The following is a 56,215-nucleotide window of genomic DNA, read 5'->3' on the forward strand; positions in this document are numbered from 1 at the left end:
CCAGCTGGGCGGACAGCACGATGTTGTCGAACACGGTCAGGTCGTCCAGCAGGTTGAAGAACTGGAACACCAGCCCGATCGTGGCGCGCCGGTACCGGGCGGAGGCGGCCTCGCTGAGCGTGTCGATGCGTTTCCCGCCGACCGTGACCGTGCCGCTCGTGGGTTTGTCCAGGCCCGCGATGAGGTTGAGCAGCGTGGACTTGCCGCTGCCGGAGGGGCCGAGGATCGCCAGTGCCTCCCCGGTCGCGACGCTCAGCGACACGTCGTCGAGCGCGGGCGGTCCGCTGTCGTAGCGGCGGCTGACGTTCTGCAGTGCGATGAGCGGTTCGGTGCTCATGAAAGGCTCCGTCTTCGGCGTCCGATGTGGTGCGGTGGACGCTAGGAGCCGCGCCGGTGCCGACGCGTCGGCCGCGGTGCGGCTTTCCGGTCGTCCGCGGGGACCACCCGGGGGCGTGTCATCCTTGCGGCGTAGTCCGCGCAGCGGCGCGGGTGATCCGCGGGACCGACGCCGCGGGTCGCGCTCGCGGCGGAGAATGAGCCGGTGATCCAGGAACGGCTCCGCGCCACGGCCGGCGCGGTGCGCACGCTGACCGGCCGGGCGCTGCGGCGCTCCGGGCCGCTTCCACCGCTGTCGCGGCACAACTGGCTGTTCGACCTCGGCCTGGCGTTCGGCCTCGGACTGATCGCGATCCTCACCCTCGGCGAGGACGGGCCCGACCAGCCCGCGCGGCGGGTCGGGCCGGACGGCTTCGAGCCGCTGCCACCGGAACCCGTCCGGCCGCCGATCGAGCCCGACGAGACCGCGCCCTGGTCGGACTGGTCCGGTCAGGCGCTGATGTGCGTGCTGATCGTCGCGCCGCTGGTGTTCCGCCGCCGCTACCCGCTCTCGATGCTGTGGGTCGTGCTGGTCACCGCACAGTTCGTCGTCGACGAACCGGAACTGCTGCGGCTCTCGTTCTACGTCTGCGTCATCGCGGCGTACAGCGCCGCGGTTTACAGCCCGTACCGGCTGCCGGCGCTGGCGAGCCTGCCCGCCGCCGCGTTGTTCTACGCCGAGTTGCAGAGAGACGCCGCCGAACCGCACGTCGCCGGAGCGTTCGCCCCGGTTGACGCCGTGCCGTCCAACGCGGTGCCGTTCCTCATCCTGGTGCCGATCGGCGTCGCCGCGTACGGGCTGCGCAGCTGGCGGTCCCGGGCCGACGCCGAACGGGCCCGCGCCGCGGCGCTGGAACAGGAACGCGCCGAAGCGGTCCGCCGTGCCACCGCCCGGGAACGGGCCCGGATCGCCCGCGAACTGCACGACGTCGTGACGCACAACGTGAGCGTGATGGTGATCCAGGCCGGTGCCGCCCGTAAAGTCCTCGACAGCGCACCCGACCAGGCCCGCGACGCGCTGCTGGCGGTGGAGGCCGGTGGGCGCGCGGCGATGACCGAACTGCGGCACGTGATGGGGCTGCTGACGATCGACACCGACGACGCCGAACCCGACCTCGCGCCGCAACCGGGCCTCGCGCAGGTCGAACCGCTGATCGACCGGGTACGGGCCGCGGGCGTCGCGGTGGAGCTGGTGGTCACCGGCGCACCGGGCCCCTTACCGGAAGGAATCGACCTGGCCGCGTACCGGGTGGTGCAGGAAGCGCTGACCAACACCGTGAAACACGCGGCGGGCGCCCCTGCGGTGGTGCGCATCGACTACGGTGCCGACCGGCTGTGGATCGAGGTCACCGACGCCGGCGGCCTGGCGTCCGAATCGCACTCCGACGGGCTGGGGCAGGGGCTGATCGGCTTGCGCGAACGCCTCGCCGTGTACGGGGGAACCCTGCAGGCCGGGCCCCGGATCCGCGGCGGGTACCGGGTCGAGGCGGTCATCCCCCTCCGGAACGCCGACGTGCCCCGGCTGCCGGTGGAGACCCGATGAGCGACCCGGTGCGGGTCGTGGTCGCCGACGACCAGGCGCTGGTGCGGACCGGGTTCCGGATGATCCTCACCGCGGACGGCATCGACGTCGTCGCCGAGGCCACGACCGGCACGGAGGCGGTCGACGCGGTCCGCCGCACCCGGCCGGACGTGGTGCTGATGGACATCCGGATGCCCGAACTCGACGGGCTGGAGGCGACCCGCCGCATCCTCGCGGCCGACGCGGATGGCCCCCGCGTGCTGATGCTGACGACGTTCGACCTCGACCAGTACGTGTACGCGGCGCTGTCGGCGGGCGCCAGCGGATTCCTGCTCAAGGACGTCACACCGGAGCAGCTGACCGCCGCCGTGCGGCTGGTGCGATCCGGGGACGCCCTGCTGGCCCCCTCGATCACCCGGCGGCTGGTCGAGCGGTTCGCCCGGCGCGACGAGGACGCCGCCGCGGTGCACCGTGACCTGGCGGGGCTCACCCCCCGGGAACGGGAGGTGCTGCGGCTGCTCGCCCGCGGCCTGAGCAACGCCGAGCTCGCCGCGCAGCTGCACCTGTCGGAGGCGACCGTGAAAACCCACGTCGCGCGGATCCTCGGCAAGCTCCACCTGCGCGACCGGGTGCAAGCAGTGGTCGTGGCCTACGAAACGGGTCTCGTGGCCCCGGGTGAGACCTAGGCTTCGCCGTTTTCGGGGCCCTCCGTGCCTCTCACGGCGTTTTCGCTGGTCAGAACTGCCGATCGCGGCCCGCGAACCAGCCGGCGACCAGTTGCGCGGTCATCAGCGCCCCGAGGAACGTCAGCGGGGCCCGCCAGCCGCCGGTGTGGTCGTAGAGCGTGCCGACGATCACCGGGCCGGGGATCGACAGCAGATACCCGGCGCTCTGCGTGAACGCCGAGAGCCGCACGACGGTGCCCGCGTCACCGCCGCGCAAGCCGATCATCGTCAGCGCGAGCGGAAACGCGCAGTTCGCGACGCCCAGCAGCACCGCCCACACCCAGGGCGCCCCGGCCGGGGCGGCGAACAGGCCCGCGTACCCGGCGAGCCCGAACACGGCGAGCAGCACCGCGAGGACGCTCTGGCTGCGCAGCCGCCCCGCGGCCGCCGACAGCGCGTAGGACAGCGGGACCCCCAGCAGCGAGGTGACCGCGAACAGCAGACCCGCGGTCTGCGCGGACAGGCCCGCGTCGCGGAACACCTGCGGAAGCCAGCCGATGATGACGTAGGCCGAGGTGGCTTGCAGCCCGAAGTACGTGGCGAGCGCCCACGCGGTCGGGTTGGCGCTCATCCGGACGGGGCTCGCGGCGGCCGCGGGCTCGGCCGCGCCGCGCACCGTGGCGGGGGCCGGGCGGCAGACCAGGGCGAGCCACGGGGCCAGGGCCAGCGCGGCGAACACCGCCCACACCCCGAGGCCGACCCGCCAGTCGTCGCCGGCCGCGGACGCGATCGGCACCGTGACCGCCGCTGCCGTCGTCGCGCCGACGTTCAGCGCGGTCGAGTAGACGCCGGTCATCGCGCCGATCCGGTTCCCGAACCGCTCCTTGACCACGACCGGCAGCAGCACGTTGACCAGCGCGATCCCCGCGAGCGCCAGCCCGGACAGCACCAGGAACAGCGGAACACCACCGACCAGCGGACGCACCGCCAGCCCGGCGGTGAGCGCCCCGATCCCGGCGAGGATCACCGCGTCCGGGCCGAACCGGCGCGCCAGCCGCGGAGCGGTCACCCCCACCACCGCAAAACACAACGCCGGGACCGACGTGAGCAGGCCTGCGAGGCCCGCGCTCATCCCGAGGTCCGCGCGGATCTCCTCGAGGACCGGACCGAGGCTGGTGACGGCGGGCCGCAAGTTGAGGGCGGCCAGGATCAGCGCTGTCATCGCCAGCCACGGGGTGGCCGCGCGGGAAGTCACGGTGTTACGCGTCTGAACGTCGGTCGTCACAATCCCATCATAGAATCATGGGATGAATCTCGGCCCCGTGTCCCGGCCCGCCGGGCTCTCCGACCAGGTCATCGCCACCCTCCGCGCCCAGATCACCTCCGGCGCCTGGCCCATCGGCTCCCGCATCCCCACCGAACCCGAGCTCGTCGCCCAGCTCGGCGTCGCCCGCAACACCGTCCGCGAAGCCGTCCGCGCCCTCGCCCACAACGGGCTCCTCGACATCCGCCAGGGCTCCGGCACCTACGTGGTGGCGACCAGCGAACTCGCCGGCGTGATGCGCCGACGTTTCGCCCACGCCGCCCAGCGTGACGTCACCGAACTCCGCGGCGCCCTGGAAGCCACCGCCGCCGGGCTCGCCGCGACCCGCCGCACCCCCGACGACCTGCGCCACCTCGACACACTGCTCGCCGACCGCGAACGCGCCTGGGCCTCCGGCGACCGCGACGCGTTCGTCACCGCCGACACCACGTTCCACCTCGCGGTCGTCGCCGCCGCCCACAACGAAGTACTCGGCGAGCTCTACGCCGACCTCAGCGCGGTGATCCGCGAATCACTCCGGGAACACTTCAGCCCGCAGCTCCGCCCGGAGGAATACATGGACCACGCCCGCCTCGTCGACGCCATCCGCGCCGGCGACGCCTCCGCGGCCGCCGCCGAAGCCGCCGCCCACACCGAGAGCATCCGCTTCGCGTTCTGAGTCCGGGGCAGGGCGTGGGCGACGGCGTCCGACCGGCGCGCGAAGCGTCTCGCGGGGGCGCTGGGTGTGGTCTCGGGGGTGGTGGTGCTGGCGGCGGTCGTGATCGCGCTGGCGAACGTGTCCACGGTGGCCGATCCGGAGCCGGCGCTGCTCGCCCTGTTCCAGGGCGGCGGGTAATCGTCAATCGTTCCGGTTGGACTTAACGTTTAAACGAACGAAACAGAAGAAGTGTTTACCCGCGCGGAGCGCGGAAGGTTCCGATAGGATTCAATTATTGGAACCTGATTCGGGCAAAACGGTAAGCGGGGATGAAGGCCTTGAAAGACGGATCAAGCGAAATCGTTTTCGCGCATCACGTCGCCGGCGAAGTCGCACGACCGTCCGAGGTCGACCACACGATCTCCGCGGAGACGGCCCGGAGGATCGCCAGCGCGATTCCCGCGAACACCGTCCGCGCGTATGCCGGGGACCGCGCGGCGTTCCGCCGCTGGTGCGCCCTCGTCGGACGCACCCCACTCCCGGCCACCGCCGAGACGGCCGCGGAGTACGCCACCTACCTGGCAGTCGGCGGCGCCCTGCAGGCCGACGGCTCCCGCAACGGCCCGGCGGCGCCGCGCACGATCGAGCGGGCACTGTCGGCGATCCGCACCGAACACCGCGAGAACGGCTACGGCGACGGTCCGGACCTGCTCGGCGCCCGCCGCGTCATCAAGTCCCACCGCCGGGACCGCAGCGACCGGGGTATCCGGGACCGGCAGGCTGCCGTACTCACCGTCGACAACCTCCGCGCGATGGTCGACGCGTGCGACCCGGACACGCTCGCCGGCACCCGCGACCGCGCGTTGATCGTGCTCGGCTTCAGCATGATGGTCCGCCGCTCCGAACTGGTCGCGCTGAACACCCTCGGGGACATCACCGACACGCACTACGGCCTCGACGTGCTGATCCGGTGGTCGAAGACCGACCAGGACGCCATCGGCGAGCAGGTGCCGGTGCACTACGGGTCGAATCCACGGACCTGCCCGGTGCGGCTGCTCCGAGCCTGGCGGCGACGGCTCGCGGAGGTCCGCCCGGAGGAGGGTCCGCTGTGGATGCCGATCGACAAGCTGGACCGGCTCCCCCACATGCCCGGCTACTGCGGGAAACGCGGCACCGGCCGGCTGTCCGGCAAGGCGGTCGGCCTGATCCTGCAGGACGCCGCCCGGAAGGCCGGTGTCAGCACCGAGAAACTCTCGGCCCACTCGCTGCGCGCGAGCGGCGCCACTGCCGCGTACCTGGCGGGCAGCGATGTGCTGGTGATCTCCCGTCGTGGCCGGTGGAAAGACGGCTCACCGGTGGTCTACCGGTACATCCGGGAAGCCGACCGGGGAAAGGTCGACCCGATGGCCGGGGTGCTGTGACCAGCCGCGCGGCCTAGGGGTATCAGAGCGGCCCGGCGTAGGCGGCCCCGAGCACGGCCAGCACCGCCACCGGGGTCCAGCTCGTCGCCACGCGGCCTCGTCGGACGTTTCGCCAGCGGCGACGCGACCGCGTCGAGCCGGATGAGCTGCTCCTGAATCGACGGATCGCCGGTCACCCAGGAGGCGAACTCCGATCCCTCGTGCGGCAACCCCGCGTACTGCGCAAGGCCCCGCCAGGGCGCGACGACGATCCGGAGCCACGGTACGGCGCTGATGTACGCGGCCACGGCATCCGGGGTCGGCGCGGTGAGCGCCTCATAGGCGCCGGCCACGCAGGTGTTGATCTCCTCGTGAAGGTCGGCGTCGTGGTGGACCGGCGGGAGTGCGGGGCGGGCGTCGCGCAGAAGCCAGTCGCAGATCTCGGAGTACCGGAACGTGCGCTGCACCTCCTCCGAGTACCTCGAGGAGTCGACGGGCCGCGTCGCCAGCGTGTGGACGACGTCCCACGTCTTCGGCGAGAGGGCGTAGTCGACCGGCCACGGGGCTGCCAGGCCGGCGCCGGCGGACCGGAGTTCCTCCGCGAGCCGCCGCCACCCGGCGGTCCGCTGCGCGGCGCGTCTCTGCTCCCGTAACGCGCACAGCGCGGTGGCGACGCCGGCCTCGTTGAGCAGGTCGGCGCCGGCCAGCGCGTGTTCGGCGATCGCGGTGAGTTCGGCGTCGGCCAGTTCCTCGGCCGGCACGTTGTCGCGGAGCGGGGTGATGCGCGGGACCAGTCCGGCGGCGCGCAGGTCGTCGAGCCAGCGTCGCATCGCCGGTGAGGGAGGGTGTCCGCGGTGTCCTGCGAGGCGCGCGGCGAGGGTTCCGGTGGTGCGGCCGATGTAGCGCAGCGCGTCGGTGCGGGGGTCGAAAAGTCCGTACACGATGGCCATGAGCTGAGCGTGGCGGAACGGTACGACGGTTCCGGCCATGCGCGAACGGCGGTTTACTTCCGGGGCGGGCTGTGATTGCCTGAACCGCGCCCGCGGGAACCTGTTCTACTTGTCGCGCGGTGTGCGATGCGTCCGGAAGGAGACCGCGATGAACCACGGCGACGACGCCGCGCTGACCGCGCGTCTCACCGAGGCACGCGGCCGCTGACCCGCTAACCCCGAGGAGTCCGATGGAGTCCTTCGTCCAGCTGCGCCGCGGGAACACGCCCCGGCGGATCCACGCCGATCTCGACGGCCTCAAGGATGACGAACTGGGCCGCAGCGGTTTCACCGGCCGCACCGCGCATCTGTACCGGCGGCACGACCCGACCGACTACCGGGCGGTGGGGCCGCTGGCCGGCGTCGATGTGCTGGTGGACGGGTTGACGCCGGCGGACGGGACCGACGGGGCGGGGACGCCGCTGTTGCTGTTCGACAACCCGGACTGCCGGATTTCGCTGAGTGGCCGGGCGGCACCGCACCCGTTCTACGTGCGGAACGTCGACGGTGACGAGCTGTACTTCGTCCATCAGGGAACGGGCACGTTCGTGACCGAGTTCGGGGACCTGGCCTACCGGCCGGGTGACTACGTGTACCTGCCGAAGGCCACCACCTACCGGCAGGTTCCCGACGCGCCGACGACCGCGGTGATCGTGGAGACCACCGACGAGCTGCGGGTGCCGCCGGCGGGGGCGCTGGGGCGGTTCTTCCCGTTCGACAGCGCGCTGGCGGTGGTGCCGGAGCCGCGGGTCGTGGAGGACGACGGGCGCGACGAGTACGAGGTGCGGCTGTATCACTCCGGTGGGTGCACGCAGCTGTTCTATCCGCATGACCCGTGTGACGTCGAAGGGTGGCGGGGAGACAATTTCCCGTTCACGTTCAACGTCGCCGACTACACGGTGGTGGCGTCCGAGAGCGTGCACCTGCCGCCGACCGTGCACTTATTTTTGCAGGCCACGGGCGTGGCGGTGCTGAATTTCCTGCCGCGTCCGGCGGAGGCGGTACCGGGCACCGAACGGTATCCGTGGTACCACCGCAACGCCGACCACGACGAGATCGCGTTCTTCCACGGCGGCAGCGTGTTCGGCGTCGACGTGCCGCCGGGGCTGCTGTCGCACACCCCGCAGGGCCTGCACCACGGCGCGCCGGAGAACGCGCGGGAACGGGCCCGCCGCCGGTTCGCCGAGTACGACCGGGTGGAGTGGAAGATCATCGCGGTCGACACCCGCCGCCGCCTGACCCCGAGCCCGGAACTGCTGGCTGCCGTGGGCCGCGGATGAGCTACGACCGGATCCCGTACCTGGTGGTGTTCCCCGACAGCTCCACCCACCGGGACACCTACGGCGGCGTCGGTGAGCACGTCGCGCTGGAGAGCTATCTGCTCAGGCCGCACCGGCCGAGCGACACGGTGCTGGTGTTCATGCACCCGATCGGCGGCGGCGCGTATCTGCCGATGGTGACGGCGCTGGCCCGCGCCGGGCATCACGTCATCTACTGCGGCAGCCGGTACCGGGGGGTGGATTCGGCGCTGATCATGGAGAAGGTCGTCGAGGACCTCGGCGCGTGCGTGCGGGACGCCCGCGACCGCCTCGGGTACGCGAACGTCGTGCTGGCCGGGTGGAGCGGCGGCGGGGCGCTGTCGCTCTACTACCAGCAGCAGGCGCGGCACCCGACGGTGACCGCGCCACCGGGCGGCGGCCCACCGGACCTCACGGCCCTGAACCTGATCCCGGCCGACGCGGTGCTGCTGCTGGCCGCGCACGTCAGCCGGCACGGGACGCTGACCGAGTGGCTCGACGCGTCGGTCCTCGACGAGTCCGACCCGACCGTCCGGAACCCCGCGCTGGACCTGTACGGCGCGGACGGGCCGCAGCCGCCCTACGGCGCGGCGTTCCTCGAGACCTACCGGGCGGCGCAGATCGCCCGCAACCGGCGGATCACCGCGTGGGTGCGGTCCGAGCTGGACCGGCTGCCCGCCGACGAGGAACGGGGCTTCGTGGTGCACGGCACGATGGCCGACCCGCGCTGGCTGGACCCGGCGGTCGACCCCAACGACCGGCAGCCGGGCCGCTGTTATCTGGGAGATCCGCGGATCGTGAACAACGGCCCGGTCGGCCTGGCGCGATTCACCACGCTCCGCAGCTGGCTGTCCCAGTGGAGTTACGACGAGGCCCGCGGCGACGGGGTGCGCTGCGCCGCCGACGTCGGGGTCCCGACGCTGGTGATCGGTAACAGCGCCGACGACGCCTGCACCCCCAGCCACACCCGGCGGCTGTTCGACGCGGTCGGCCACCCCGACCGGGCCCTGCACGTCGTCCAGGGCGCCACCCACTACTACGCCGGACCTGACCAGCAACCCAGGCGCGCCGAGGCGGTCGGCGTCGTCACCGGCTGGCTCGCCGACCGCGGCCTCGCACCGGCCGCTCTGCTCCGGGAGGGAGCCTCGTGACCATCCGCGACGCGGTCCGATCGTTCATCAACGACGAAGTCATCCCCGCCGAGCCCGCGCTCGCCGCGGCCGGCGGCGGCGAACCCCTCGACGGGTTACGGGCCAGCGCGAAAAAACAGGGCCTGTGGGCGCTGGGCCACCCGGCCGAACTCGGCGGCGGCGGCCTGTCGTTCCGCGAGTTCGTGCTGGTCAACGAAATCATCGGCCGGTCCCGGTGGGGGCAGCTGGCGCTGGGCACGGTGTCCATGCAGGACTCGATCATGCTGCACCGGTTCGCGACCGAACAGCAGCAGGCGCGCTGGCTGAACCCGCTGGTCGCCGGGGAGATCATGCCGAGCGTGGGGATGACCGAGCCGGAGGTCGCCGGGTCCGACCCGACGCTGATCCGCGCCACCGCCCGCCTCGACGGCGACGAATGGGTGATCGACGCCCACAAGTGGTTCACGACCGGCGCGTCGGTCGCGGCGTTCACGACGGTGTTCGTCCGCACCGAACCGGACGACGCACCACCGCACCGGGCGCTCTCGGCGATCATCGTCCCGAAAGGCACCCCGGGGTTCGAGATCGTGCGGGTCGTCCCGACGATGGGCGGCACCAGCGGCGACCACTGCGAGCTGCGGCTGACCGGGGTGCGGGTGCCGCGGGAGAACCTGCTGGGCGAGCGCGGCGGCGGGTTCGCGGTCGCGCAGGTGCGGCTGGGGCCGGGGCGGATCTTCCACGCGATGCGCTGGCTCGGGCAGGCCCAGCGGGCGTTCGAGCTGATGCTCGACCGCGCCGGGACCCGGTACGCGCACGGGTCGGTGCTCGGCGAGAAAGGTGAGATCCAGCGGTACATCGCGGAGTCGGCGGCGGAGATCCAGGCGGCGCGGCTGCTGGTGCTCGACGCCGCCGACGCCTACGACGCCGACGGCCGCGCACGGGACCAGATCGCGATCGCGAAGTTCTGGGTGGCGCGGGTGCTGCACGAGGTCATCGACCGCGCGATCCAGGTCCACGGTGCGCTCGGCGTCACCGGCGACACACCCCTGGAGGAGATGTACCGGGAGGCCCGCTACGCGCGGATCTACGACGGGCCCGACGAGGTGCACCGGATGACCGTGGCGCGGCGGCTGCTGGCCGACCCGAGCCGCGCCCCGTGGCTGCGCACCGACCGCACCGACGCTGCCGACGGGACCGGGGGTGCGGGCAGTGCCGGCTGACCCGGCGTACCCGGCGCCGGCCGACCCGGGGGTCGAGCCCGCGCGGGAGGCGCTGCGGGTCCGCCTGTCGCAGCTGTGGGGCACCCGGGTGACGGTGGTGGCCTCGGCGCGGCTGACCGGCGGCGCCAGCCGCGAGACCCTCCGGGTCCGCGTCGCCGCCGACGGCCGGTCCCGTGACCTGGTGCTGCGCCGCGACGTGCTGCCGCAGGCCCCGCCGGACGCGCTGGCGCGCGAGGCCGCCGCGTTGCGCGCCGCGGCGGCCGCTGGTGTGCCGGTCCCGGCGGTGGTCGACGCCGGGCCCGCGCTGGGCGGTCACCCGTACCTGGTGATGGAGTACGTCGACGGGGAGGTCCTGCCGCGACGGTTGCTGCGTGACGCGGCGTACGCGACGGTCCGGACGACACTCGCCGGTGCCCTCGGGGAGATCGCCGCCCGCATCCACACCGCCGACCCGGCGGGGGTCGCCGGTCTGACCCGCCCGGACCCGCTGGGCCTGCTGCGGGAACTGGCCGACGACGACGACACACCGCGGCCCGCGGTCGAGCTGGGGCTGGCGTGGCTGGCCGCCCGCACCCCGCCCGCGGCACCGGACACGCTCGTCCACGGTGACCTGCGCAACGGCAACGTCCTGGTCGGACCGGAGGGGGTACGCGCGGTCCTGGACTGGGAACTGGTGCACGCCGGTGACCCGGTGGAGGACCTGGGCTGGTTGTGCGTGAAGGCGTGGCGGTTCGGGTCGCCCGAGCCGGTCGGCGGGTTCGGGTCCCGCGCCCAGCTGCTCGACGGGTACGAGCAGGTCGCGGGGTGGCGGCCGGCCGAGGAGCAGCTGCGCTGGTGGGAGGTGTACGGGACGCTGCGCTGGGTGCTGCTGTGCCGCCGGCAGGCGCTGGCGTTCCTGCGCGGGGACCGGGAGTCGCTGGAGCACGCGGTGATCGGGCGGCGGGTCTGCGAGGCCGAGTTCGACCTGCTGCTGGCGCTCGGGCTGACCGAGCCGTCGCCCCCACCGGCCGACCCGGCACCCGGGCCGCGGGGCGCCGGGCGCAGCCCGCACGACGCCCCGGACGCCGGGCACCTGATCGCGACGGTCGCCGGGGCGTTCACCGACGGGACGTTCGGCGACGCCTACCTGACGCGGGTCGCGGCCAACGCGCTGCGCATCGCCGGGCGTGAACTGGCGCTGGGGCCGGTGCTCGCCGACCGGCACCGCGCCCGCCTAGACGCGCTCGGCCTGACCGACGACGCGGCGCTGGCCGCCGCGATCCGCGGCGGCGACACCACCGGCCCGGTCACCACCGCCGTGGTGGACGCCGTCCGCGACAAGCTGGCAGTGGCCAACCCCCGCTACCTCGGGCAGCCCGGCTGACGCGCTACTTCCACCTGATCAGCGTGCCGTCGCCGCGCAGCCCGTAGACGTGCAGCATCGCCTCGGCGTTCTGGACGCGCGAGGAGAACGTCGTGATCCGCTGGTGGACACCGACGTCGACGCTGACCACCGGCCCGGGCAGCACCCCGGCGGCGAGCGTCGTCGCCGGGCCGGGGCCGGTGGCGGTCTGCACGAGCAGCATCCACCGGCCGGAGCCGCAGGACACGATCACCGCGAGCTCGTCGTGGCCGTCGCCGGTGAGGTCACCGAACCCGAACGCGCTCTCGCCGCCAGTCCGGTACCGAACACCGCCGACGGTGACCTCCTGGCCGCCGCCGCGGAACCGGAGCGTCGCGGCGGGGCAGCCACCGGGGCGCGCGGGGACCTCGATCGTGAAGTCCGGGTAGATGTCCGACGGGTCCAGGCCTCGGGCTGGGCCGGCGGGTGACGTGGACGGCGCGGCGGGCCGGACACCGGGCACGATCCGCGCGGTGTCCGGGTCACCGTCGAGGACGATCAGCCACCCCAGGCCCGCGCCGGTGAGCAGCACCAGCACCGCGGCCAGCGCCCACCGGCCCCGGCGGCGCCGCCGCACGGTCTCCCGCACGGCGTCCGGGCCCGGCGGGGGCGGCACCGGCGCCGCGGTGCGCAGCCGCGCGAACGCACTCTCCAGATCGGGGAACTCGGACACTCCTCAGCCCTCCGTCGTGAGTGCGGTGGTTTCGGCCAGCGCGCGGCGCAGCGTCACCCGGCCCCGGGACAGCCAGGATTTGACGGTGCCTTCGGGGACGCCGGCGTCGGCGGCGATCTCGGCGACCGACAGGTCGGCGACGTGGCGCAGCACCACCGCGCGCCGCTGGTCGGGTGGTAACGCGGCGAGCGCCCGCACCAGATCGACGGTCTCTCCGCCGTCCTGGCCGGTCGGCGGTGCGGCCAGCGCGGCCCGGTGCGCGAGCGCGGTGCGGGCCCGCCGCCACCGGCTGACCGCCAGCCGCCACGCGACCCGCCGCACCCACCCGGCCGGGTCGTCGTAGGCGCGCACCTGGTCCCAGCGTTCCCAGGCGCGGCAGAACGCCTCCTGGGTGAGGTCGTTGGCGTCGGCGGCCGCCCCGAAGTACGCGTAGAGCTGGACGCTGATCGGCCGGAAATGCGCGGCGTAGAACGCGTCGAACTGCTCCTCCACAGCGCGTTCCTTCCGCGTTGCCGGTGACCGATGCCCACTACACGCCGGCCGGCCCGCCCGGGTTGCGTCAGGTGGCGCGTTCCCGTGCGACGAGCGCCTCGATGCCGTCGAGCAGCCGGATCAGGACGCGAGCCAGGCCGCGATCCCGGCGCGCAGGCGCTCCTTCGTGGACGCCGGCGCGAACGACGCGTCCACCCCGGCCATGGCCAGCCGCGCCAGCTCCGCATCCGTCGCCCCGAACACCTCCCGCACGCGCGCGTACTCCCCGGTCAGCGTCGCCCCGATCACCGCCGGGACATCCGTGTTCAGCGTCACGGCCAGGCCCGCCTCGACCAGCGCCGGCAGCGGATGCTCCGCCCAGGAACGCACCAGCCCCAGCGCCACGTTCGATGACGGGCACACCTCCAGCGGCACACCCCCGTCCCGCACCGCGGCCACCAGCTCCGGATCCTCAAGGATCCGGATGCCGTGCCCGAGCCGCTCGGCGTGCCCGGCCGTCAACGCCTCCCGAATCGACGCCGCGCCGCACGCCTCCCCGGCGTGATGCACCAGGTGCAGCCCGGCGTCCCGGGCCTCGTCGCACACCGCGGCGAACGGCGCCAGCGGGTAACTCTCCTCACCGGCGACGCCCACGCCCACGACGTCCGCAGACGATTGGGCCAGGGCCAGTGACGCGCGGAACCGGCCGACCGGCCGGCGGCGGGAATGATCCAGCAGGACCCGCACCTCGATGCCGTGCGCGGCCTGGCCGGCCTTCAGGCCGGCCAGGACCGCCTCCAGGGGCATCCGCGGATCACCCAGACGCTCCCCGTGGGACGCCGCGGTGAACGTCACCTCCACAGAGCCGACGCCCTGCGCGGCCTCATCGGCGCAGAACTCCTCGGCCACCCGGGTGAAGTCCTCCGGCTCACGCAGGCAACTACGCACCAGCGCACCGTGGTCGGCGAACGCCCGGAACCCGTCGAACCGGCCACCCGGGGCCGGCAGCGTCACCCCGTGGGCGGCGGCGAGCTCGGCGAGGGTACCCGGACGCAGCGTGCTCTCCAGGTGGACGTGCAGGTGGGCCTTGGGCAGCAGGGTCAGATCGCGCACGTCGCCAGACCCTACGAGCCGCCCTCCGCCACCAGCGACCGGATTTCCGCCGTGGTGGCCTGCTGCCCGAGGATCCGGAACACCCAGGACGTCGTCAGCGCGTGCGCGTCCGGGTTGACGTCGGTGACCGCGTCCGAGGCGATCACCACCGAATAGCCGTGCGCGTACGCCTCCCGGGCCGAGGTGTCCACCCCGATGCTCGTCGCCACCCCGGCCAGCACCACCTGGGTGACGCCCCGGCGCCGCAGCCGCAGGTCCAGGTCGGTGCCGTGAAACGCGCCCCACGTGCGTTTGGTGACCCGCAGATCCTCCGGGTGACCGTCCAGCTCCGCGACCAGGTCCTCGAACCCCGCCGGCAGCTCACCACCACCGGACCCGAACTCCGTCCGGCCGGGCGGGGCGTCCGGGCCGGTCAGCGACGTGTTGGTGACCAGCACCACCGGTTTGCCCGCCGCGCGGAACGCCGCCGCCAGCTGCGCGGTGTTCGCCACCACCTCCGGCCCGGGCAGCGGCCCGAGACCGGGCCGGCCGACGGTGCCGTTCTGCAGATCGATGACGACCAGCGCGACGCGCGGGTCCAGGTCGGTCAGCGGCATGAAGAGCCTTTCGCTCGGCGGGTCACGGGCGCGCCGCCCGCTCCAGGAGGGCCATCGCCGCGATCACCGTGCGCCGCTCGTCCTCGGTGAGCCGCTCGTGCAAGGCCTGCACCAGCCACTCCTCCCGCGCCACCCGGTTGCCCTCGTGCCACGCCCGGCCCGCGCCGGTCAGCGACACCACCTGCCGCCGCCCGTCGTCGGGGTCGGGGTCACGGCGGATCAGGCCCTGGGTGTCGAGGACCGCGAGGGTCGCGGCCATCGACTGCGGCCGCACCCCCTCCTTCGCCGCCAGCGCGCTCGCCGACGCCGGGCCGTCCTTGCCCAGCACGGTCAGGACCGACGCCTGCGACGGCGTCAGCCCCCGGATGTCGGACACGTCCCGCCAGCGGCGCCGCAGACGGCTGAACGCCACCTGGACGTCCCGGGCGGCACGGACCGCGGAACCCTCCACGCCGCTCACCGTAAAACCATCAGGTGAAACTGACCAGTCTTACCTGATGAATTCACCGAGGCGTTCCTCCAGCGCCGCCTCGTCCGGCACGAACCACAACTGCCGGCCACGGTTGCTCTCCCGCACAAAATCCCGCAACGCCTCACTGGCCGCCACATAGCGGCTGATGTCACCCACCACCGCCAGACCCAGCCGGTAGTTCGCGAACTTCTGCACCACCGCACCGGCCACCCCCGACCGCAACCGGAAGAACTCCGGCCCCAGCCGCTCCACCGGCACCACCACCCACTCCGCACGCTCCGCGAACGCATCCCCGATCAGGTCCATCACCGCCCGCTCGTCACCCAGAACCGCACCCTCGGCGTCCACCCGCAACAACTGCACCTCAGCCCACCTCTCCCGACAACGCCTCGATCAGCCGCAGCAACTCCGCCGTCCGGCCCACCGACCCGAACACCACCACCCGCAGGCTCCGGCGCTCCTCGTCGTACACCGTCTGCACCCGCAGCGGCCCACCGCCCGCCGCGCCCTGATCTGCCGCGCTCTGACCCGCCGCCGCCAGCACCAGCGTCGAGAACCGGCTCATCCCCGCCGCGTCGACGCCGTCGATCTGCACCACCGCCGACACCTCGACATGCGCAGCCACCGCCGGCGCCGGGCGACCCGTGAACGCCTCCAGATCCGCCGCCGCGACCCGGTACTGACGCCCGATCCGCGACGCCGGCAACCGGCCCTCCCGCACGTACCCGCGCACCGTCTTCACGTGCAGACCCAGCAGCTCCGCCACTTGCTCCACGGAGTACCACTCCCTCATCCTCCCTTTATAAGGGAAGAACAGGGAAGGATAAAGCCAATAAGCGCCCGGCTCGCGCACCAGAGTATGACCGAGTTACCCTGAGAGTGTGACCAAGCGGATCACCATCAGCGTCCCCGACGACGTCGCCGCCCACCTCGAAGGCGTCGGCGCCCGCCGCGTCTCCGGCTACGTCACCGACGCCATCCGCCACCTCGTCCGCCGCGAAGAACAACTCCGCCAACTCGACGAAGTCTTCGCACGCACCGGCAACCCCCAGGCCCCCGACCGCGAACGCGCCGAACGCTTCCTCGACGACGTCGCCGCCTGGCAATCAACCCAGCGCAGCGGCCAACGCGCGTGACCGCCGCGGAAGCGCGAACCCTCAGCCAGGTCGGACTCGTCTTCGACCACCACCCGCTGACCGCCTACGCCACCAGCAAAGACCTCATCGCACCCTCACTCGTCGCCTCCGTACTCGAACGCGGCCAAGCCATCGCCGTCAGCCCCCTCGTCCTCGCCGAGGCCTACTGCGGGTTAGACCACAGCGAAGCCGACGTCCTCGACCTCCTCACCGGCGGAGCACTCGCCGCCGCCCTCATCGTCGAACCCTTCGACGGCGACACCGCACGCCTCCTCGGACGCGACTCCGCACCCACCCTCGGCAACACCGGCGGAGGCCACCGCCCCACCCTCGCCACCCTCCACACCGCGCAACTCGCCGTCCGCCACGCCGCCGGCGTCGTCACCGGCGAACCCGCACCCCTGCGCGCGCTCCTCGGCCCCGACTGGCCCGTCCTCGAGGTCTGACACCGCCAACAATCGAAAGCGCCCGGACACCCCGGCCAAAACCCGCCAGAACCCGCACCCCAGCACCCCTACCGTCGACCCGTGACCGCAACGACCCAACCACGCGCCGACCAAACCACCACCAACCTGCGCACCCTCGGCGCCGTCAGCTTCACCGTCGCCGCCTGGGCCTCCGCCTTCATCGGCATCCGCTGGGTCGGCGAACACTACACCGCAGGCCCCCTCGCCTTCGGCCGCCTCCTCGTCGGCACCCTCGCACTCGGCGCCGCCCTCGCCGCCACCCGCCGCTGGGTACCCCCCACCCGCCGCGAATGGGCACTCATCCTGCTCTGCGGCATCGCCTGGTTCGGCATCTACAACGTCGCCCTCAACGACGCCGAACGCCGCGTCGACGCCGGCACCGCCGCCATGCTCGTCAACCTCGGCCCCATCCTCATCGCCCTGTTCGCCGGACTCCTGCTCCGCGAAGGCTTCCCCCGCTGGCTCCTCATCGGCGCCGCCGTCGCCTTCACCGGCGTCATCCTCATCGGCGTCCCCTCCGCCCGCCAGAGCGACGCCGACGCCCTCGGGGTCGCACTCTGCCTCGTCGCCGCCGTCACCTACGCCATCGGCGTCCTCGCCCAGAAACCCACCCTCCGGCGCCTCCCCGCCCTCCAAGTCACCTGGCTCGCCTGCACCATCGGAACCCTCACCTGCGTCCCCTACGCACCCGGTTTCGCCCGCGAACTCACCGACAGCCCTACCGGAGCCACCGCAGGCCTCGTGTACCTCGGACTCGTCCCGACCGCACTGGCCTTCGGCACCTGGGCCTACGCACTCAGCCGCATGGACGCCGGACGACTCGGCATCACCACCTACGTCGTCCCGCCGCTCGCCGTCCTCGGCGGATGGGCACTCCTCGGCGAAACACCGGCCGCGCTCGCGCTCGTCGGCGGAGCCGTGTGCCTGGCCGGCGTGGCCCTGTCCCGCCGCCGCGAAAAGGTCAGTGCCGCGTAGGTCGCGTTGTGGCTTGTTCGAGCGGGTGTGTTCGTCCGTATGGGCTTGTTATTACGAGTACGGGACTCAGCTCGCCGGGGTCACCCAGGTCGGGTTGGCCTGCACGAACGCGTCCACCGTGTCGTTGTTCATCGCCCGGAACAGCTCGAGGCTCGTGTCGCTGAGCTTCTCGTACCAGATGCCGTTGACCGTCTCGGCGTTGAACTTGCCACCGTTGGTCTTGATCATCGTCATCTGGTCGGGCTTGATCCCCTTGAGCGTGAACACCCAGTCGGTGATCGGCACGTTGTTGTTGTAGAACGTGACGGCCTCCCCGACGGAGTTCAGCAGGTCGTTGATCTTCGCCGGGTTCGTGATCACACCCGACGACGTCGCCTTCTGCAGGATCGCCTTGATCAGCTGCTGCTGGTGCCGCTGACGACCGTAGTCACCGTCGTTGTTGGCGAGCAGATCACGCTGCCGGGCGTAGTCCAGCGCCTGCCAGTCCTTGAAGTCGTGACAGCCCGGGTAGTACACCTGCGGCCGCATGTTCTCCCGCAGCCCGGCCGGCGTGCCGTCGTCGTTGATGTAGTACGGAACCCCGACCTTGCCGGTCGTCTTGTCCCATCCGATGTGAATCGACGTGACCTTCTCGTCGACGCACATCCGGACGCCGCCCAGCGCGCGGACCACACCGCGGAGCCCCTCGAAGTTCACGATCGCCGCGCCGTCGAACTTCATGCCGCCGGCCAGGTCGCTGACCGTGTTCGCGACCAGCTCCATCCCCTTCTCGCGGCCGCCACCGGAGCGGAACCCGTACTGGAACGCGGCGTTGATCTTGTCCCTGCCGCCGGGGTACTGCGTGTCCGGGAACTCCGGGATGTCCACCAAGCTGTCCCGCGGGATCGACGCCAGGTAGACCTTGTCGTGCGCCGCGTTGATGTGCGCCACGATGATCGAATCGGCGCGGACGTTGTCCGGAGCGTCGGGCCGCTCGTCGGTGCCGATCAGCAGCAGGTTGATCGGGCCCTCGATCGAGTTGCCGGTGTCGGCGGAGTCGCCGAGCCCGCCGTCCTCGGTGATCTTGCCCGCGTAGTGGTCGACCGCGGCGGGGACGACGACCAGCATGCCGGCGCTGAACAGAACGAGGACCGTGCCGAGCGCGATCGCCAGCCAGGTCCAGCGCGGGGCGCCGCGCCACGTCCCGGTCTGCCGCGGACGGATCGGGGGTGGAGGGCTGTCGGGCTGTGGTTCCGCTCGCGGTCTCGGATCGTCGTCGACGCGCTCCGGCGAGCCCAGGCTACTCAGGGTTCCACCCGGACGTACCGCCGACGCATCAGCTACCTCACTTTCCCGGCCGTTCCCGGCTACCTTCTCCGATCGCGGAGCTATCTGACCGGATAACCGCGCAAACACTCATTCAATCCTTAACCGATCCCCCGGTGCGGGGTGTAGTTGGGGGTGGCATGTGTTCGCGTGTATGGGCTTGTTATTTTGCGCTTGACGCCCTCGGGGCCGCCGCACTGTAATGGGGCCCGGTGGCGCCGTGCGCCGCCCGATTCCAAGGGGATGATCACGTGACGTCTACGTTCACAGGACGCGGCTAACCCCTCCCGGCACCTGCGCGCCTTTCCCCCTTTGCCCCGTGTTTCCCCTCGGGGTCCCCTTTTGTTGCCGGGAGGCATGATGTCCACGCACACGTCTGTCGAGTTCAACCACACGATCGTCGGGGTCCGCGACCGCGAGCAGTCCGCCGCGTTCCTCGCCCGCGTCCTGGGCCTGGAGGTCGGCGCCGCCTGGGGTCCGTTCCTGCCGGTCTCGACCGGTAACGGCGTGACGCTCGACTTCGCCACGCTGCCGCCGCACGTCGAGGTGACACCGCAGCACTACGCGTTCCTCGTCCCCGAGGAGGCGTTCGACGGCATCTTCGCCCGCATCCGGGAGGAGTGCGACGAGTTCTGGGCCGATCCGGCGCGCAGCCGGCCGGGGCAGATCAACCACAACGACGGTGGCCGGGGTGTCTACTTCCTCGACCCGTCCGGGCACTACCTCGAAGTGATCACCCGCTCCTACGGCGGCTAGCCCTTGAGCTGCCACAGATGGGTGGTGTGGGCGGGCGTTGACACCACCATCTGTGGCGCCGGAAACGGTGCCGTCGGATGATGTTCGACCGGATGTCCGATTCCGGTGGGACGTGATCGGTCTCGTGTTCTTGTCCCCGGGACCGGCCGCTCTGGTCTACGGTCTCCCCGAGGCCGGCAACGGCGCCGGTCTCGTCAGCTTCCCCGCGTCCCGGATGATGCACGGCGTGGCGACCGATGAGGGCCCCGTACCGGCGGGCTTCGTACTGGCCGGCTTCGTGGCCGGATCCCCGTGGGAACCGCCCCGGGAGAAGTGGACCGCGACCCTGCCGGGCTCCGTGCCGACGGTCAGCGACTGCCTCGCCGATCTTCTGCCGGCCGACCGGGATCCCCTCGTCGAACCGTGGCAACACTCGATGTTCGAGCCGTGGCACCGCTCCGTCCGGTACGCGGTCGACGCCGTCCGGCACGCCCCGGCGGGTTCGGACCCGATCCACGTGCTGAGCATGAGCGTGCCGGCGACGGCCGCCGCTGAACTCGCCGCAATGCTCGAGCAGTGGATCGGCCACCTTCCTCATCCGGTCCGCGTCAACCTCGCACACCGCGCCGCTCCCCCGCCCGGCACGGTGCTGGGCTTCGAGGTCCTCGGTTTCGGAGCCGGCCGCTTCCACACCTGGCTCTGCTACGACGTGCACAGCCAGGCGCACGACCTGCTCGGGATTCGGCCCGGGGACAGCGGGCTGCTCGCCGAGCTGCACGACGCGCAGCGGGTCGCTGACATGGCCAATAGCAAGCGCGGCACCGAGGAAGGCACACCGGAGGAGATCACCTGGTTCCCCGCGCTGCTCACCCTGCACGACGTCCCGGCCCGCGGCTAGCGGGCGCGGCTCGTGTCCGTGCCCGTGCTCTTCTGCCGGCGACGACCGGTGAGCGTGGCGGCGAGCCGGTCGGCGACCAGCGCGGCGAACACGACCGCGGAGGTCACCCACAGCACGGTGCCGCCGACGACCTGGTCCGCTCCGGCGCTGGTACTCCCCCACGGCCACGGCAGGGCGAGCACCCGCAGCAGGCCGATGTACCAGTCCGCGGCGACCAGCCGGGACCCGTGGATGAGCAGCAGCCCCGCGGTTACGGCGGCCCCGCCCGCGCACACCGCGACCGCGATCCGGGCCCGGTTCGTGCGGCGGCCCGACGGCCGCGGATCGGGACCGGCCAGCCACCAGAACAGCAGGTAACCGGTGCCGAGCAGGGCGCCGGAGACGGCCAGATCGACGGCGTACGACCAGCGGCTCTCCTCGAACACGCCGGTGAAGTACGTGCCGAACAGCGCCGCGGACCAGAGCCCGGCCACCGCGACCGGCGTGGTGAGCACCCGGACCGGGCGCGAGCGCAGCGCCGCCGGTAACCGGTCGCCGGGGCCGGTCACCGGGCCGGTGCCCGGCCGCAGCACCCGCAGCGCCAGCGTCAGCGGCGCGCCCCAGACCAGCAGCAGCGGCGCGACGATCCCGAGCAGCACGTGCTGGATGACCGTGACGCTGAAGAACGCGGGCGCGTACCGGGCGACGCCGCTGCTGGTCGCCACCGCGACCACGGCGACCCCGGCCAGCCACGCGGCGCTGCGGCGGAACGGCCAGGGCGTGCCGGCCCGGTGTGCCCGCTGCTCCAACCGCAGGTACCCGGCGACCGCGACCGCGCACAGCGTCAGAACAAGCAGGTCGGGACGCCAATCGGCGGCCAGCTGCCAGAGCGACACCACCGGCGGTAGGTCGTAGCCGAGCATCTGCTGGCCCGCCGACTCGTGGTGCACGGTGGCGTCCCCGGCGTCCAGCGGGGCCGGGGTGCGGGCCAGCGCGACGGACAGGCCGACGGCCGCGCCCAGCAGCAGCAGCTCGAGTACGGCGAACCGGACGAACGGGTCGCGCCGATCCCGGCCGAGCGCGGGCACGGTCTGGGTCCGGCGCCAGTGCCCGACGCCGGCCAGGGCGGCCAGGACGACGAGCTGCACGGCGACCAGCTGCCCGTACGCGCTGCTCAGGCCGGTGCCGCTCGGCGCGAGCACGAGGTAGGCGCTCAGCGCGGCGGTCGCCGCGGCCGCGATCAGGCAGAGCAGCGCCGCGCGGCCGTAGCGGGTCGCCACCGCGTGTAGCGTCTCGCGGTCGTGGACGGCCCGGGTGAGCACGGCGGCCAGGCCACCGGTCCACAGCGTGAGCGCGACCAGCGACAGCAGCGCGGACGCGACCGCGGTGCGGTGGTCGGCGGTCGATACGGCGGGGCCGACGAATGCCGGCGGAACGATGCCGATGACGGCCACGATCAACGCCGCCACACCGAACCGGCGGCACAGCGCCGCCGCGGCGAGCGCGGCCACGACCGTCAGCAGGCCCGCCTGCCCGTCCGGCGTCCGCAGCCCCACGTTGCCGAGGGCGTCCGCGGTGAGGATGCCGGTGACCGGGAGGCCCCGCAGGTCCGAGAGCGTGAACAGCCAGGCCGCGGCGGCGGCGACCGCCCAGACGGCGGCGGCCCGCAGCGCGACCCGCCGGTGGATCCCCACCACCGGCGACCCCTCCCGGGCCACCGCAGACGGGGCCACCGCAGAACGGGCCACCGCAGAACGGGGCGCCCAGAACACCGCGGCGACCAGGTTGCCGACGACCAGCGACGCGGCGAGCAGGCCGATCAGCTGGGACAGCGGCAGCCCCCAGCTGGTCAGTGCCCCCGGGCTCGGCAGCCCCGGGTCGACGGATCGGCCGACGCCGTCGCCGTAACCGAGCGCGAGCGCCGTGGTGACGACGGCGGCAGCGACGGCCGCGGCGGCGACCAGGCGCGCGGCGCGGTCCGGTGGAAGCGTGAACCCGGGTGGCGGTGTGGTGCGAGGTGTGGCGTGCCCCATGCCCCCTCTACGGGGCGCGGGACCCTTCAGTTCAGGTGGCAACGGAGTTCGCGCCGGGCACGTCGCCGAGCAGCCCGGCGCGGCGGGCCAGCGCGGCGGCCTCGGTGCGCCCCGCGGCGCCGAGCTTGGCCATCAGGTTCGACACGTGGACGCTGACGGTCTTGTCGCTGATGAACAGCGCGCGCCCGATCTGCCGGTTGGTGCGCCCCAGCGCCAGCAGCTCGAGCACCTGCTGTTCGCGCGGCGTCAGCTCCGCGTCACGCCGTTCGGCGGCGGCCCGGGAGGCCGGCAGCGCGGACAGCTCGGCGAGCAGCGGCGCGGCACCCAGCCCACGGGCGACCACCCGGGCGGCGTCGGCCTCGCGCTGGGCACCGGCCGGGTCGCCGGTGGCGGCCAGCGCCGCCGCCAGCCGCGCCCTCGACCGCGCGGTCTCGTAGCGGTGACCGTAGTCGAACTCGGCGACCGCGGTGCGCCAGGCCGCGACCAGCTCCTCGGCGGTCGGGACGTCGATGCCCGCCCCCCACCGCAGGCGCGCCCACTCCGCCTCGGCTCTGGCCACCCAGGCGCCGCTCTCCGGCCCGAGCGCGCCCCGGCGGCCGACGACGCCCTCCGCGACCCGCCGGACGTCCGCGATCAGCTGCCCGCCGCGCTCGATCGCGGCGGCTCGCTCGGCGTCACCGGCGGGGGCGACCGCGCCGGCCAGCACGCCGAGCGCGAGCGCGTGCAGCCGGAACCGCGCGTCGAACCAGCGGTTGCCCCAGAGCGTCGCGACGGTCTCGACGACGTCGTCGTGCATGGCCAGCGCCGCGTCGGCGGCCCCGAGGTTGCCGTAGGCGTCGATCAGCGCGGAACCGCCGATGATGCCGAGCACGGCGTCGCGTTTCCACCAGGCGCGGTGCGCTTCGCCGCGGCGCGCGGCGTCGGCGGCGCCGCGTCCGGCGTGCACGGCGAGGCCGGCCAGCGCCAGCCCGGCCCGGTGCAGCGGCGGCGCCTCCGGATAGGACTCCGTGGTGCGGATCGCCTCGTCCCAGTTCCCGATCGCGTAGTCGGCCTGTGCCCGCATGATCAGCGCGTCGGCGCCGTAGGGCGCCCAGGGCCTGCCGCCGTCCCTGGCGATCTCCGCGACCTCGGCGAACGTGTCCCGGCCTGCTTCGAGCTGACCCCGCTCGTACTGGAACAGCGCGAGGCTGAACACCGAGCGCAGGCGCGCCGGGAGGTCGCCGGATTCCCGGGCCCTGGCCATGCTGTCGCGCAGGAGGCGTTCGGCGTGGGCCGGATCGGCGCGCCAGCGTTCGACGCGGCCGCGGGTGGTCACCGCTTCGGCCTCGACGTTCGCGATCCCGACCTGGACCGCGACCGATCGGGCGTACTCGGCGTATTCGATCGATTCGTCCGCGTTCCGGTCGCTCGTGGACAACGCGCGCGCCAGCGCCGCCAGCGCCCGCGCCCGCAGCGCGGTGGGCGGTTCCTCCGGGATCGCTCCCAGCGCCTGGCGGGCGAGCTCGATGACGTCGTGCCCGGCGTCCACCGTGAGCGCGTGCTCGGTCAGCTCGATCAGCAGCGTGGCATGGACGTCCGGTGTGGCGTCCTCGGGCATTCGCCGCAGTGCCTCTTCCAGCAGATGCACGGCACGGAACGGGTTTCCGGCGTGCGACGCCGCTATCGCGGCCTTGCGCGGCAGCTCGACGACCGTCCGCGGGTCGGCCACCGGCGGCGCCAGCTCTTGCGCCGCCTCGTACAGGCGGAGCGCCTCACCCGGTGCCGCGACCCGCATCGCCTCGTCACCGGCGCGGATACCGGCGTCGAACGCGGTCTCCAGGTCACCGGCCTCGCGCGCGTGCCGAGCCAGGTCGGCGTCGGTGCCGCCGGGCAGCTCCTGCCGGGCGATGACCTCGGCGAACTGCGCGTGGTGGCGGCGCCGCTCACCGGGCAGCAGGTCGTCGTAGACCGCCTCGGCCAGCAGCGCGTGCCGGAACGCGTACCCGTCGGTGGGCATCCGGTCGAGGACGTGCGCGTCGGTGGCCTCGCGGAGGGCGGCGTCCAGCGCGGCGTCGTCCAGGCCGGCGACCCGGGCCAACCGGTCGTGGTCGATCTGGCGCCCCGCGACGGCGACGACCTGCAGCACGTGCCGGGTCTCACCGGAGAGCCGCTCCAGCCGGAGCAGCAGCAGGTCGGCCAGGTCACGCGGGACACCGGCCGACGACGCCCGGTGGACGCTGCGCTCGGCGAGCAGCTGTTCGGCGAAGAACGCGTTGCCCTGCGCCCGGTCGAGGACGTCGTCGAGCGCCTTCTCGTCCAGGTCGGCCAGCGAGCCGCCGGCCAGCGCGCGCACCAGCGCGGCGACGTCGGCACGCTCCAGCGGCTCCAGCCCGACGCGCATCACGCCGGGAAGCCGCCCCCACTCCAGCGCGACCGTGCGCAGCGGATGCCTGCGGTGCAGGTCGTCCGACCGGTAGGACGCGACCAGGACGACCGGGGCGCCGGGCTCACCGGAGAGCCGGGCGAGCAGGAAACCGAACAGGTCGCGGGTCGCGCCGTCGGCCCAATGCAGGTCTTCGACGACGAGCAGCACGCGCCGGTCGGCCGACAGGTCGAACAGCGCGCCGAGCACCGCCTCGTAGAGATCGGCCGGGTCGAGCCTGCCCTCGGTGCCGTCGGAGCCGACCAGCCGCCGGTGCGGCAGCAGGCGGGCCAGCGGGGGGTAGTGCGCACGCAGCCGGTCGACGGTGTCGGGTTCGTCCCGGGCCAGGCGCCCGAAAGCCTCGCTCACCGGCAGGAAGGGAACAGCATCACCCCCGAAGCTGACGCAGTGCCCCACCAGGACCAGCGCGCCCTCGGCCGCGGCGGACCGGGCGAACTCGCGGAGCAGCCGGGTCTTGCCGATGCCCGCCTCGCCGGACACGATCGCCGCGCCGGGCCCGCCCGGCGCGGATCCGTCGAGCAGCCCGCGCAACGTCGCCAGCTCGGCGTCTCGGCCGACCAGGGGCGCCGGTTCCGCACTCGTCATGAACGCATTCTCGCTCGCGAGTACGACACATTTTTCGGCGCCCGCGTCGAGGGCCATGATCGGCGTCAGCAGTCGGGTAACGACGGACGGAGCCGATGGCGCGCGAACAGGTGCGTGAACATCCCGGTGCGGCGCCGCGCGGGGCGCTCGTCCTTCTCGACCCGCGGGCGAACGTCGGCACGGAGGCGCTCGCGGGTGTAGTCGTACTGCGCCTTCGCGAACTCCTCGGTGAGCGAGAACATCGTGACCTCTCAGCGGTGCGGTGGTGTGTCTGGTCACCACGGTGCTCGGCTGAGGGGAGTCGGTGCATCGCCACTATCCACTAATCGCGCTGGTCGGCGGGGCCTTAGATCGGCCTGAGGGGCCCCTTAGAGGGCCGTCGGCAGGCTTAGCGCGCGGAAGTGGTCGACGCCGATGAACGAGGTGATCCCGGCGATCCGGTCGTCGCGCAGCGTCAGCACGTTCACCGACCACGCCGGGTACGTGCCCGGGTCGGCTGCGGGTCCCGCCAGGTAGGACGCCACCGCCGGCTGACCGTTCGCGGTCGCCGCCCGGTGCCGCCAGGAGCCGCAGCGGGCCAGCGGGACCTCGGTCGCGAAGTCCCGCACCGCGACGATCCCGGCGTACCAGTGCCGCAGCGGCGGCATCGACCAGGTGACGTCCTCGGTGAGCAGCGCGACCAGCGCGTCGGCGTCGCCGCGCTCCAGCGCACCGGCGTACCCGGTGACCAGGCCGCGCACCCGGGCGTCGTCCAGCGTGCGGAGCGTGCTCTGCTGGCTGATCGGCGGCACCCGCTCGGCCACCAGGCGCCGGGCCCGCTGCAGCGCGCTGTTCACCGACGCGACGCTGGTGTCCATCATCTCGGCGATCTCCGCCGCGGAGAACCCCAGCACGTCGAAGAGCAGCAGCGCGGCCCGCTGGTTCCCGGGCAGGTGCTGGCAGGCGGCGACGAACGCCAGCTCGACGGCTTCGCGCTGTTCGTAGCGGCCGTGCGGGCTGGTCGGCAGGTCCGCATCGGCGTACGGCGTCAGCCACGCGACCTCGGTGACCGGTGCGTCGTCGAGCACGGCCCGTTCGCCGGACGGGCCGAGGTCGATCGGGAGCATCCGCCGGGTGCCGCGCGCCAGAGCGTCCAGACAGACCCGGGACGCCACCGTGTAGAGCCAGGTGCGCAGCGAGCTGCGTCGCTCGAACCGGGCCAGGCCGCGCCACGCCCGGAGCAGCGCGTCCTGCAGGGCGTCGTCCGCGTCGTGGGTCGAACCCAGCATGCGGTAGCAGTGCGCGTGCAGTTCCCGGCGCAGCGGTTCGACGAGACGGCCGAACGCCGCGTCGTCGCCGTCCCGGGCGCGCGCCAGATCCGCGTCCGGCGAAAAAACCTCACTCACGAGCGATGAGTCTGCCTCACCGGCGCGGTCTCCATGGGCGACGACCGAACCGCACCCTGGGAGGAACCGATGAACGCCGCGACGCTCGCCGTGCCGGACGCCACCCTGTACTACGAGGTCCGCGGTGAGGGGCCGCTGGTCGTGCTGGTCGGGGCGCCGATGGACGCGGAGTCGTTCACCGCCGTCGCCGACCTGCTCGCCGACCGTTACACGGTGCTCACCACCGAGGCCTTCGCCGCCCGCCTCCGCGACGTTCTGCGCGCGTAGACGCCGAACCGGGGTCTCAGGGCGCCCTCAGACCCCGGTCTCGGGTGAACCTCCGGGGAAATCCCCGGCGCGGCCCAGCAACGCGGGGACCTCGGCGCCCAGCTCCTTCTCGATGAGGGCGGCGGCGCGGATCACCCCGGAGAGTTCCAGGCCGGACGCCACACCGCTGCGGCGCAGGGCGTAGGTGAGGTCTTCGGTGGCGATGTTGCCGGTCGCGGCCGGGGCGAACGGGCAGCCGCCGATCCCGCCGGCGCTCGCGTCCAGCGCCGTCGCGCCGCCCTCCACCGCGGCCAGCGCGTTCGCGTAGCCGGTGTTGCGGGTGTTGTGGAAGTGGAACCGCAGCGGCAGGTCCGTGACCTCGCGGGACACCGCGATCAGCCGGGCCACGTCGGCCGGGACGCCTACTCCGATCGTGTCGGCGAGCGCGATTTCGTCCGCCCCGGCGTCCACACAGGATTTGACCAGGCCCGCCACCCGCTGCGGGTTCACCTCGCCCTCGAACGGGCAGCCGAAGGCTGCCCCGATCGTGGCCGTCACCCGCAGGCCGGCCGCCCGCGCCCGCCCGCTGATCGCGCCGAACGACCGCAGCGCGTCGGCCACCGACATGCCCTGGTTGCGCTCGCTGAACGTCTCGGTGGCCACCACGACGACGTTCACCTCGTCGACCCCGGCGGCCAGCGCGCGGTCCAGCCCGCGTTCGTTGACTACCAGCCCGATGTAGCGGACGTCGTCGCGGCGCGGGACCCCGGCCATCACCGCCTCGGCGTCGGCCATCTGCGGCACGCGTTTCGGATGCACGAAGCTGGTGGCCTCGATCCGTCGCGCACCGGCGGCGATCAGGGCCTCGATGTACGCGATCTTCGCGGCGGTCGACACCAGCGCACTCTCGTTCTGCAGCCCGTCCCGCGGCCCGACCTCGACGATCTCCACGGCCATCGTGTCTCCCTCCACCCGACCGTGCCTGTTTAGCATTCACCGTGAGATGTATGCAATGCACGAGAAACAGCGGGCGCAACCCTTGTCGAGACCACCGGGGATCCACTACATGTATGCAATCGGCGAACGGGAGACCCTCCGATGACAGCAGCCAGCGACCGCGCGGCAGACGAGCTGCGCACCCGCATCCTGGGTGGCGAGTACCTGCCCGGCGAGCGGCTCGGTGAGGTGGAGCTCGCCGAGGCGCTCGGCGTGAGCCGCACCCCGATCCGGGAGGCGCTGCGCAAGCTGTCCGCCGACGGGCTGGTCGAGATCACCCCGAACAAGGGCGCGCGGATCGTCGAGCACCCCCGCGCCGACCTCGACGCGATCTTCGGGATCCGCGCCCACGTCGAAGGGCTCGCCGCCCGCACCGCGGCGCAACGGGCGTCCACCGAGGACATCGACCGGCTCGAGGAGATCGCCACCGAGCTGGAGAAACACTCCGACGCCGGGCGCCTGGCCGAGGTGTACCGGCTCAACGCCGAGTTCCACGGCCGGATCAACGGGCTGTCGCACAGCGCGGTGCTGACCGGCACGGTCAGCCAGCTGATCCACGCGTCGGTGCTGTTCCGGACGCTGCACGCGTTCGACGAGGCCGCCCGCCGCCGCAGCTGCGCGCACCACCACGAGATCGTCGCCGCGCTGCGCGCCCGCGACCCCGACTGGGCCGAAGCCGTCATGCACGCACACCTCTACAGCGCCCGGGCCTCCCTGCTCGGGCCCCGCCGCCCCGCCGTCGAGGAGGCAGAATGACCCGACCGCTCCCCCTCCGCGACGTCCGCGTGATCGAGCTGGGCCAGCTGCTGGCCGGGCCGTTCTGCGGTCAGCTGCTCGGCGACTTCGGCGCCGAGGTCATCAAGGTCGAAGACCCCACCAAGGGCGACCCGATGCGGCAGTGGGGCCGGGAGAAGCCGCACGGCCGCTCGCTGTGGTGGCCGGTCGTCGCGCGCAATAAGAAGTCGGTCACCTGCGACCTGCGCACGGCCGACGGTCAGCGGCTCGTCCGCCAGCTGGTCGGCCGCGCCGACGTGCTGCTGGAGAACTTCCGGCCGGGGACGCTGGAGCGCTGGGGCCTCGCGCCCGAACAGCTCTGGGAGATCAACCCGCGGCTCGTGGTCACCCGGGTGACCGGCTATGGGCAGACCGGCCCCTACGCCGCGCGCGCCGGGTTCGGGTCGATCGGCGAGGCGATGGGCGGCATCCGGTACGTCACCGGCTCGGCCGACCAGCCGCCCTCCCGGGCCGGCATCTCGCTCGGCGACTCCCTCGCCGCGATGCACGCCGCGCTCGGCACGCTCGTCGCGCTGCACGAGCGGAACAACTCGAACAAGGGGCAGGTCGTCGACGCGGCGATCTACGAGTCCGTGCTCGGGCTGATGGAGTCGATGCTCTCGGAGTGGCAGCAGGCCGGCTACCAGCGCGAACGCACCGGACCGGTGCTGCCGAACGTCGCGCCGAGCAACGTCTACCCGACCCGGGACGGCGACAGCGTGCTGATCGCGGCCAACCAGGACAGCGTGTTCGGCCGGTTGGCGGCCGTGATGGAACGCCCGGAGCTGCGCGACCACCCGCACTACGCGACGCACGGCGCCCGGGGCGAGTACATGGCCGAACTCGACGCGCTGATCGCCGAGTGGACCGCCCGGTACGACACCGAGGACCTGCTGGCGCGCCTGCACGAGGCCGGCGTCCCGGCGGGCCGGATCTATCAGGCCAAGGACATGTTCGACGATCCGCACTTCGCCGCCAGGGACGCGATCGTCACGGTGCCCGACGAGGCTCTCGGGCCGATCGCGATGCAGAACGTCTTCCCGAAACTGTCGGCGTCGCCCGGTTCGGTGCGCCGCACCGGGCCGGCGCTCGGCGAGCACAACGACGAGATCTACCGCGGACTGCTCGGCCTGTCCGACGAGGAGTTCGACCGGCTCACCAGAGCCGGAACCATCTGAGAGGAGGCGCGGATGCGCTATCGGTTAGGTGTCGACGTCGGTGGCACGTTCACCGACGTCCTGCTCATCGACGAGGACAGCGGCGATTCGTTCCGCGCCAAGACTCCGTCCACCCCGCACGACCAGTCGGTCGGCATCCTCACCGGGATCGAGAAGGTCTGCGCCTCGGCCGGCACCGGCCTCGACGCGATCGGCCAGGTGTTGCACGGCACCACGGTCGCGACCAACGCGATCCTGGAGGGCAAGGGCTCGCGGGTCGGCCTGGTCACCACCGCCGGGTTCCGGCAGGTGCTGCAGATCGCCCGCTCGTTCGTGCCCGGCGGCCTGGCCGGGTGGATCATCTGGCCCAAACCCGAGCCGCTGGCCGCGCTCGAGCACACGGTGGAGGCGATCGAGCGGATCGGCGCCGACGGGTCGGTCGTCACCCCGCTCGACGAGGACGACCTGCGGCAGAAGCTCCGCGGGCTACGCGCGGCCGGCATCGAGGCGCTCGCGGTCGCGCTGATCAACGCGTACGTCACGTCCCGCCACGAGGACCGCATCGCGGAGATCGCCGCCGAGGAACTGCCCGGCGTCCCGGTGTCGGTGTCCTCCCGGGTGCTGCCCGAACTGCGGGAGTACGAGCGGACGATTACGACGGTCGCCAACGGGTACGTGCAGCCGCAGGTGGCCAGCTACCTGGAGAACATGGGCCGCAAGATCGGCAAGAAGCTCTACGTCCTGCGCAGCGACGGTGGCCTGGCCAGCGCGGAGACCGCCACCGCGAACCCGGTGTCGATGCTGCTGTCCGGCCCGGCGGGTGGCGTCAGCGGCGCGGTCTGGGCGGCGACCAGGGCCGGGTTCAGCGACCTGCTCACGTTCGACATGGGCGGCACGTCCACCGACGTCGCGCTCGTACAGGGCGGAGTGCCGCGGATCGGGCGGGAGACCACGGTCGGCGACCTCACGGTCCGGTCGGCGTCCGTCGACGTCCGCACCGTCGGCGCCGGTGGCGGGTCGATCGCGCACGTCCCGGCGCTCACCAGGGCGCTGCGGGTGGGGCCGCAGTCGGCGGGCGCGGACCCCGGACCGGCCGCGTACGGCAAGGGCGGCGCGGAACCGACGGTCACCGACGCGAACGTCGTCCTCGGGTATCTGCCCTCGCAGCTCGCCGGAGGCGAGATCGACCTGGATCGGGAGGCCGCCCGCGCTGCGGTGGTGCGTGTGCAGGACGGTATGGGGCTGGGGTCGGTGGAGGCGGCGGCCGCTGGCATCGTCGACATCGTCAACGAGAACATGTTCGGCGCGTTGCGGCTGGTGTCGGTGCAGCAGGGGTATGACCCCCGTGACTTCGCGCTGGTCGCGTTCGGTGGGGCCGGGCCGCTGCACGCGAACGCGCTCGGCAAGCTGACCGGCGCCTGGCCGGTGATCATCCCGCCCTCGCCGGGCGTCCTCTGCGCCTACGGGGACGCGACGACCGGGCTGCGCGACGAGGCCGCCCGCACCTACATCCGGCGGTTCTCCGAGCTGACCGACGACGAGGTGCGCGGGCTCTTTGGCGAACTGGCCGAACAGGCGATCGCGACGCTGGAGGCCGAAGGCGTCCCGCGGGCCGACCAGACCCTCACCTACCAGGCCGACCTGCGGTACCACGGCCAGGGTTTCGAGATCACGGTCAGCCTCGACCTGGCCGACTTCAGCCTCGCCGCGCTGGGGGCAGCGTTCGACGCCGAGCACGAGCGGCTGTTCTCGTTCCTGCTGGACAAGAACGAGCACGAGCTGGTGAGCGCCCGCGCGGCGGCCACCGGTCCGCGGCCGCACGTCCGGACCCCCGAGCTGCCCGACGGCGGCGCCGACCCGGCGCCCGCCCTCCGCACGACGACCACGATCTACGTCGGGGGCGCCGCCGCCGAGGCCCGCGTCTACGACCGGGGAAAGCTGCTCGCCGGCAACGTCGTGACCGGCCCGGCGATCGTCACCGAGATGGACTCCACCACGCTCGTCCTGCCCGGGCACGCGGCCACCGTGCACCCCAGCGGCAGCCTGCTCATCCGTCCCGTCTCGGAGGCGTGACATGGCCCAGATCCTCGAGACCACCACCGAACCGGTGAACGCGGTCGACGTCGACCCGGTGACGCTCGACATCATCGAGAACGCGCTGCGCAACGCCCGGTACGAGATGGACGAAGTGCTGTTCCGCACCGCGCTGTCGCCGGGCATCCGCGAGCAGCACGACGAGTTCCCGCTGATCGGCGACCCGTCCGGCCGGATGGTCGTCGGGCAGTTCGGACTGTCGATCCCCGCGCTGCTCGACCGCTACGAAGGCACGATCGGCGAGGGCGACGTGCTGCTCACGTCCGACCCGTACTCCTGCGACGGCGCGATCAGCCACGCCAACGACTGGCTGGTCGTGATGCCGATCTACGTGGACGGCCGGGTCGTCGGCTGGTCGTCGATGTTCGGGCACATGTCCGACGTCGGGGGCAAGACCGTCAGCTCGATGCCGACCGACGCGCACACGATCTACGAGGAGGGCGTGGTCATCCCGCCCTTCAAGCTCTACGCGGGTGGCGTGCTCAACGAGGACGCGCTGCGCATCATCCTCAACCAGGTGCGGCAGCCGGACTGGAACCGGGCCGACCTCAACGGGATCGTCGCCGCCTGCCGCACCGCGTCCCGCCGGATCCAGGAACTGTGCGAGCGGTTCGGCGTCGACACGTACGTCTCCGCGCTCGACGCGCTGCTGCAGCGCAACTACGAGGCGATGAAGACGCTGCTCACCACGATCTTCGAAGACGGCGAGACGATCAGCTTCACCGACTACATCTGCGACGACGGCGTCGGCCACGGACCGTACGAGCTGAAGCTCTCGCTGACCCGGACCGGCGAGAAGGTGCTGCTGGACTTCACCGGTTCCTCGCCGCAGTCGCCGGGACCGATCAACTACTACCTGAACGAGAACCTGGCCCGGATGTTCTTCGGCATCTACCTGATCACGGTGGCCGATCCGCAGATCCTCTGGAACGACGGTTTCTACCCGCTGGTCGACGTCCACATCCCGGACGGGACGTTCTGGAAGCCACGGCATCCGGCGGCCCTCAACGCCCGCAACCACGGCGTCGGACGGATCTTCGACCTGTTCGGCGGACTGCTCGGCCAGAAGAACCCGGACCTTCTCAACGCGGCGGGTTTCTCGTCGTCGCCGCACTTCATGTACTCGGGGCACTACGTCGACGGCGACCGGGCCGGTGAGTGGTTCCAGCTGTACTCGATCGGGTTCGGCGGCATCCCCGGGCGGCCGATCGGCGACGGGCCGGACGGTCACTCGCTCTGGCCGTCGTTCGTCAACATCCCGTGCGAATACCTGGAGTCGTACTACCCGCTGCGGATCGAACGCTGGGAGACCGTGCCGGACACCGGCGGCGCCGGACTGCACCGCGGCGGCAACGGCGTCGACGTCGCGTACCGTTTCCTGCAGCCGGGCACGATCGCGATCCACGACGACCGCTGGCTCACGTACCCGTGGGGCGTCAACGGCGGTGACCCGGGGGCCCGGGGACGGAAGTGGATCGACCGGGCGGACGGCACCACCGAAGTGCTGCCGTCGAAGATCCACGACGTCGCAGTCGGCGTCGGCGACGTGCTGCACTTCGTGACCTGGGGCGGCGGCGGGTGGGGTGATCCGCTCGCCCGGGATCCCGCGCTGGTCGCGCTGGAGGTGCGGCGCGGGCTCGTGTCCGCGGAGGGCGCCGCGCGGTACGGCGTCGTGCTGGATCCGTCCGGCGCGGTCGACGGGCCGGCCACCGACACCGCGCGGGCGGAGTTGCGGGCCACCCGGCCCGAGGCGGGCGTGTTCGACATGGGCCCGCCGCTGGCCACGATCCTGGCGAACTGTGAGGCGGAGACCGGCCTGCCCGCCCCGCGGCCGCCCGCCGAGGCGGCGCGCGCCGTCACGTCCGAATAGGAGTTGTTCGTGCGGTCCGGCAGACGCCGGGCCGCACGTTCCGTTTGTGCGGAGGTCTGACGTGAGCGAGCTGTCGGAAGACTATGCCGACGCCGGGTTCGGGCGTCCGCTCGACTGGGGGACGTCGCCCGCGGTCCTGGTCATCGACATGGTCCGCGCGTACTTCCAGCCGGGCGCCGAGCTGTACCTGGGTTCGCGCGCGTGCCTGGACTCCGCCGCCCGCATAGTCACCACCGCCCGGGGGGCAGGCGTCCCGGTGATCGTCACCCGCGTCGCGTACGCGGCCGACGGCGCCGACGGCGGCCTGTTCTACCGCAAGGTCGGCGCGCTCCGGCACTTCGCCGCCGGGGCTCCCGGCGGCCTCGGTGAAGTGATGCCCGAGGTCGCGCCGCAGCCCGGTGACGTCGTCGTCACCAAGCAGTACGCCAGCGCGTTCTTCGGGACGTCGCTGGCCGCGACCCTGGCGTCCCGGCGTATCGACACGCTGGTGCTCTGCGGCGTCAGCACCAGCGGATGCGTCCGGGCGACCGCCGTGGACGCGATCTCGTCCGGCTACGTTCCGATCGTCGTCCGGGAGGCCGTCGGCGATCGCGACCCGCGCCCGCACGAGGCCAACCTGTTCGACCTCGCCGCGAAGTACGCCGAGGTCTGGTCCGAAGCGGACGTCGTCCGTCACCTCACCCGCGCCTGACCGCGCCGCGCGCCGTCCGATGTTGACACCGCACGCCCTCCCCCGTCAGGCTTCTCTGACAGGGGGCGTCAGAGAAGTCTGACACCCTCTGCGGAGGAGAGGGTTTCCGGATGAGCGCGCCGACCGGCGACGAGCTGGTGTCGCTGATGGCCGCGCTGGCCAGCCCGCACCGGGTGCGGATCCTTGCCGCCCTGGCCGAGGGGCGGACCTACGTCAGCGAGTTGGCGCGGCGGCTGCAGATGAACCGGCCCCTGCTCTACATGCACCTGCAGAAGCTGGAAGCGGCCGGTCTGGTGACCGGCGAACTGGTGACCGCACCCGACGGCAGCTCGGTGAAGTACGTCGAGGCCGTGCCGTTCACGGTGGCCTTGACCTTGGACGCGATCGCGCTGGCCGCGCAGAGCCTGACCGGCCCGGCGCCCGCCGCAGAACGGGAGAAATGAGTGGACATGGCAGAGCTTTCCACGATCGCCGCAGCGGCAGTCGTGGTGACGATCATCGCGGTCGCCGGGTTCGTGGCGACCGGCGTCTACCGCGCCCGGTACGCGGCGACGCGGGACGGCGGTTACCGGGTGCTCGCCGAGCGCAGCGCCGACAGCGCCGAAGCGGCAGCGGCCGAGCTCAAGGGTGTGCGGGACGAGCTCAGTCAGGTCCGGGAGCGGCTGGCCGCGCTGGAGAAGCTCCTGAGCCAGATCGGCTGACGATCATGACGACCTGGAAGCAAGCACTCCGATCGGGCCTGGCCGGCTGCCTGATCGCGCTGACGCTGGTGGCCGCTCCGATTCCGGCCGGCGCCGCGGCGTCGGTCGGCGAACTGGCCAGTGGCGAGCAGTACCTCCGCGCCTACATGGATCAGGTCGAAGCCCCCGGGTTGGCGTACGCGGTGATCCGCGGCGACGAGGTGCTCCGGCAGGGCGCCTGGGGCGTCGACGGGGACGGCCGGCCGATGACCACCCGGACGCCGTTCCTGCTCGGGTCGACGAGCAAGTCGTTCACCGCCTTGGCGGTGGCGCAACTGGCCGAAGCCGGCCGCGTCGACCTCGACACCCCGGCGTCCACGTACCTGCCGTGGCTGCGGCTGGGCAACGCGAACACCGCGCGGACGGTCACCGTCCGCCAGCTGCTGACCCACACCAGCGGCCTCCCGCAGGTCTGGAGCACGGACCTGACCGACCGCTACGACAACCGCTCCGATGGGCTGGTCCGATCCGTGCGCGACCTGGCCGGCCTGCGACCCACGGCCGCCGTCGGGCAGACCTACGAGTACAGCGACGCCAACTACCTGATTCTCGGCGCGCTCGTCGAGGCCGTCACCGGCGACACGTTCGGCGAGTACCTGCGCCGCCACGTCCTCGGCCCGCTGCGGATGACGCGGTCCGCGGCCACCGCCGACGAGGCCGACGCGGTCGGCATCCCGGCCGGGCACCGCTACTACTTCGGCCGTCCGCAGCGTTTCGCCGCGCCGTTCGACACGGCCGGAGTGCCGTACGGCTTCCTCGCCGCCAGCCTCGAGGACCTGTCCCATTACACGATCGCGCAGCTCAACGGCGGCCGCTACGGCGACGCGCGGGTTCTCGGCCCGGAGGCCACGGCCCGGATGCAGACCGGAACCGTGGACGCCGGTCACGGCACCTACGGGTTCGGGTGGAGAAACAGCACTCTGGACGGTGTCGGCACGCGCATCGTCTGGCACGCCGGCGCGACCCCGGACTACTTCACCCACGTGGTGCTCGCCCCCGACTCGGACCTCGCCGTGATCCTGATGACCAACATCTACGGTCTGCCGATGGACGGGCCGTTGAGCGCCGGGGCGTTCAACCTCACCCGCATCCTGCACGGCGGCACACCCGCGGCCGCCACCGCGGACCCGATCCATACCTGGACCCTGGCCGGGTTGCTCGGCGTCGCCGCGGTGCTGCTCGTCGTCCTGACCTGGTCCTGGATCCGGCCGGTCCGGGCGTGGCGGCGCGGCTCCCCCGGTTCACCGGGCCGTTCCCGCGGCCGGACGATCGTCACGACCAGCGCGTGGGTGCTGGGATGCGCCGGTCTGGCCGCCGTCGCCGCCTGGACGGTCCCGTCGTTCTGGAAGGGTGCCGGTCTGGCCAAACTCCAGTTGTGGGCACCGGACATCGGCCACGCCATCGGTGCGGTCGTCGCCCTGTCGGCGGTACTCGCGCTGACCCGGCTGGGCCTGGGCGTCCACGCGCTGATCACCGCGCGTCCCGGCTCGGATCCGCGGGTGCCAATCGGCCGGAACCGGCCGACGGCCCGTTAACCGGCGTTAACATGGGGCGGCTCGCTTCCCACGACGACGTCAGGAGCGGCGATGAGTACAGTCAGCGCGACCGCCCGCGAGTACGACCCGATCGACATCAGCTCGCTGGACTTCTGGTCGACCACGGCGGTCGACCGGGAGCGCACGTTCGCGGTCTTGCGCGAACAGCGCCCGGTCTCCTGGCACCCGATGCCGGAGAGCGGCCTGCTCGACCAGCCGGACGACCCGGGTTTCTGGGCGGTGGTGCGGCACGCCGACATCGTCGAGGTGAGCCGCCGCAACGACGTGTTCGTGTCCGGCCGGGGCGTGATGTTCGGCAACGTTCCCGAGGAACTCCTCGAGATGTCGCAGTCGTTCCTCGCGATGGACCCGCCCCGGCACACCACGATCCGCAAGCTGGTCAGCGCCGCGTTCACCGCGCGCCAGATCGCGCGGATCGAGGACCAGATCGCCGCCAACGCCCGCGCGATCGTCGCCGAGCTCACCGAGCGCTTAGCGGCGGGCGGCGACGTCGACTTCGTGACGCACTGCGCGTCCAAGCTGCCGATCCGGACGCTCGCCCAGATGATGGGCATCCCGGAGTCCGACTGGGACGCGGTGGTGACGCACGCGAACACGCTGGTGTCGGTCGCCGACCCGCAGTTCCTCGGTGACCGCGACCCGATCGCGGTGCTGCTCGAGTCGTTGTTCGCGCTGCACCAGGAGGCCCAGGAACTGGCTGCCCGCCGCCGGGTGGAGCCGCGTGACGACCTGATGACCGCGCTGGTGCAGGCCGAGGTGGACGGTGCCCGGCTCACCGACGCCGAGATCGCCGCGTTCTTCGTCCTGCTGTCGGTCGCCGGCAACGACACCACCCGGCAGACGACGAGCCACGCGATGCGCGCGCTGACGCTCTTCCCGGAGCAGCGGGAGTGGCTGCTCGCCGACTTCGACGCCCGGATCGGCGGCGCGGTCGAGGAGTTCGTCCGCTGGGCGAGCCCGGTGATGACGTTCCGCCGCACCGCCTCGGCACCGTTCGTGCTGCACGGGCAGGAGGTCGCCGCCGGCGACAAGGTCGTGATGTTCTACGCGTCGGGCAACTGGGACACCGCGGTGTTCGACGCACCCGACCGGTTCAACCTGGCGCGGAAGCCGAACCCGCACGTGGCGTTCGGCGGCGGTGGTGCGCACTACTGCCTGGGCAGCAACGTCGCGAAGGTCCAGTTACGGTGCCTGTTCCGGGAGTTGCTGCACCAGCTTCCGACGCTCCGGGCCGGCGAGCCGGAGTACGTGGCCGGCGCGTTCATCCACGCGGTCCGCACGATGCCCTGCGAACTCTGAGGACTCTGTCCGCACGCGGACGCCGTGGGCGTCGCCGCGCTGATCGTACGCACGTCGGATCGGCGCCACCCTGTCCCCGCGAAGGACTGTCGATGCGCGGGAACGGGGACGGGTCATGGAATGGGTGTTGCTCGGCTGCGCCGGTGTGCTGTTGGCGCTGGCCGCACTGTGTGGATGGTCGGCGTGGGTCGTCGGCCGCGGGAAGCAAGCCCCGGCCGCGTCGCGGGTGTGGTTCCCGCGGCAGTTCACGGGTCCGGGCGCGAACGCGGCCGCGCTCTGGTGGAGCTGCGCGGATCTGACGCTGTTCGGCGTCGGGGCGATCTTCTTCTCGCTCACCGAGTTCCCGCGCTTCGAAGAGCACGGGTGGCTCGACGGGCTGGGAGCGCTGTTCTTCCTGTCCGGGCTGGCGGCGGGCTTCGTCGCGTACCGGAAGCGGCCGCAGGACCGCGTCAGCTGAACGCGGCGGAGGGTCCCCGATCAGGGACCCTCCGCCTCGCGTCAGGCCCGCGCGAGCGTGCCGTTCGGGTGACGGTAGAGCCAGAAGCCCAGGGCACGCGGCATGCGCCGGGCACCGGAGCGGGCGACGTAGGGCTCCCAGATCGTGCGTAAGTGTTCCGGTACTTCGCTGTCCGCCAGGTGGCGGTTGCACGAATCGCACGGAACGCGTTCCAGCGCTGCGTAGAGAGCCCTCGTGGTGCGCGCGGCTTCGACCCGCTCGTACCAGTCGCAGCAGCGCTCGGGGCGCGTTAATCCGTCGTTCTGGGCCATGGGGGAGCTGTCCCTTCGACGCCGTCGTCGATCAAATCCTGGGACGATTCTGCCTGCTCATGTGATTTCTGTCTCGATGATCCCTGTGCCCGTTCGACTTAGAACCCCGGGAAGACCGCGCGCAAAGCGTCCAGATCGACGTTTTCCGCCGTGACCGAGGGGCTGTGGGCCGGGTCGAGGCGGCCGTAGAGCAGCCGGAGGAATGCCTCGGCCGGAAGCTCGAGCGAGCCGGTGCTCTCGCCGCCGCCCCACGGCTCGAGCGCGACCGCGTCGCCGAGGACCAGTGCGTATTCGCGGTCCGGGTCGGTGACCGTGACGTGAATACGCCCGGCCGGGCCGGGCTTGCCCGCGAAACCAACAAGCTTTTGGGCGACGTCGAGCACGAGGCCGACGGCGGCGGGGTGCACGGTCGCGGACGGGTCGAGCATCACCTCGACGTCCCAGACGTGCACGGCGTGCTCGGACAGCCGGGAGGAGACGAACCCGGCGATGTCGGTCGGGCCGCTCCAGACCGCGAACGTGGCCGAGGCGCGCTGGTCCGCGTCGAGCGCTTCGATCTTCTCGACGAGACGCGCGTCGGCGGTGAGGACGTCGGCGGCCTGCGCGTCCGGGGTCTTGGCGTCCCAGACCGCCCAGATCGCCTGGAAGTCCTCCTGCTTCGGCGGATCGGTGCCGGCCACCCCGGCGTCGAAGATCAGACCGTTGATCTCGGCGCCGGAGCCGAGGTGCGACAGAACCTGGGCGATCGTCCACTCGGACGGGTAGCCGGGGCGGCGGACCTGGTCCGGGGTGAGCGGCGCGGCGACCGCGCGGAGCCGGTCGTGGGAAGCACGGAGGGCCGCGATACGGGTGAGGGCCTCGGCGTCGGGAGTGCTCATGGGGTCACTGTAAGACGCCGACGGCGCCGTTCTCCGCGCCCCGCCGCGAGCCCGTCCGCAGCCAGCGCGGGCGCGGGCAGCGCGGGCGCGGGGGCCGGTTTCGGGTGCGGGCGCATGCGGCGGGTGACGACGAGGCTCGCGGCGGCCGCGAGGAGCACCAGCGCCTCGATCAGCACGACCGTGAGCATCCATCCCCCCGCGTGCCAGCCGAGGCCGACCACCGAGCCGAACACGCTCGACCCGGCGTAGTACGCGAACACGTACAGCGCGCTCGCGGTCGCCGGACGCGCCGAACCGACCACCGGCGCCCATCCGCTCGCGGTCGAGTGCGCGGCGAAGAACCCCGCGGTGAACACCAGCAGGCCGAGCGCCACGGTCGGCAGCCAGGGCGGCAGCGTCAGCAGCAGCCCGACGGCCATCAGCCCGATCGACACCGCCAGCACCGGCGGGCGCCCGACACGGTCGGCCAGGCGCCCGGCGATCGCGGACGCGGCGGTCCCGGCCAGGTAGGTGAGGAACACCGCGCCGACGACCGCGTCGCAGACGTCGAACGGCGCGTACCCGGTGCTTCCACGGCCTCACGGCGTCGCGATGATCACCTCGGTGCCGCCGCGGCGGATCGCGTCGACGCCGGCCGGGTCGGCCGTGGAGTCGGTGACCAGCACCGAGACGTCGGTGATCGGGCAGATCCCGGCCAGGTTGACCCGGCCGACCTTCGACCCGTCGGCCACCACGATCACCCGGTCGGCGCGGCGGATCAGACACGCGTCGGTGTGCGCCTCGATCTCGTCGTGGGTGGTCAGGCCGCCGCGGGCGCTGATCCCGTCGACGCCGACGACCGCGACCTGGATGTTCAGGCTCTCCAGCGCGCGGTCGGCGATCGGCCCGACCAGCTCGTAGGACTGGGTCCGCGACACCCCGCCGGTCATGATCAGCTTCAGCCGCGGTCGCAGTGCGAGCTCGGACGCGATGTTCAGCGCGTTCGTCACGACCGTGAGGTCCACCCGCTCGGCCAGCAGGCGAGCCAGCATGTGCGTGGTCGTGCCGCCGGTCAGCCCGAGCGTCAGCGGCCCCTTCGGCAGCAGCGCCGCCGCGCACCGGGCGACGAGCGCCTTCTCGTCCCGGTTCTGCCCGACCCGGTACCGCACCGGGAGCTCGTAGGCGACGTCCACCGCCACCGCGCCGCCGTGCGTCCGCGACAGCAGCTTCTGGTCCTCCAGAACCTGCAGATCACGGCGGATAGTCGCCGCGGAGACCGCGAACTCCCCGGCCAGCGCACCGGCGTCGACCGAGCCGTCGGCGGCCAGCCGCTCCAGGATGGCCGAAACACGCTCGGCCCGGCGTAGCGACACCTGCCCGCCTCCTCCGCTGAGTGAACCGATCAAACGAGCACTGAGAATAGTCCGTTTGCCGCGTTCTGCTGTGCGTTCGTGAGCGACCCGCGCAGGATTCCGCCATGACCGTGATCACGTTCCTCGGCGCGGGCAGCGTCGTGTTCACCCGCGAGCTGCTGGCCGACCTGCTGTCCTTCGACGAGTTGCGGGGCGTCACGCTCGCGCTGCACGACATCGACCCCGAACGGCTGGAGACCGCCGAGGCGATCGCGCACCGCACCGCCGAGCAGCTCGGTGCGCACCCGACGATCCTGGCCACCCTCGACCGGCGCCGCGCCTTGCAGAACGCCGACTACGTCATCAACGCGATCCAGGTCGGGATGCACGCGGCGACCGTCCGCGACTTCGAGATCCCGGCGAAGTACGGGCTGCGCCAGACGATCGGCGACACGCTCGGCGTCGGCGGGATCTTTCGGGCACTGCGCACCTTTCCGGTCCTCAAGAGCATCGCGGACGACATGCGCGAACTCTGCCCGAACGCACTCCTGCTCAACTACACGAACCCGATGGCGATGAACGTGGCCTACCTGGCCGCCATCGCCCCGGACCTGAACACCGTAGGGCTGTGCCACTCGGTCTACTGGACCGTCCACGACCTCTGCGAGCTGGTCGGCGTCCCGCTCGAGGAGGTCGACTACACCGGCGCCGGCGTCAACCACCAGGCCTGGCTCCTGAACTGGGAACACCACGGCGAGAGCCTGTACCCGAAGCTGGACGCCCTGCTGGCAACCGACGAGCAGCTCCGGCGCCGCGTCCGGATGGACCTGTACGCACGACTCGGCTACTTCCCCACCGAGACCAGCGAGCACTCGTCCGAGTACGTCCCCTGGTACCTGCACGACGACGCCGAGATCGAGCGGCTGCGCATCCCGGTCGGCGACTACCTGCGGATCAGCGAGGACAACCTGCGCGAGTACGCGCGCACCCGCGCCGACGTGCTCGCCGGCAAACCGCTCGACCTGCATCGGGACGCCACCGAGTACGCGCCGCAGGTCATCCACAGCATGGAAACCGGCACGCTGCGACGGATCCACGGCAACGTCGCGAACCACGGCCTGATCAGCAACCTGCCCGAGGGGTACGCGGTCGAGGTCCCGTGCGTCGTCGACCGGCTCGGCGTCCGCCCGGAGCGCGTCGGCGCGCTGCCGCCGCAGTGCGCGGCGGTCAACCGGCCGTTCGTGAGCGTCGGAGAACTCACGGTGCGGGCCGCGCTCGACGGCGACCCCCGACTCGTCCGGCAGGCCGCGATGGTCGACCCGAACACCGCCGCCACGCTGCCGCTCGACCGGATCTGGGAGCTCTGCGACGAGCTGACCGCCGCCCACGGCGACCTGCTCCCCGAAGCGTTGCGCGCATCCTAGATTGCACGTTTGCGTTCGAATCCTTGTCTCCGATGAGCGAATGAGCATAATCCTCGATCATGGACGCCACCGCACGTGAGATCGCCAGCCAGCCCGACGTCTGGGAACGCGGGCTGTCGCTGGCCGACGAGGCCCGCGCCGTACTCGCCGCCCCCGGCGAGCGGACGCTGATCCTGGGCTGCGGCACGTCCTGGTTCGTCGCGCAGAGCCTCGCCGAGCTGCGGGAAGCCGCGGATCTCGGCGAGACCGACGCGGTCTGCGCCTCGGAGTACGTGCCCCGGCGGCGGTACGACCGGGTCGTCGCGATCACCCGCTCGGGCACCTCGACGGAGGTGCTGGACGCGCTGCGCGTGGTGCCGGCCGGAACCCGTCGCGTGGCGGTCACCGCGGTCACCGGCGAGGCCGTCGACGACCTGGTGGACGACCGGCTCCTGCTGGACTTCGCCGACGAGACCAGCGTCGTCCAAACGCGTTTTCCGACCACCGTGCTGGCCGCCGCCCGCGCGGCCTACGGCGAGGACCTCACCGGGCTGCTCGCCGACGGGCGGGACGCGCTCGCCGCACCCCTCCCGGTCGACCCGGCGGCCGTCGACCACCTGGTGTTCCTCGGCACCGGCTGGACCGTCGGCCTGGCGCACGAGGCCGCGCTCAAGGCGCGAGAGGCGGCGCAGGCCTGGTCGGAGTCGTATCCGGCCCGCGACTACCGGCACGGTCCGGTGGCGGTGGCCGGCGAGCGCAGCCTCGTCTGGTCGTTCGGTGCGGTGCCCGCGAGCCTCGACGACGTCGCCCGCTCGGCCGGTGCCACTCCGTACCGGGACACCCGCGACCCGCTTGCCCAACTCGTCCTCGCCCAGCGGTTTGCGGTCGCGCTCGCCGCGCACCGCGGGCTCGACCCCGACCAGCCCCGACTCCTCACCCGATCGGTCGTCCTGACCGCCTGACCGCACGACCCGCCGCAGCCGGTAACACCCCGAACCCCCCTCGAGAGGTGTAACGCGATGAGGTACTCCACCCACGGCCGCCGACGGCGGGTACTGGCCGGTCTGGCCACTGCCGCTGCGACCGCCCTCGCCCTGTCGGCCTGCAGCGGCTCGACGTCGGTCGGCAACGGCAAGGACGCCGCCGACGGCTACGACCCGAAGGCCACCGTCGAAATCACCTGGTGGACCGGGCAGACCACCGAGGCCGAGAAGAAGGCCGAGGAACTCGCGGCCGAGTACCACCGCTTACACCCGAACGTCACGGTCAAGACGTCAGCGGGCGCGACGGTCACCGACGACCTGCTGACGAAGCTGTCCGCCGGGTTCACCAGCGACACCTACCCGGACATCTCGTACGCGTTCGGGAGCTGGGCGGGTGAACTCGCGGCCAGCGGCCGGACCCAGGACCTGAGCGACTACGTGAAGGACCCCGCGTTCGGCTGGGACGACTTCCCCGCCGCCGCGCGGGAGACCGCTACGTCGGGCGACACCGTGATCGGCGTCCCGGCGCTGGTCGACAACATCGCGCTGATCTACAACAAGACGATGTTCGACGCGGCGAAGCTGCCGTACCCGACCGACGACTGGACGTGGGAGGACTACCGCGCCGCCGCCAAGAAACTCAGCAACCCGGCGAAGAACTACTACGGCAGCGCGTACTCGGTGTCCGGCAGCGAGGACACCACCTGGCACCTGTGGCCGCTGCTCTGGCAGCACGGCGGCAAGATCCTCGACGGCAAGAAACCCGCGTTCAACAGCGACGCCGGGGTCGCCGCGCTGGAGACGCTGCGCACGATGGCCGTCGACGACAAGTCGCTGTACCTGGATCAGACCGACGAGAAGTACGGCCCGCTGTTTTGGAGCGGACGGATCGGGATGATCATGTCCGGCCCGTGGGAGCTGCTGGAACTCGCCAACCACAAGCTGAACTACGGCGTCACCCAGTTGCCGGGCCACAACGGCGACCACCAGACGGTCTCCGGCCCCGACCTCTGGGTGCTGTTCAACCACGACGACCCGAACCGGGCTGGCGCGTCCCGCGACTTCATCAAGTGGCTGACCAGCAAGGAGATCGACGCGAAGTGGAACCTCGCGATCGGCAACCTGCCGCTGCGCAGCTCCGAGCAGAGCACGCCGGAGTTCGCGTCCTACGTGAAGCAGTACCCCGGCGGGCAGAAGTTCTTCGAGAACCTGAAGAACGCGAAGCAGGCCCGGCCGACGCTCGCGGGCTACGAGGAGATGTCCCGCAACGTCGGTGACGCGATCGCCAAGGTGTTGCAGGGCGCGGCCCAGCCGAAGGAGGCGCTCGACGAAGCCGCGAAGGCGTCGGCCGGCGTCCTGGAGGATTCGTGACCTCGGTGGCCACGCCACCGCGGTTCGCGGTCGGGGCACGGAAACCGAAGTCCGCGCCCCGGCCTCGCGGCCGGGGCGCGCGCCGGGCCCTGACCGGCTGGGCGTTCGCCGGCCCCGCGACGGTGGTGGTCGTCGGGCTGTCGATCTTCCCCGCCGTCAGGGCGTTCTTCATCAGCCGGACGAAGTGGAACGGCATCGCTCCCCCGGCCGACGTCGGGTGGCGCAACTACGAGCGGCTGGCCCAGGACCCCGCGGCCGCCGACGCCGCCAGGCAGACGCTGATCCTCACCGCGACGTTCGTCCCGGCATCGATCGCGCTCGGCCTGCTCGTCGCGGTGGCGCTCAACCGGCGGATCCGGTTCATCGGCTTCTACCGGACCTGCATCTTCGTCCCGTACGTCGCGTCGGCGGCGGCCACCGGCATCCTCGCCGGGTACGTGTTCAGCCCCCAGTTCGGGGTCGTCAACGACGCCCTGCGGCGGCTCGGGCTGCCCGCTCAGCAGTTCCTGGAGAGCCCGAGCCAGGCGCTGCTGACCGTCGTCGTCATCGCGCTCTGGGGCGAGGTCGGCTTCGTCGCGGTGATCTACCTCGCCGCCCTCCAGGACGTCCCCAAGGAACTGGTCGAGGCCGCGGTCGTGGACGGCGCGGGACCGTGGCGGGTGTTCCGCCACGTGACGCTGCCGCAGCTGCGTCCGGTGACCGTGTTCGCGACGGTCTGGCAGACGATCACCGCGCTGCAGCTGTTCGACCTGATCTACACGACGACGCGCGGCGGGCCGCTGAACACCACCCAGACGATCGTCTACTACATCTACGAGCTCGCGTTCCAGACCCGGCGGCTCGGGTACGGCGCCGCGCTGGCCTACCTGCTGTTCGCGGTGACGCTGCTGCTCACGGCCGCGGTCGTGCTCTACAACCGGCGGCGCGGATCGGAGGCGTTCTGATGCGTCGTCGGCGCTTACCGTTCAGCCCGTGGCACCTGCTGCTGATGCCGCTGGCGCTGCTGTTCGTGATCCCGCTCGTGCAGATGGTTTTGACGTCGTTCATGAGCGAATCGCAGATCACCCAGATCCCGCCGTCGTTCATCCCGCGCGGCCTTCACCTCGACGGGTACCGGGCGCTGCTGGACGAGACGCACATCGTCCGGTGGTTCTTCAACACCGTGCTGGTGTCGGGGGCCTCGGTGGTGTCGCACCTGGTGCTGTGCTCGCTGGCCGGGTACGGGTTCGCGCGCCTCCGGTTTCCCGGGCGGGGCCTGGCGTTCCTGGCGATCCTCGCGACCGTGATGATCCCGATCCAGCTGCTGATGATCCCGACGTACCTGATGTTCGCCAGGCTGGGCATCGTCGACACGCTCGCCGCCGCGATCGTGCCGTGGCTGGCCTCGGCGTTCGGCATCTTCCTGATGCGGCAGTTCTTCCTGACGCTGCCGGTCGAGCTGGAGGAGGCCGCCCGGCTCGACGGCGCGGGTGCGCTGCGGACGTTCGTGTCGATCGTGCTGCCGCTGGCCCGTCCGGCGCTGGCGACGCTGGCCGTGTTCACGCTGCTGTCGAGCTGGAACGACCTGCTGTGGCCGCTGATCGCGATCAGCGACGACACGAAGTACACGCTGCAGATCGGGCTCGCGACGTTCCAGGGTTCGCGCCGGACGGAGTGGGGGCAGCTGATGGCGGGGAACGTGATCGCGACGCTGCCGCTGTTCCTCGCGTTCCTGTTCGCTCAGCGTCGCTTCATCGCGACGATGTCGTTCACCGGCCTGAAGGGGTGAGCAGCGCGTTCTCGCGGCGCCGCCCGGGTCGCACCGCCGCGGGTCAGGCGAGCTTCAGGGCCGCGCGGATCTCGTCGGGGGTGGCCTGGGCTGCGGTGCCGCCTGCGGCGCGGGTGCTCAGCGACCCGGCCGCGGCGGCCCAGGCCACTGCCTCCGGCAGCGGCGCGCCGCCGAGGTGCGCGGCCAGGAAGCCCGCGTTGAAACTGTCCCCTGCGCCGGTGGTATCCACAACGTCCACGGGGACGCTCGGCGCCGCGTACTCCCCGGCCGGCGACCACACCCGGCCGCCGCGGGCGCCGTCCTTCAGCACGACCGTGGTGCCGCCCGCGACCAGCGTCGACGCCGCCTCGACCAGGTCGTCGCACCCCGTTACGGCAAGCAGTTCCGCGGTGTTCGGCAGGAACACGTCGACGTTCGCGAGCAGCTCCCGGATCCCGGTCCAGCGCTCGCTCGGGTCCCAGTTCGTGTCCAGCGACGTGCTGACGCCCGCTGCCCGAGCCCGCGCGAACACGTCGGCGAGCCCGGCGGCCAGCGTCGGCTGCAGGAACACCGACGCGACGTGCACGTGCCGCGCCCGGCCCAACAGCGCGTCGGTGACGTCGGCCGGGGACAGCGTCGGGATCGTGCCGGGCAACGTGAGGATCGCCCGGTCGTCCGGGGTGGACAGGATCACCGACAGCCCGGTCGGGTCCGGCTGCTGCGGGCGCTCCGGCCTCTCCAGCGGAACCCCCCGTTCGGCGAGCCACCCGCGCGTCACGGTGCCGAACACGTCGTCCCCGACCCGCGCGAGCAGCGCCGTGCGCAGCCCGAGCCGCGCGCAGCCCACCGCGGTGATCGCCGCGGACCCGCCGAGCACCAGGTCGGCGCTGTCCAGCAGCTGTTCCGCCTGGCCGAACCGCGGCACGACGTCGCCGCGCAGCACCAGGTCGGGATTCGCGTCGCCGACCACCAGGACGTCGAGGTCCGTCACAATCTCACTCCTGATGATCGTTTATCGTCGGTTCGGGCGCGAACCGAGCATACTCGCGCAGAACGAGGTGCAGAAGTGATCGTTACCGTCACGCTGAACCCCGCACTCGACATCACGTACCGGGTGGACGGGCTGGTGCCCCATCGCACGCACCGGGTCTCCGCGGTGGACGAGCGGGCGGGTGGCAAGGGGCTGAACGTCGCCCGTGTACTCCACACCGCCGGGGAGCCGGTGCACGCCACCGGACTGCTCGGCGGCGACACCGGCGCGCGGGTGCGGGCGCTGCTCGACAACGATGGGATCGCGTCCGCGTTCGAGCCGATCGGCGCCGAGACGCGCCGGACGATCACGGTCGTGGACTCCGACGCGACCGGGTTCTGGGAGCCCGGACCCGTGGTGACGCCTGGCGAGTGGAGCGCGTTTCGCGCCCGGTTCGTCCGGTTGCTCGGGTCCGCGTCGGTTGTCGTGCTCTCCGGGTCGCTGCCCCGTGGCCTGCCCGCCGACGCCTACGCGACGCTGATCGCGGACGCCCGCGAGGCCGGGGTCCGTACTGTGCTCGACACCAGCGGCGAGGCATTACGTGCGGGCGTCCCGGCGGGCCCCGACCTCGTCAAACCCAACCTCGACGAGCTGATCGCTCTCACCGGGAGCGCTGACCCGGACGCCGCGGCCGCCGCCGCGTGGGTGGAGCGGCTCGCCGCGCAGGTCCGAGCGCTCGGAGCCGGTGCCGTCGTCGCGTCGGCCGGGGCGGACGGGCTGGTGGCGGTCACCGCCGACGGCACCTGGCACGCCCGCCCGCCGGAGATCGTCACCGGCAACCCGACCGGCGCCGGGGACGCGTGCGTCGCCGCGCTCGCCCGCGGCCTGCGCGACCGCACCCCGTGGCCGACCCTCCTCGCCGACGCGGTCGCGCTCTCCGCCGCCGCGGTGGCCGCCCCCGTCGCCGGGGCCATCGACGCCGCGCTGGCCGCGCGGCTCCGCCCGTCCGTGATCGTCACCCCACTGTCGCAGGAGCGCCCCGCATGCTGACCCCCACCGGAGAACTGGTCGCCGCGGCCCGAGCGGCAGGCACCGCGGTCCCGGCGTTCAACGTCATCACGATCGAGCATGCCGAGGCGATCGTGGCCGGCGCCGAGGCCGCACACTCCCCGGTGATCCTGCAGATCAGCGAGAACGCCGTGCGCTTCCACGGCGGACGGCTCGCGCCGATCGCCGCGGCCACCCGAGCGGTCGCCGAGGCCGCGAGCGTCGGGGTGGCGCTCCACCTCGACCACGTCGAGGACACCGAACTGCTCGACCAGGCAGCCGCCTGCGGTCTGCACTCGGTGATGGTGGATGCCTCCCGGCTGCCGTACGCCGAGAACGTCGCCGCGACCGCCGCTGCGGTGGTTCGCTGCCACGAACAGGGATTATGGGTCGAAAGTGAACTCGGGGAGGTCGGGGGCAAGGACGGAGCGCACGCGCCGGGCGTCCGCACCGACCCGGCAGAGGCAGCGCGGTTCGTCGCGGCGACCGGCGTCGACGCGCTCGCAGTCGCGGTCGGCTCGTCGCACGCGATGACCGACCGAACCGCCCGCCTCGACCACACGCTGATCACCGCGCTGCGCGACGCGGTGCCGGTGCCGCTAGTGCTGCACGGCTCGTCCGGGGTGCCTGACGACGAGCTCCGCGCGGCGGTGGCGGCGGGCATGGTGAAGATCAACATCGGCACCGCGCTGAACACCGCGTTCACCGGCGCGGTCCGCGCTGCGCTGGCGGGCGCGCCGGACGTCGTCGATCCGCGCAAGTACCTGGCCCCGGCCAGAGACGCGATGGCCGAGACCGTCCGCACCCTGACCACCCTGCTCGCCAGTCACTGAGCCGCCCGGCCGCGCCTCGACACCGCCCCTCTACAGTGGCCGCCGTGACATGGCGGCCGCTGGACCTGGGCATGCTGGCCTTGCAACGCCGGAACTTCCCGGCCGCGCGGGAGCACCTCGAGTCGGCGGGGCCCGACGACAGGGCACTGCTGCTGCGTGGTGAACTGGCCGAGCACGGGCACGGCGGTCCGGCGGCGCGCGATCTCTACGAACACGCCGCCCGGCTGGGCAACGCCGAGGCCGCGTTTCGTCTCGGCGCACTGCATGCCACCGGCCGAGGAGGCTCCCGGGACGACGCGGCGGCCCTCGACTGGTACCGGCGCGCCGCCGAAGCGGGACATGCCGCGGCTCACCGCGAGTCCGGAGTGCTCCACGCGGCCGGTCGGGGCGTCCCGGTGGACGACGTCGCCGCCGAGTACGACTGGCGTCTCGCCGCGGAAGCCGGGAACCGCGACGCGATGCACGACCTCGGCGTGCTGTTCGCCCACCGTCGGGACGACCCGGTGGAAGCGACCTCCTGGTTTCTCCGGGCGGCCGCGGCCGGCGACGAGCGGGCGGACGCGGAGCTGGTCCGGCTGGCACCCGCGCTGGTCGAACCGTCGGCGCACGACCGCACCGCGCGCACGCTGCTCGGCGTCGTCCACGCGTTCCACCTCGGTGATCCCGTCCGCGGCGCCGAACTGCTAACGACCTCCAGCGCCGAGGGCGATCCCGTCGCCACCCGGACCCTGGGGTACCTCGTTCAGCACGGCCTCGGAACGCCCGCGGACGCCGACCGCGCCGTCGCGCTCTACCGCGCGGCAGCCGAGGCGGGCGATGCGCTGGCCGCCTACAACGTCGGGATGCTCCACGGCGCCTCCCCGGCGGCGGTGCCCTGGCTCCTGCAGGCCGCCGACGCGGGCATCGTGCCTGCGTACGCGCCACTCGGTGACCGGCTCGGGGAGCAGGACCGGGACGAGGAAGCGCTGCGCTGGTTCGTGCGCGGCGCCTCCGCGGGTGATCCTGGCTGTATGTTCGCCGCGGCCTGCTGGTACCGAGACGGCTTCGGCGGCCCGGTGGATCGCGTCCAGGCGTTGCGGTGGTACCTGGCGATGCTGGACGCCGGGAACGGCAACGGGATCCACGAGGCGCACGGGCTCGTGCCGCACATGAGCGTGGACGAGATCCACGAGGCCGGCCGGCTCTCCGGCCGCTTGCTGGAGGCGGACCTGTTCGCCCGGCAGCAGTGAGACCGCTCCAAAAATGGATGACCCGCGCTGGGTGCTATAGCGCCCAGCGCGGGTCATCCATGAACCGTCAGGCCAGCACGTCCGCCGCCGCGACGCTCGGCAGGTCGTGCGCGGCCGCCACCGGGGCGGAGACCAGCTGCCCGCCGTGCGTGGTCAGACCGCGCGCCAGCGCCTCGTCGTCGCGGAGCGCCTGCTGCCAGCCCTTGTCGGCCAGCGCCAGCGTGTACGGCAGCGTCACGTTGGACAGCGCGTGCGTCGAGGTCGCCGGCACCGCACCGGGCATGTTCGCGACGCAGTAGAACACCGAGTCGTGAACCTGGTACGTCGGCTCCGCGTGCGTGGTGGGCCGGGAGTCCTCGAAGCAACCGCCCTGGTCGATCGCGATGTCGACGAACACCGAGCCCGGCTTCGCGCGGCTCACCAGCTCGTTGGAGACCAGCGTCGGCGCCTTCGCACCGGCGACCAGCACCGCGCCGATGACCAGGTCCGCGTCGACCACGGCCCGCTCGATCTCGTACGAGTTGGACACGACCGTCGTCAAGCGTCCCTGGTACAGCCGGTCGGCCGCGCGGAGCTTCTCGATGTCGAGGTCGAGCAGCGTCACCTGGGCGCCCATGCCGGTGGCGATCGCGGCGGCGTTCATGCCGGAGACACCGGCGCCGAGGATGACGACCTTCGCCGGGTGCACACCCGGGACGCCGCCCAGCAGCACGCCGCGGCCACCGCCTGCGCGCATCAGGTGGTACGCGCCCGCTTGCGGAGCGAGCCGGCCCGCGACCTCGCTCATCGGCGCGAGCAGCGGCAGCGCGCCGTTGGCCAGCTGCACGGTCTCGTACGCGATCGACGTGACGCCACGATCGAGCAGCGCGTCGGTGCACGGCCGGGACGCGGCGAGGTGCAGGTAGGTGAAGAGCACCTGACCGTCGCGCATCCGGGCGTACTCGGCCTCGATCGGCTCCTTGACCTTGAGGATCAGGTCGCCGGAGGCCCAGACGTCGTCGGCGGTGTCGAGGATCTTCGCGCCTGCCGCGAGGTAGTCCTCGTCCGGCAGCGCCGAACCCACGCCCGCGCCGGTCTCGACGAACACCGAGTGACCGCGCCGGACGAGTTCCTGAGCCCCGGCCGGGGTGAGCGCGACCCGGTACTCGTGGTTCTTGATTTCCTTCGGGACACCGATCCGCATGACAAGGGCTCCTGGGTTCGCCGTGACTGCGGCCATCGTGGCGAAAGATTCGGCTCTTCCGAGCGTCGGTCGACGATTATTCGTGGGAACGCCAAATCCGTTACGATTCTTCGGCTGGGCACGATTCAGAGGGGTTCCTGGGTGAACAAGCTTCGGCCGGAGCTGGACGACGTCGACCGGACGATCCTGCGCGCGCTCGCCGCCGACGCGCGGATCCCGAACAGCACGCTGGCCGCGCAGGCGGGCATCGCGGCCTCGACGTGCCTCATGCGGGTACGGCGGCTCCAGGAGACCGGCGTCATCCAGGGGTTTCACGCCGACCTGTCCCCGGCGGCGCTGGGGAGGCCGCTCCAAGCGGTGGTCGCGGTCCGGCTCCAGGCGCACGCCCGGACCCGGATCCGGCAGTTCGGGGCCGCGATCGCCGCGCTGCCGGGCGTCCTCAACGTATTCTTTCTGGCGGGGGCGAACGACTTCCAGGTGCACCTGGCCGCCGAGTCCGCGGACGAATTGCGTGACTTCGTCGTCGAGAACCTCAGTGCGTCCCGGGACGTTGCGATGACCGAAACCAACCTGATCTTCGAGCACCTCCGCGGCGGCTCACCGATGGTGTAGCGCTCGAGGCGGCTCGGTACGGTGTTCGGGTGCTTCGTCCTGGAACTGCGCTCGGCAACCGCTATGTACTGACCGAACGCGTGGCCAGCGGTGGGATGGGCGAGGTCTGGCAGGCGACGGACCCGGTGCTGCAACGCACGGTCGCGGTGAAGGTGCTACTCCCCTCGCTGCTGTCGGACGCCGAGTTCATCAGCCGCTTCCGCACCGAGGCGCGGCTGATGGCCGCGCTGCGGCACCCGGGGATCGTGCAGGTCCATGACTACGGTGCCGACGCCTTGGTGGACGACGTCCGGCGCGACTTCCTCGTGATGGAGTACATCGAGGGGGTGTCGCTCGGCAAACATGTCGCCGCGGCCGGGGCGTTGGGGGTCGCCGAGACGTTGTCGATCGTGGCGCAGGCCGCCGAGGCGCTGGACGTCGCGCACCGCGCCGGGATCGTCCACCGGGACGTGAAGCCGAACAACTTGCTGGTGCGGCCGGACGGCACGATCGTGCTGGTCGACTTCGGTGTCGCGCGGTCGGTGGACACGACCAGCATCACGAACCCGAACATGATCGTGGGGTCGCCGCAGTACATGGCGCCGGAGCAGGTCACCGGGGAGCCGGTCACGGCGGCGACCGACATCCACGCGCTCGGGTCGGTCGCGTTCTGCTGCCTGACCGGACGGTCGCCGTTCGCGGCCGACAACGCGGTCCAGGTGATCGCGCGCCTGTTGCACGGCGGCCCACCGGCGTTCCCGGCCGCGGTGCCGGACGCGGTGGCGCGGCTGGTGCTGCGGGCGCTGGACCCCGATCCGGCTCGACGGTTCCCCACGGCGGCCGCGTTCGCCGCGGCCGCCCGTGCCCTGGCGTCGGCGCCGGACACGGGGGTTGCGCTCAGCGCGCCACCGCCGGCCGATCCGGATGCGACCCCGCGCCTCACCGCCGCCCCACCGCACGTCCCCGCACCACCGTCCGGGGCGCCCACGCCGCAAAACGGGCTCGCGCCGCACGGTGCGCCGTGGAGCGGGCCGGGGGTTGGCTCGCCGGTGAGTGGGGCGCCGGTGTTTCCGATGGCGGACGCCGCTCCGGCGGCGGCGTTATCGGCGCGGGCCGGGCGGCGGAATCGGATGCTCGCGGTGGCCGGGGCGGCGGCGCTGGTGTTGGGCGTGACGACGGTTGCCGGTGTGATCGTTCTGCAGCCCAGCGCCGAGCGATCGACGGCCACGACCACGGCCGCGGGGCGCGGCGACGCGGACGGACCCGACGACGCCGGATCCGGGGCGCCGGCGAGCACTTCCGCCGGCCCCTCGGCGAGCGCCGCATCGCCGACGGCGTCCGGGTCGCCGGCTGCCGCGCCGAGCGGATCCCAGCCCGCAGCAACACAGCCAGCGGCGGCGCCGCCCACGGCGTCCACCGGCGTTTCGGAGGAACCCGTGGAGACGGAGAGCCCGACGCGGCGGCCCACCACCGCACCGGCGACGAACCCGTACAGCGCGACGCAGGTCTGCGGCAGTGGCTACCGCGTCGTCGACTCGGCGGCGCTGAAGAAGTCTGACGGCACCCTCGTCGGCACGGTCTACCTGTTGTACCAAGCGTCCGGCGGCCGCAACTGTGTGCTCACGTTGAAGCGCACGGCGATCGGCAGCAAGACCGCCGCCACCGCGTTCCTGCAGGTCCAGGGTAAGACGCGGGCCACCGACAGCGGCTCGTTCGCGTACTACGCCGGACCGGTCCGCGCGGCGGCGGCCAAGACCTGCGTGAAGTGGGGCGGATCGACGGGCGGCGCCACGTACGCCAGCCCCTACGAGCACTGCGGCTGAATACCGGCGAGCGCGGCTCGGGCCACGGCTGAGGCTCCGGCCGCGGTGAGGCTCCGGGCCCGCTCCTCCAGCGCCGCGATCGCCGTGGGGCCGAGCCGGTCCGCGAGCGCGGCCCGCTCCTTGGCCGCGTGCTCGGCGTCGGCGCCGGTGAGCCGGGACGCGGACGCCGCCCCGTCGGCGGCGGCGAGCAGCAGTGCGGCGTCGGCGTCCCGGCCGTGGTCGGCCAGAAGCCTCGCGACGTTGCGAATCGTCGTCCAGAGCTGGGTCGCGTTGCCGGTGCGGTTCCAGTAGCCCAGCAGCGAGAGGTACCCACGCACCGCAGCGGCCACGTCGCCGGTCGACGTCCACACCGACGCCTGCCCGACCCGCGCGATGCCCTCGACGAACCCGGCGTTGCAGCGGCGAGCCAGGTCGATCGCGGTCGCGTAGGCGGCGCCGGCCGCGGCGGGGTCGTCGGCGGCGAGCGCCTCCCCCTCGGCGTACCGGGTGAACGCGTGGTGCGAGCCGCACGGGTGGGCGCGTTCGGCGTCCAGTGCCCGGCGGACCAGGTCCAGCGCGCCCGGCCGGTCCCCGCCGTAGGTGGCGGCCAGTGCGGCGCTCGCGAGGTGAACGGCCGGGCGGGCGGCGACACTGGCGGCGTCCGTCCAGAGTCGCTGGGCTTCGTCGAAGCGGCCGGAGAACAGCGCCAGCGCGGCGGCACCACCCCAGCAGCGCCGCTGGGCCTCGGGGGCGGAGGTTCGGGTGACCGCGTCCAGGGCGGCGGTGCGGAGCCGCTCGGCCCGGGGCAGGTCACCGGCGAGCCAGGCGGCCTCGGTCGCGCTGCCGAGGACCGCCGCCGCGCGCGGATGGTCGCGCAGCGCGGGGTCGTCGGCGAGCTCGACCGACCAGTTCCACAGTTCCTCGAGGTCGCGGTAGATCGCGGCCTCGTCGAGGGCGAGCGTGACGTCGATGACGAGGTCGAGGTCGCCGCGGGTCCGGGCGGCGTCGCGGGCCGCGCGGAGGTTGGCCAGCTCGGCGCGGAGCCTGCGGTCGGCGCGGACCTCGTCCGGGCCGTTGAGCCCGGCGCCGATCGACCGGGCGGTCTCCCGCGCCCAGGTGAGGAACGCCTGCTCGGCGGCGTCCCGTTCGCCGCGCGCGTCGGCATCGTCCAGCAGGTACGCGCGGACGGTCTCCAGGATCCGGTACCGCGCCTCACCAGCGGTGCGTTCCGGGATGACGAGCGAGGCGTCGACCAGGCGGCGGAGCGGCACCAGTGGGTCGGTGCCGGGCGACGTCCGGGCGGCCAGCTCTTCGACGGTGGCCAGGTCGGTGCCGCCGGGGAACGGGGCGAGCGCCCGCAGCAACGCGCGCTCGGTCTCGTCGAGCAGCCGGTAGGACCAGTCGATCGTGGTGCGCAGCGTCCGGTGCCTGGCGTCCCCGGCCGGGCGGTCGGCGGACAGCGCGTCCAGG

Annotated in this window: 57 protein-coding genes and 1 pseudogene (2 of these 58 cut by a window edge); 35 read left to right on the forward strand and 23 right to left on the reverse strand. The window is 72.5% G+C overall.

Annotated features, from left to right (window positions below; all coding sequences use genetic code 11):
• A protein-coding gene (locus BUB75_RS27945) for an ABC transporter ATP-binding protein (protein WP_073260817.1) crosses the window boundary here: on the reverse strand, nt 1-337 show its beginning. The gene continues 359 nt to the left of window position 1, outside the view; the window shows 337 of its 696 coding nt (coding positions 1-337); its start codon is at nt 335-337; the stop codon falls past the left edge of the window.
• A gap of 204 nt (nt 338-541) precedes the next feature.
• Between BUB75_RS27945 and BUB75_RS27950 the strand changes: the two genes are divergently transcribed.
• Together BUB75_RS27950 and BUB75_RS27955 are read left to right on the forward strand one after the other, a co-directional pair.
• On the forward strand, nt 542-1,918 hold the full coding sequence (locus tag BUB75_RS27950; RefSeq protein ID WP_218617800.1) for a sensor histidine kinase: 1,377 nt from the start codon (nt 542-544) through the stop codon (nt 1,916-1,918).
• Complete coding sequence (locus BUB75_RS27955; RefSeq protein ID WP_073260818.1) at nt 1,915-2,583, forward strand: response regulator; 669 nt, start codon at nt 1,915-1,917, stop codon at nt 2,581-2,583. Before BUB75_RS27950 ends, BUB75_RS27955 begins: the two co-directional genes overlap by 4 nt.
• 49 nt (nt 2,584-2,632) lie before the next feature.
• On the opposite strand, the gene BUB75_RS27960 is transcribed toward BUB75_RS27955, so the two are convergent.
• Nucleotides 2,633-3,850 (reverse strand): CynX/NimT family MFS transporter, encoded by a 1,218-nt coding sequence (locus BUB75_RS27960; RefSeq protein ID WP_073260819.1) that lies wholly within the window; start codon nt 3,848-3,850, stop codon nt 2,633-2,635.
• Between the two features lie 19 nt (nt 3,851-3,869).
• Between BUB75_RS27960 and BUB75_RS27965 the strand changes: the two genes are divergently transcribed.
• Together BUB75_RS27965 and BUB75_RS27970 are read left to right on the forward strand one after the other, a co-directional pair.
• Nucleotides 3,870-4,544, forward strand: coding sequence for a FadR/GntR family transcriptional regulator (locus BUB75_RS27965; RefSeq protein ID WP_073260820.1), 675 nt, complete (start codon nt 3,870-3,872; stop codon nt 4,542-4,544).
• A 308-nt stretch (nt 4,545-4,852) separates the two neighbouring features.
• Nucleotides 4,853-5,944: a tyrosine-type recombinase/integrase gene (locus tag BUB75_RS27970; RefSeq protein ID WP_073260821.1), complete on the forward strand. Its 1,092-nt coding sequence runs from the start codon at nt 4,853-4,855 to the stop codon at nt 5,942-5,944.
• Here BUB75_RS27970 and BUB75_RS27975 read toward each other — a convergent pair.
• Nucleotides 5,884-6,873, reverse strand: a complete 990-nt coding sequence (locus tag BUB75_RS27975; protein WP_143175438.1) for a GIY-YIG nuclease family protein — start codon at nt 6,871-6,873, stop codon at nt 5,884-5,886. The genes BUB75_RS27970 and BUB75_RS27975 overlap by 61 nt on opposite strands.
• Before the next feature lie 37 nt (nt 6,874-6,910).
• Here BUB75_RS27975 and BUB75_RS46495 point away from each other — a divergent pair, with 37 nt between their 5' ends.
• Genes BUB75_RS46495 through BUB75_RS27995 form a run of 5 tightly spaced genes read left to right on the forward strand, consistent with a single transcriptional unit; the run spans nt 6,911 to nt 11,923 of the window.
• Nucleotides 6,911-7,081, forward strand: a complete 171-nt coding sequence (locus BUB75_RS46495; RefSeq protein ID WP_178379995.1) for a hypothetical protein — start codon at nt 6,911-6,913, stop codon at nt 7,079-7,081.
• Nucleotides 7,082-7,103: 22 nt separating this feature from the next.
• Complete coding sequence (locus tag BUB75_RS27980) at nt 7,104-8,192, forward strand: homogentisate 1,2-dioxygenase (RefSeq protein ID WP_073260823.1); 1,089 nt, start codon at nt 7,104-7,106, stop codon at nt 8,190-8,192.
• A complete protein-coding gene (locus BUB75_RS27985) occupies nt 8,189-9,361 on the forward strand; it encodes an alpha/beta hydrolase family protein (RefSeq protein ID WP_073260824.1) in 1,173 nt (390 codons plus the stop codon). The genes BUB75_RS27980 and BUB75_RS27985 overlap by 4 nt, the downstream gene beginning before the upstream one ends.
• On the forward strand, nt 9,358-10,560 hold the full coding sequence (locus BUB75_RS27990) for an acyl-CoA dehydrogenase family protein (RefSeq protein WP_073260825.1): 1,203 nt from the start codon (nt 9,358-9,360) through the stop codon (nt 10,558-10,560). Before BUB75_RS27985 ends, BUB75_RS27990 begins: the two co-directional genes overlap by 4 nt.
• Entirely contained in the window at nt 10,550-11,923 is a 1,374-nt protein-coding gene (locus BUB75_RS27995) for a phosphotransferase family protein (protein WP_218617802.1), read from the forward strand. Before BUB75_RS27990 ends, BUB75_RS27995 begins: the two co-directional genes overlap by 11 nt.
• A gap of 4 nt (nt 11,924-11,927) precedes the next feature.
• Here BUB75_RS27995 and BUB75_RS28000 read toward each other — a convergent pair whose 3' ends face one another.
• From BUB75_RS28000 to BUB75_RS28030, 7 genes are all read right to left on the reverse strand, one after another.
• On the reverse strand, nt 11,928-12,614 hold the full coding sequence (locus tag BUB75_RS28000) for a hypothetical protein (RefSeq protein ID WP_073260826.1): 687 nt from the start codon (nt 12,612-12,614) through the stop codon (nt 11,928-11,930).
• 3 nt (nt 12,615-12,617) lie between these two features.
• Nucleotides 12,618-13,106: a SigE family RNA polymerase sigma factor gene (locus tag BUB75_RS28005; RefSeq protein WP_073260827.1), complete on the reverse strand. Its 489-nt coding sequence runs from the start codon at nt 13,104-13,106 to the stop codon at nt 12,618-12,620.
• Nucleotides 13,107-13,226: 120 nt separating this feature from the next.
• Nucleotides 13,227-14,198, reverse strand: coding sequence for an adenosine deaminase (gene add, locus BUB75_RS28010; protein ID WP_073260828.1), 972 nt, complete (start codon nt 14,196-14,198; stop codon nt 13,227-13,229).
• Nucleotides 14,199-14,209: 11 nt separating this feature from the next.
• Complete coding sequence (locus tag BUB75_RS28015) at nt 14,210-14,794, reverse strand: isochorismatase family protein (protein ID WP_073260829.1); 585 nt, start codon at nt 14,792-14,794, stop codon at nt 14,210-14,212.
• Nucleotides 14,795-14,816: 22 nt separating this feature from the next.
• Complete coding sequence (locus BUB75_RS28020) at nt 14,817-15,254, reverse strand: MarR family winged helix-turn-helix transcriptional regulator (protein ID WP_073260830.1); 438 nt, start codon at nt 15,252-15,254, stop codon at nt 14,817-14,819.
• Nucleotides 15,255-15,284: 30 nt separating this feature from the next.
• On the reverse strand, nt 15,285-15,629 hold the full coding sequence (locus BUB75_RS28025; protein WP_073260831.1) for a DUF4180 domain-containing protein: 345 nt from the start codon (nt 15,627-15,629) through the stop codon (nt 15,285-15,287).
• A gap of 1 nt (nt 15,630) precedes the next feature.
• Nucleotides 15,631-16,059 carry a helix-turn-helix domain-containing protein gene (locus BUB75_RS28030; RefSeq protein ID WP_073260832.1) on the reverse strand — a complete coding sequence of 143 codons (429 nt, stop codon included), beginning with the start codon at nt 16,057-16,059 and terminating at the stop codon, nt 15,631-15,633.
• Nucleotides 16,060-16,147: 88 nt separating this feature from the next.
• Here BUB75_RS28030 and BUB75_RS28035 point away from each other — a divergent pair, with 88 nt between their 5' ends.
• From BUB75_RS28035 to BUB75_RS28045, 3 genes are all read left to right on the forward strand, one after another.
• A complete protein-coding gene (locus tag BUB75_RS28035) occupies nt 16,148-16,402 on the forward strand; it encodes a hypothetical protein (protein ID WP_073260833.1) in 255 nt (84 codons plus the stop codon).
• Entirely contained in the window at nt 16,399-16,848 is a 450-nt protein-coding gene (locus BUB75_RS28040) for a hypothetical protein (protein WP_073260834.1), read from the forward strand. Before BUB75_RS28035 ends, BUB75_RS28040 begins: the two co-directional genes overlap by 4 nt.
• Before the next feature lie 81 nt (nt 16,849-16,929).
• Nucleotides 16,930-17,844 (forward strand): DMT family transporter, encoded by a 915-nt coding sequence (locus tag BUB75_RS28045; RefSeq protein WP_073260835.1) that lies wholly within the window; start codon nt 16,930-16,932, stop codon nt 17,842-17,844.
• A 66-nt stretch (nt 17,845-17,910) separates the two neighbouring features.
• On the opposite strand, the gene BUB75_RS28050 is transcribed toward BUB75_RS28045, so the two are convergent.
• Nucleotides 17,911-18,951 carry an LCP family protein gene (locus tag BUB75_RS28050; protein ID WP_084741814.1) on the reverse strand — a complete coding sequence of 347 codons (1,041 nt, stop codon included), beginning with the start codon at nt 18,949-18,951 and terminating at the stop codon, nt 17,911-17,913.
• A 558-nt stretch (nt 18,952-19,509) separates the two neighbouring features.
• On the opposite strand from BUB75_RS28050, the gene BUB75_RS28055 reads away from it, so the two are divergent.
• Nucleotides 19,510-19,905, forward strand: coding sequence for a VOC family protein (locus BUB75_RS28055; protein ID WP_073260994.1), 396 nt, complete (start codon nt 19,510-19,512; stop codon nt 19,903-19,905).
• A 112-nt stretch (nt 19,906-20,017) separates the two neighbouring features.
• Entirely contained in the window at nt 20,018-20,782 is a 765-nt protein-coding gene (locus tag BUB75_RS28060) for a hypothetical protein (RefSeq protein ID WP_073260836.1), read from the forward strand.
• On the opposite strand, the gene BUB75_RS28065 is transcribed toward BUB75_RS28060, so the two are convergent.
• The 4 genes from BUB75_RS28065 to BUB75_RS28075 form a co-directional block, all read right to left on the reverse strand.
• Nucleotides 20,779-22,794 (reverse strand): cytochrome c oxidase assembly protein, encoded by a 2,016-nt coding sequence (locus BUB75_RS28065; protein ID WP_073260837.1) that lies wholly within the window; start codon nt 22,792-22,794, stop codon nt 20,779-20,781. The genes BUB75_RS28060 and BUB75_RS28065 overlap by 4 nt on opposite strands.
• A gap of 31 nt (nt 22,795-22,825) precedes the next feature.
• Nucleotides 22,826-25,801: an ATP-binding protein gene (locus BUB75_RS48205; RefSeq protein ID WP_073260838.1), complete on the reverse strand. Its 2,976-nt coding sequence runs from the start codon at nt 25,799-25,801 to the stop codon at nt 22,826-22,828.
• A 65-nt stretch (nt 25,802-25,866) separates the two neighbouring features.
• Nucleotides 25,867-26,043 carry a hypothetical protein gene (locus BUB75_RS46500; RefSeq protein ID WP_178379996.1) on the reverse strand — a complete coding sequence of 59 codons (177 nt, stop codon included), beginning with the start codon at nt 26,041-26,043 and terminating at the stop codon, nt 25,867-25,869.
• Nucleotides 26,044-26,169: 126 nt separating this feature from the next.
• Complete coding sequence (locus BUB75_RS28075) at nt 26,170-27,186, reverse strand: sigma-70 family RNA polymerase sigma factor (protein ID WP_073260839.1); 1,017 nt, start codon at nt 27,184-27,186, stop codon at nt 26,170-26,172.
• Between the two features lie 69 nt (nt 27,187-27,255).
• Here BUB75_RS28075 and BUB75_RS28080 point away from each other — a divergent pair.
• A pseudogene (locus BUB75_RS28080) lies at nt 27,256-27,414 on the forward strand (alpha/beta fold hydrolase); the annotation flags it as partial.
• Nucleotides 27,415-27,480: 66 nt separating this feature from the next.
• Here BUB75_RS28080 and BUB75_RS28085 read toward each other — a convergent pair.
• Entirely contained in the window at nt 27,481-28,389 is a 909-nt protein-coding gene (locus BUB75_RS28085; protein WP_073260840.1) for a hydroxymethylglutaryl-CoA lyase, read from the reverse strand.
• Nucleotides 28,390-28,530: 141 nt separating this feature from the next.
• Between BUB75_RS28085 and BUB75_RS28090 the strand changes: the two genes are divergently transcribed.
• The 10 genes from BUB75_RS28090 (at nt 28,531) to BUB75_RS28135 (ending at nt 39,066) form a co-directional block, all read left to right on the forward strand.
• A complete protein-coding gene (locus BUB75_RS28090) occupies nt 28,531-29,184 on the forward strand; it encodes a GntR family transcriptional regulator (RefSeq protein WP_073260841.1) in 654 nt (217 codons plus the stop codon).
• Nucleotides 29,181-30,380 carry a CaiB/BaiF CoA transferase family protein gene (locus BUB75_RS28095; RefSeq protein WP_073260842.1) on the forward strand — a complete coding sequence of 400 codons (1,200 nt, stop codon included), beginning with the start codon at nt 29,181-29,183 and terminating at the stop codon, nt 30,378-30,380. The genes BUB75_RS28090 and BUB75_RS28095 overlap by 4 nt, the downstream gene beginning before the upstream one ends.
• Before the next feature lie 12 nt (nt 30,381-30,392).
• Nucleotides 30,393-32,432, forward strand: a complete 2,040-nt coding sequence (locus BUB75_RS28100; protein ID WP_073260843.1) for a hydantoinase/oxoprolinase family protein — start codon at nt 30,393-30,395, stop codon at nt 32,430-32,432.
• Nucleotide 32,433: 1 nt separating this feature from the next.
• A complete protein-coding gene (locus BUB75_RS28105) occupies nt 32,434-34,323 on the forward strand; it encodes a hydantoinase B/oxoprolinase family protein (protein ID WP_073260844.1) in 1,890 nt (629 codons plus the stop codon).
• 61 nt (nt 34,324-34,384) lie between these two features.
• Nucleotides 34,385-35,014 carry an isochorismatase family protein gene (locus tag BUB75_RS28110; RefSeq protein ID WP_218617805.1) on the forward strand — a complete coding sequence of 210 codons (630 nt, stop codon included), beginning with the start codon at nt 34,385-34,387 and terminating at the stop codon, nt 35,012-35,014.
• Between the two features lie 110 nt (nt 35,015-35,124).
• Nucleotides 35,125-35,457: an ArsR/SmtB family transcription factor gene (locus BUB75_RS28115; RefSeq protein WP_073260846.1), complete on the forward strand. Its 333-nt coding sequence runs from the start codon at nt 35,125-35,127 to the stop codon at nt 35,455-35,457.
• Between the two features lie 6 nt (nt 35,458-35,463).
• Nucleotides 35,464-35,715: a hypothetical protein gene (locus tag BUB75_RS46505; RefSeq protein ID WP_178379997.1), complete on the forward strand. Its 252-nt coding sequence runs from the start codon at nt 35,464-35,466 to the stop codon at nt 35,713-35,715.
• Nucleotides 35,716-35,720: 5 nt separating this feature from the next.
• The gene (locus tag BUB75_RS28125; protein ID WP_073260848.1) at nt 35,721-37,289 is read left to right on the forward strand and encodes a serine hydrolase domain-containing protein; all 1,569 of its coding nucleotides are present in this window, start codon (nt 35,721-35,723) and stop codon (nt 37,287-37,289) included.
• A gap of 51 nt (nt 37,290-37,340) precedes the next feature.
• Nucleotides 37,341-38,609 carry a cytochrome P450 gene (locus BUB75_RS28130; protein WP_073260849.1) on the forward strand — a complete coding sequence of 423 codons (1,269 nt, stop codon included), beginning with the start codon at nt 37,341-37,343 and terminating at the stop codon, nt 38,607-38,609.
• Nucleotides 38,610-38,724: 115 nt separating this feature from the next.
• Nucleotides 38,725-39,066 (forward strand): hypothetical protein, encoded by a 342-nt coding sequence (locus BUB75_RS28135; protein ID WP_073260850.1) that lies wholly within the window; start codon nt 38,725-38,727, stop codon nt 39,064-39,066.
• A gap of 41 nt (nt 39,067-39,107) precedes the next feature.
• Here the strand turns inward: BUB75_RS28135 and BUB75_RS28140 are convergent, their stop codons facing one another.
• The 4 genes from BUB75_RS28140 to BUB75_RS28155 all read right to left on the reverse strand — a co-directional run bounded on the left by BUB75_RS28140 (nt 39,108) and on the right by BUB75_RS28155 (nt 41,607).
• On the reverse strand, nt 39,108-39,377 hold the full coding sequence (locus BUB75_RS28140; protein WP_073260851.1) for a hypothetical protein: 270 nt from the start codon (nt 39,375-39,377) through the stop codon (nt 39,108-39,110).
• A 98-nt stretch (nt 39,378-39,475) separates the two neighbouring features.
• A complete protein-coding gene (locus BUB75_RS28145; protein ID WP_073260852.1) occupies nt 39,476-40,255 on the reverse strand; it encodes a maleylpyruvate isomerase family mycothiol-dependent enzyme in 780 nt (259 codons plus the stop codon).
• Nucleotides 40,252-40,776, reverse strand: a complete 525-nt coding sequence (locus BUB75_RS28150) for an MFS transporter (RefSeq protein WP_073260853.1) — start codon at nt 40,774-40,776, stop codon at nt 40,252-40,254. The genes BUB75_RS28145 and BUB75_RS28150 overlap by 4 nt, the downstream gene beginning before the upstream one ends.
• Nucleotides 40,777-40,833: 57 nt before the next feature.
• Nucleotides 40,834-41,607 (reverse strand): DeoR/GlpR family DNA-binding transcription regulator, encoded by a 774-nt coding sequence (locus BUB75_RS28155; protein ID WP_073260854.1) that lies wholly within the window; start codon nt 41,605-41,607, stop codon nt 40,834-40,836.
• 104 nt (nt 41,608-41,711) lie between these two features.
• Between BUB75_RS28155 and melA the strand changes: the two genes are divergently transcribed.
• Genes melA through BUB75_RS28180 form a run of 5 tightly spaced genes read left to right on the forward strand, consistent with a single transcriptional unit; the run spans nt 41,712 to nt 47,111 of the window.
• Nucleotides 41,712-43,010, forward strand: a complete 1,299-nt coding sequence (gene melA / locus BUB75_RS28160; RefSeq protein WP_073260855.1) for an alpha-glucosidase/alpha-galactosidase — start codon at nt 41,712-41,714, stop codon at nt 43,008-43,010.
• Between the two features lie 59 nt (nt 43,011-43,069).
• On the forward strand, nt 43,070-43,951 hold the full coding sequence (locus BUB75_RS28165) for an SIS domain-containing protein (protein ID WP_073260856.1): 882 nt from the start codon (nt 43,070-43,072) through the stop codon (nt 43,949-43,951).
• Nucleotides 43,952-44,008: 57 nt separating this feature from the next.
• Nucleotides 44,009-45,343: an ABC transporter substrate-binding protein gene (locus BUB75_RS28170; protein ID WP_073260857.1), complete on the forward strand. Its 1,335-nt coding sequence runs from the start codon at nt 44,009-44,011 to the stop codon at nt 45,341-45,343.
• A complete protein-coding gene (locus tag BUB75_RS28175) occupies nt 45,340-46,287 on the forward strand; it encodes a carbohydrate ABC transporter permease (RefSeq protein ID WP_084741817.1) in 948 nt (315 codons plus the stop codon). The genes BUB75_RS28170 and BUB75_RS28175 overlap by 4 nt, the downstream gene beginning before the upstream one ends.
• Nucleotides 46,287-47,111, forward strand: a complete 825-nt coding sequence (locus BUB75_RS28180; protein WP_073260858.1) for a carbohydrate ABC transporter permease — start codon at nt 46,287-46,289, stop codon at nt 47,109-47,111. Before BUB75_RS28175 ends, BUB75_RS28180 begins: the two co-directional genes overlap by 1 nt.
• A 43-nt stretch (nt 47,112-47,154) precedes the next feature.
• Here BUB75_RS28180 and BUB75_RS28185 read toward each other — a convergent pair whose 3' ends face one another.
• Nucleotides 47,155-48,081: a carbohydrate kinase family protein gene (locus tag BUB75_RS28185; RefSeq protein ID WP_073260859.1), complete on the reverse strand. Its 927-nt coding sequence runs from the start codon at nt 48,079-48,081 to the stop codon at nt 47,155-47,157.
• A gap of 75 nt (nt 48,082-48,156) precedes the next feature.
• Here BUB75_RS28185 and BUB75_RS28190 point away from each other — a divergent pair, with 75 nt between their 5' ends.
• From BUB75_RS28190 to BUB75_RS28200, 3 genes are read left to right on the forward strand one after another with little or no spacing between them, the layout of a single operon-like run.
• Nucleotides 48,157-49,110 (forward strand): 1-phosphofructokinase family hexose kinase, encoded by a 954-nt coding sequence (locus BUB75_RS28190; RefSeq protein ID WP_073260860.1) that lies wholly within the window; start codon nt 48,157-48,159, stop codon nt 49,108-49,110.
• On the forward strand, nt 49,104-49,940 hold the full coding sequence (locus BUB75_RS28195; RefSeq protein ID WP_073260861.1) for a class II fructose-bisphosphate aldolase: 837 nt from the start codon (nt 49,104-49,106) through the stop codon (nt 49,938-49,940). The genes BUB75_RS28190 and BUB75_RS28195 overlap by 7 nt, the downstream gene beginning before the upstream one ends.
• A 44-nt stretch (nt 49,941-49,984) precedes the next feature.
• Nucleotides 49,985-51,169, forward strand: a complete 1,185-nt coding sequence (locus BUB75_RS28200) for a tetratricopeptide repeat protein (protein ID WP_143175440.1) — start codon at nt 49,985-49,987, stop codon at nt 51,167-51,169.
• Nucleotides 51,170-51,236: 67 nt separating this feature from the next.
• Here the strand turns inward: BUB75_RS28200 and ald are convergent, their stop codons facing one another.
• Complete coding sequence (gene ald / locus BUB75_RS28205; protein ID WP_073260863.1) at nt 51,237-52,352, reverse strand: alanine dehydrogenase; 1,116 nt, start codon at nt 52,350-52,352, stop codon at nt 51,237-51,239.
• Nucleotides 52,353-52,493: 141 nt separating this feature from the next.
• Here ald and BUB75_RS28210 point away from each other — a divergent pair, with 141 nt between their 5' ends.
• On the forward strand, nt 52,494-52,964 hold the full coding sequence (locus tag BUB75_RS28210) for an Lrp/AsnC family transcriptional regulator (RefSeq protein WP_218617806.1): 471 nt from the start codon (nt 52,494-52,496) through the stop codon (nt 52,962-52,964).
• Between the two features lie 29 nt (nt 52,965-52,993).
• Nucleotides 52,994-54,766, forward strand: a complete 1,773-nt coding sequence (locus BUB75_RS28215; RefSeq protein ID WP_073260864.1) for a serine/threonine-protein kinase — start codon at nt 52,994-52,996, stop codon at nt 54,764-54,766.
• Here the strand turns inward: BUB75_RS28215 and BUB75_RS28220 are convergent.
• Nucleotides 54,748-56,215: the 3' portion of an AfsR/SARP family transcriptional regulator gene (locus tag BUB75_RS28220; protein ID WP_178379998.1), read on the reverse strand. The gene runs 1,823 nt beyond the window's last position; the window shows 1,468 of its 3,291 coding nt (coding positions 1,824-3,291); its start codon lies beyond the right edge, outside the window; the stop codon is at nt 54,748-54,750. The genes BUB75_RS28215 and BUB75_RS28220 overlap by 19 nt on opposite strands.

Origin of the sequence: Cryptosporangium aurantiacum (genome assembly GCF_900143005.1) — a bacterium.
Taxonomy (GTDB): domain Bacteria; phylum Actinomycetota; class Actinomycetes; order Mycobacteriales; family Cryptosporangiaceae; genus Cryptosporangium; species Cryptosporangium aurantiacum.

Bases quoted from the DNA above. Each gene is read 5' to 3' on its own strand.
- BUB75_RS27985 (WP_073260824.1), top strand. From the start codon at position 8,189: ATGAGCTACGACCGGATCCCGTACCTGGTGGTGTTCCCCGACAGCTCC.
- BUB75_RS27970 (WP_073260821.1), top strand. From the start codon at position 4,853: ATGAAGGCCTTGAAAGACGGATCAAGCGAAATCGTTTTCGCGCATCAC.
- BUB75_RS28095 (WP_073260842.1), top strand. From the start codon at position 29,181: ATGACCCGACCGCTCCCCCTCCGCGACGTCCGCGTGATCGAGCTGGGC.
- BUB75_RS27975 (WP_143175438.1), bottom strand. From the start codon at position 6,873: ATGGCCATCGTGTACGGACTTTTCGACCCCCGCACCGACGCGCTGCGC.
- BUB75_RS27965 (WP_073260820.1), top strand. From the start codon at position 3,870: ATGAATCTCGGCCCCGTGTCCCGGCCCGCCGGGCTCTCCGACCAGGTC.
- BUB75_RS28170 (WP_073260857.1), top strand. From the start codon at position 44,009: ATGAGGTACTCCACCCACGGCCGCCGACGGCGGGTACTGGCCGGTCTG.
- BUB75_RS28115 (WP_073260846.1), top strand. From the start codon at position 35,125: ATGAGCGCGCCGACCGGCGACGAGCTGGTGTCGCTGATGGCCGCGCTG.
- BUB75_RS28105 (WP_073260844.1), top strand. From the start codon at position 32,434: ATGGCCCAGATCCTCGAGACCACCACCGAACCGGTGAACGCGGTCGAC.
- BUB75_RS46505 (WP_178379997.1), top strand. From the start codon at position 35,464: ATGGCAGAGCTTTCCACGATCGCCGCAGCGGCAGTCGTGGTGACGATC.
- BUB75_RS28135 (WP_073260850.1), top strand. From the start codon at position 38,725: ATGGAATGGGTGTTGCTCGGCTGCGCCGGTGTGCTGTTGGCGCTGGCC.
- melA (WP_073260855.1), top strand. From the start codon at position 41,712: ATGACCGTGATCACGTTCCTCGGCGCGGGCAGCGTCGTGTTCACCCGC.
- BUB75_RS28165 (WP_073260856.1), top strand. From the start codon at position 43,070: ATGGACGCCACCGCACGTGAGATCGCCAGCCAGCCCGACGTCTGGGAA.
- ald (WP_073260863.1), bottom strand. From the start codon at position 52,352: ATGCGGATCGGTGTCCCGAAGGAAATCAAGAACCACGAGTACCGGGTC.
- BUB75_RS27980 (WP_073260823.1), top strand. From the start codon at position 7,104: ATGGAGTCCTTCGTCCAGCTGCGCCGCGGGAACACGCCCCGGCGGATC.
- BUB75_RS28125 (WP_073260848.1), top strand. From the start codon at position 35,721: ATGACGACCTGGAAGCAAGCACTCCGATCGGGCCTGGCCGGCTGCCTG.
- BUB75_RS28030 (WP_073260832.1), bottom strand. From the start codon at position 16,059: ATGAGGGAGTGGTACTCCGTGGAGCAAGTGGCGGAGCTGCTGGGTCTG.
- BUB75_RS48205 (WP_073260838.1), bottom strand. From the start codon at position 25,801: ATGACGAGTGCGGAACCGGCGCCCCTGGTCGGCCGAGACGCCGAGCTG.
- BUB75_RS28065 (WP_073260837.1), bottom strand. From the start codon at position 22,794: ATGGGGCACGCCACACCTCGCACCACACCGCCACCCGGGTTCACGCTT.
- BUB75_RS28100 (WP_073260843.1), top strand. From the start codon at position 30,393: ATGCGCTATCGGTTAGGTGTCGACGTCGGTGGCACGTTCACCGACGTC.
- BUB75_RS28180 (WP_073260858.1), top strand. From the start codon at position 46,287: ATGCGTCGTCGGCGCTTACCGTTCAGCCCGTGGCACCTGCTGCTGATG.
- BUB75_RS27955 (WP_073260818.1), top strand. From the start codon at position 1,915: ATGAGCGACCCGGTGCGGGTCGTGGTCGCCGACGACCAGGCGCTGGTG.
- BUB75_RS28195 (WP_073260861.1), top strand. From the start codon at position 49,104: ATGCTGACCCCCACCGGAGAACTGGTCGCCGCGGCCCGAGCGGCAGGC.
- BUB75_RS28140 (WP_073260851.1), bottom strand. From the start codon at position 39,377: ATGGCCCAGAACGACGGATTAACGCGCCCCGAGCGCTGCTGCGACTGG.
- BUB75_RS28090 (WP_073260841.1), top strand. From the start codon at position 28,531: ATGACAGCAGCCAGCGACCGCGCGGCAGACGAGCTGCGCACCCGCATC.
- BUB75_RS46500 (WP_178379996.1), bottom strand. From the start codon at position 26,043: ATGTTCTCGCTCACCGAGGAGTTCGCGAAGGCGCAGTACGACTACACC.
- BUB75_RS28145 (WP_073260852.1), bottom strand. From the start codon at position 40,255: ATGAGCACTCCCGACGCCGAGGCCCTCACCCGTATCGCGGCCCTCCGT.
- BUB75_RS28050 (WP_084741814.1), bottom strand. From the start codon at position 18,951: ATGCTGGTCGTCGTCCCCGCCGCGGTCGACCACTACGCGGGCAAGATC.
- BUB75_RS28130 (WP_073260849.1), top strand. From the start codon at position 37,341: ATGAGTACAGTCAGCGCGACCGCCCGCGAGTACGACCCGATCGACATC.
- BUB75_RS28015 (WP_073260829.1), bottom strand. From the start codon at position 14,794: ATGCCGCTGACCGACCTGGACCCGCGCGTCGCGCTGGTCGTCATCGAT.
- BUB75_RS28055 (WP_073260994.1), top strand. From the start codon at position 19,510: ATGTCCACGCACACGTCTGTCGAGTTCAACCACACGATCGTCGGGGTC.
- BUB75_RS46495 (WP_178379995.1), top strand. From the start codon at position 6,911: ATGCGCGAACGGCGGTTTACTTCCGGGGCGGGCTGTGATTGCCTGAAC.
- BUB75_RS28085 (WP_073260840.1), bottom strand. From the start codon at position 28,389: ATGGCCGTGGAGATCGTCGAGGTCGGGCCGCGGGACGGGCTGCAGAAC.